We start from the raw sequence: 56629 nt of genomic DNA on the forward strand, positions 1-56629 counted from the left end.
GCGCTGGTGCGACGCCCACCACATCCACCACTGGGCCAACGGCGGCACCACCAATCTCGACAACGCCGTCCTGCTCTGCGGCCACCACCACCGACACCTACACCACAGCGACTGGACCGTACGACTGGCAGGCGACGGACACCCCGAATTCACCCCACCCGCCTGGCTCGACCCCGAACAGATCCCGCGCCGCAACCAGTACCACCGACGAACCTGAGCACCACCAGCACGATCCTCCGGCTGGCGGGCGGATCGAGTGTTCAGCCCGGCACGCCGCAATTCCGCGCGGCCACCGAGGGCGGCCGGGGCGCGGCCAGGACCGGCATGGGCCCGTTCCTGTTCAGCTCTCGAGGCGGTGAGAGCGCGCGGCCAGGACCCTGCACACGCCCGCACCGTGCAGCTACGGAGGGGTGAGAGGGCGCGAGGGCCAAGACCTGGCGCGCTGCCGCTCCCGTTCAGCTACCGGGGATGAGGTCCTGCCGCGCAGGGACGGCGGGCCTGACGCGCGGCTTTCCCGCCTTGACGCGTTCGACAGACCGGCAGATCACCAGGGCGGCTGTCCAGGCCGATCAGGAGACCATCCCGGTGACCACTGGATCGCGGTTCTGCCGGCCGATCGCCACCCCGACGTCCGGCCACAGTCGCACAGCCGTTCGGATAAGCAGCCGGGCGGTCACGAAAACCGGCGGCGAATCGTCACAACTGGCGGTTAGTCTGCCTCCGCGCGTCGCTGCCCCGGGCACCTCGCGCCCCGCGCCCGGTAGGCGCGGCATCGCCGCCACCGCCCACCATCGGCCGGCTCAATCGACTTCAGGAGAGTTAGTGACACAGCAATCCATCGCGACATCGGACAAACTCGACGGTGCGGTGCTCAAGGTGGCGGGCGTCGTCGTCCTTGGCGCGATCATGTCGATCCTCGACGTGACGGTGGTCAGTGTGGCGCTGCCCACATTCCAGAGCGAGTTCGACGCGTCCTACGCCCGCGTCGCCTGGACCATGACCGCCTACACGCTCGCGCTCGCCACCGTGATCCCACTCAGCGGGTGGGCGGCGGACCGGTTCGGCACCAAACGGCTCTACATGGTGGCGTTGGCTCTGTTCACGATCGGGTCGGGGCTCTGCGCCATGGCCGACACGATCGGCGAGCTGATCGGCTACCGGGTCCTGCAGGGCCTCGGCGGCGGCATGCTCATGCCGCTGGGCATGACCATCATGACCCGGGCAGCCGGGCCGCACCGGATCGGCCGGTTGATGGCCGTCCTCGGCATCCCGATGCTGCTGGGCCCGATCGGCGGCCCGATCCTGGGTGGCTGGCTGATCGACACCGCGAGCTGGCACTGGATCTTCCTGATCAACCTGCCGATCGGCCTGATCGCCCTGATCTACGCGCAGTTCGCGCTGCCGAAGGACGCGCCCGAGCCGTCCGAGTCGTTCGACTTCGTCGGCATGCTCATGCTCTCCCCGGGTCTGGCCCTCTTCCTCTACGGCGTCTCGTCCCTGCCGGAGGTGGGCACCTTCGCCGAGGCCAAGGTGTGGGCCCCGATGCTGGTCGGCGGGGCGCTGGTGGTGGCGTTCGTGCTCTACTCGTTCAGGCCCCGGCACCCGCTGCTCGACCTGCGCCTGTTCCGCAACCGCAGCCTGACCATCGCGTCGGTGACGATGTTCGTGTTCATCATCGCGTTCATGGGCGCCGGCCTGCTGTTCCCGAGCTACTTCCTGCAGGTGCGCGGTGAGTCGACGCTGGCCGCCGGCCTGCTGATGGCCCCGCAGGGCATCGGCGCGATGATCACCATGCCGATCGCCGGCACGCTCGCCGACCGGGTGCCGATCGGGCGTACGGTCCCGTTCGCGCTGGGGCTCATCGTGATCGGGTTCTTCGGCTTCACCCAGGTCGACCCGCAGACCTCGTACTGGCTGCTCGGCGCGTCGCTGTTCGTGATGGGTCTGGGCATGGGCGGCACGATGATGCCGATCATGACGTCGGCGCTGCGGACGTTGCAGGCGCAGGAGGTGGCGCGCGGCTCGACGCTCGTCAACATCCTCCAGCAGATCGGCGGGTCGGTCGGTGCCGCCGTGATGTCGGTGATCCTCACCAACGAGCTGAACGGCTCCCGGCCGATCCCCGGCCTGGTGGACGAGAGCGGCAAGCCGGTCACCGAGGCCGGGCTGGCCATCGCCTCCCAGCAGCGGCCGGAGCTGCTTCAGCAGATGCCGGTCGACCCGTCGCTCATCGAGCGCGGGCTCGACTTCGCCGCCAAGTCGTTCGCCACCACGTTCTGGGTCGCGTTCGCGCTGGTCGTGCTCACCTTCATCCCGGCCGCCCTGCTGCCGCGGCGACGGCAGCCGGCGCAGCTCGACGACCCGCAGGGCGAGCAGATCAAGACGCCCGTCGTCATCCACTGACCGACCCCGCCGCGCCCGGCACCCGGTGAGGTGCCGGGCGCGGCGGGTACGTCGTCAGCGCAGCGGACCGTCGCCGGGCCCGTCCGGGTCCTCGACCACGTGGATCGCCGCTTCCTCGGCGCTGGCGGCACCCGCGTCGATGCCGGCGTCCCACGCCACCGCCTCGGCCTCGTCGTCCTCGCGGACGCCGTCGTCGTACGCGACGAGGCGGCCGGCGCGCGCCTCCGCCTCGTACCCCCGGCGGGTCAGCTCGTCCTCGTCGTCGCCACCCTCGGCGTACGGGTCGACATCCGGCACCTCCTGGGCGAGGTGCTGCTCCAGCGACTCGCCCGCCCGCTCCTCGGCGGGCGTGGTGCCGAACCGGTTGGCCGCCGTCCAGTGGTCCTCGGCGACGATGCCGGTGTCGAGGGGGTCGCCGACCAGGTCGTCGTCGAGGGTGTCGGAGGCGTCCAGCACCCCGTCGTCCTCGGCCACGTTCCACTCGTCGACGGAATCCATCCGTTCGGTCTGGCTCACGGCGGTCTCCTCTGTGTCACGGTGCGGCAAAGTGCTCAGCCTATGACCGTGCAACGCGCCCGCACCCCGAGGCCTGCCCGCTGTGACGAACGGACCTCGGGTCGCGCCGTACCCGGGCGGGTCAGCGCTTCAGCAGCTCCGCCACGGCGTCGGTGAACTCGGCCGGCTGCTCGATGTGCGCGAAGTGTCCGCTTCGCGGCAGGGTCACCAGCCGCGAGTCCGGAAGCCCGGCGTGCAGCTGCTCGGCCCAGCGCGGGCCGCAGATGAAGTCGTACGCTCCGACGATCACCACGACGGGCACGGTGATCTCACCCAGGTTGTCCCGCACGTCGAAGGGCGTGGGGTCCTGCGCGCCGGCCGGCGTCGACCAGATCCGGACGGCCGCCTGAAACGGGGCGAACTCGTCCTGTCGACCCCAGAAGTCCGCGAAGTACACCGGCAGGGCGGCGCGCAGCGCGGCGCCCAACGACTCGTCGTCCGTCGCGCCGCCGATCTGCGCGAAGGCGGCCGGGACCGCCGCCGCCTCCGGCCGGTCCGGGTGCCGCTGCGGGTAGGCGGCGAGGCCTGCCATGGCCTCGGCCCAGAACTCGGCGCCGGTGACGGGTGACGTGTCGTACAGGGCGAGGCCGGCGATCCGGTCCGGGTGGGTGAGCGCGTACCGCTGGGCGACGAAACCGCCGTGTGAGTGTCCGAGCAGGTACACCCGGGGTTCGCCGAGGTGCTCGACGACGGCGTGCAGGAACTGGACATAGGTGTCCAGGCGGTAATCGGCGGGGTTCTCCAGCTGCCCGGACGCGCCGGTGCCCACCGGCTCGACGTAGACCATGGTGAAGTGCGTCTCAAGGCTGGGCGTCCGCAGGTACGCCCACTCGATGCCGGGGCCGCCGGAGTGCGCCACGCAGACCGGGCCGGTGCCGGCGACGTGGTAGACCTGCCGAACGCCGTCGACGGTGAACGTGTGGGCACCGGGTGCGAGGGCGCTGACGTCGTGGCTGGTGGAACCCATGAACTATCTCCCGATCCGAGAACCGTGCGGCGTCCGCCGACACGGCGACTGGTGCATGACGCGGACCAGATGCTCGGGTCGGGGGAAAAGTTCGCTCGGCCGGGAGGGTTTTTCAGACCAGCGCGGGGACGGGGTGGAAGAGGGTCAGTTGGCGTACCCGCCCCTCGCGCAGCACCTGCAACCACAGCGCCGCGGGTGGGCAGTGCTCCGGGTCGTCGGGCGGGCTGATCAGGTCGGTCTCCCAGATCAGCACGTCGCCGCTGGCGGCCACGTTGCGCAGCCGCTGACGTACCCCGGCGGTCAGGTCGCGGTTCATGCCGCTGATCGCCAGGTCACGACCGCCGCGCGGGCCGCCCGGCACGATCATTTCGGCGTTCGGCCACCAACTCTCGCGGACCACCCGCTCGAAGCCGCCGCCCATCGCGGTGGCGATCACGTCGCGGCCCTCGCGCCACCGGGCGTCGTTGGCGGCGGCGACGTCGGCGTGCGCCGTGGTCGCGGCCGCGCGCAGACCGCCGGCGAGCGCACGGCGGGCGTGGTTGAGGCGGCTGCGGACGGTGCCGACCGGCACCCCACACACGGCGGCGATCTGCTCGTACGAGGACGCGTCGCTGAAGTAGCGCAGCAGGGTGACCAGGCGGTCAGGCTCGGACAGTTGCTCGAGGGAATGCCACACCCAGTCGCGCATCACGGCCCGGTCCAGTGCCTCCTCGGGGGTGGGGCTGTCGGCCGGGCCGGTGAACCACTCCGGTTCGGCGACCGGGACGGCTCGGGGCTTGCGTAACGTCGTCCGGCTGGTGTTGCGGACGATGGCCCGCAACCAGGACCCGACGGCGTTCGGGTCGCGAACCTCGCCGATGCGACGCAGGGCGACGACCATGGTGTCCTGCACCGCGTCTTCGGCGTCCGGCCCGTAACCGAGGACGCTCAGCGCGACGGCACGCATCCCGGCCTCGTGCCGGGCCAGCAGCACACCGAGCGCGGCCGCGTCTCCCGCCTGCGCGAGCACGACCAGCTCCGCGTCGCTCTGCGTCACGTCCAGCTCCTCCCCAAAAGCCGGTTTTGCTGGCTTGTGCTCCGTCAAGCGTACGGCGGGCTGGCGTGTCGATGCCCCGAGCGGCCGGCCGTCCTACGCTGCGGGAGGGCTGGCGGCGCGGGTGGCACGGGTGCCGATCTGCCGCAGGTGTGCGATCAACTCCGGCGGCTCGTGCACCTCCAGCTCGCAACCGAGGGTGAGCAGGCGCCACGCCAGCCACTCCAGCGTGTCGGCGTTGCTGCGCAGCCGGCACGAGGTCGCGTCGATCGGGTCCAGCTCGACGCCGGCACCGCTGAGCGGGCCCGCCATCCGCTCGATCGGCGCGTGCAGCGTCACCACCGCTCGGTAGACGGGGGTCAGCTCAAGCAGCTTCTCCGTCATGAACGTGGCGGCGTCGGACGCCGGCAGTTGCCGGGCGGCGACCCGGTTCCGGGTGGGCCGCAGGTCGGTGATCCGATCGACCCGGAAGATCCGCCAGTCGTCGCGGTCGTTGTCGTAGCCCACCAGATACCAGCGTCGCCCGGCCGACACCAGCTTGTACGGCTCGACGAGCCGTTCGGCGTCCACGCCGTCGCGACGGCGGTAGGTGAACCGTAGCCGCTCCCGGTTGTTGACGGCGGCGGCCAGCGCGCTCAGGTGCTCCGGGTCGACAGTCGGTTGGTCCCAGGTGAGCATCGGTTCGGTGGCCGCCCCCAGCGCGCTGACCCGGTGCCGCAGCCTGGATGGCAGCACCTGTTCGAGCTTCGTCAGCGCCCGCACCGAGGCCTCCTCGATGCCGGCCACCGCGTGACCGGCGGCGGTGCGCAGACCGACAGCGATCGCCACCGCCTCGTCGTCATCGAGCAGCAGCGGGGGCATCGCCTTACCGGCGACGAGCCGGTATCCGCCGATCGCGCCCATCGTCGCCCGCACCGGGTAGCCGAGATCGCGCAGCCGCTCCACGTCGCGGCGGATGGTGCGCAGGCTGACCCCGAGCCGGGTGGCCAACTCGCTGCCGGGCCATTCGCGGGACGTCTGTAACAGCGACAGCAGGCTCAGCAGTCGGGCGGGGGTGTCGGACATGGCTCCCAGAATGCCAGCGATGTGTGCCAGAAGCTGTCCTATATGGGCCGTAGCGTTTTCGGCATGACACCCTTTCGCATCGACATCAGCCAGTCGGACCTCGACGACCTGCGTGACCGGCTCTCCCGCACCCGGTGGCCCCGCTCGTTGCCCGGCACCGGCTGGAGCCGCGGGGTGCCGGTGGACTACCTCCGTGAGCTGACCGGGTACTGGGCGAATGACTACGACTGGCGGGCGCACGAGGCGCGTCTGAACGACTTTCCCCAACTCCTCACCGAGATCGACGGCTTGGACGTACACCTGCTGCACGTCCGCTCGCCGGAGCCGGACGCGCTGCCGTTGCTGCTCACGCACGGCTGGCCGAACTCCGTCGTCGAGTTCACCGAGCTGATCGGTCCACTGACCGACCCGCGCACCCACGGCGGTGATCCCACCGACGCGTTTCACGTGGTGGTCCCGTCGGTGCCCGGCTACGGTTTCTCGCAGGCGCCGCCGGCCGGTTTCACGATCGACCGGCTCGCCCGGATGTGGGCCGAACTGATGGCCCGGCTCGGCTACCACCGCTACGGCACCCAGGGCGGCGACCTTGGCGCGTACGTCGCGCCGCGGGTGGCGGCGGTGGCGCCGCAGCGGGTGGTCGGTGTGCACATCGACGGCGGGTTCGGCTTCCCGACCGCCGCCGACGTGCCGGACATGAGCGTGGCAGAACGCGCCGAGTGGGAGCAGATGCAGCGGTGGATGAGCGGTGGCGTGGACCATCACGCGCTGCTGCGGGCGGCGCCGCAGACCTTCTCGTACGCCTGGAACGACTCGCCGGTCGGGCTGCTGGCCTGGATGATGCAGAAGTTCAAGGAGTTCACCATGACGGTGCCCACGCCGGAGCAGGCCATCGACCGGGATCACCTGCTCACCAACGTCAGCCTCTACTGGTTCACCGGCACGTCCGGAACGTCGTCGTGGCCCATGTACGAGCGGCTGACCGTTACCGAAGATGGCGGTTTCGCCTGGCCGACGGGCCAACGGCGGGTGCCGTCCGGTGTGTACGGCGGTGGGTCCGCGTTGATGCGCCGCCTCGCAGAACGGGACAACACCATCGTGCACTGGCCGCAGGGCAACCCGGGCAGCCACTTCGTGGCGATGGACGAGCCGCTGGCGCACGCCGCGGACATCCGCACGTTCTTCCGAGAGTTGCGATGACCGAGCTGAGCTGGGACCAGGTCTCCGCCCGACGACTTCAGCGGCACGGGCTGCACACACCGGCGGCGGGCGCGGCACCGGACGCGGTACGCGTCGCCGACGTGGTGTCGACGATGTGCGGCGCGCACGCCCAGGTCGCGTCGGCCGCCGAGCTGTCCGTCGGGCTGCGGGTGCCGGGCGCGACCCGCGCCCTGGTGCGCCGGGCACTGTGGACGGATCGCACGCTGGTCAAGACCCGGGGGCCACGCGGCACCGTGCACCTGCTCGCTGCCGCGGACCTGCCGATGTGGGTCGGCGCGCTGACCGCGTTGCCGGCCCCGTCGTGGGAACGCAGCGTGGTCCTGCTGACGCCCCAGCAGACCGAGCAGGTCCTCGCGGCCATCGCCGACGCGGTCGCCGAGGCTGACCTGACCACCGCCGAGCTGACCGAGGAGATCGTCGCCCGTACCGGCCCGTGGGCGGGCGACCTGGTCATGGAGGCCTTTCAGGACAGGTGGCCCCGGTGGGTCGCCGCGATGACCGACGCCACCCGCAGAGGGGTGATCTGCTTCGGCCCGAACCGCGGTCGGGTCACCACGTACACCAGCCCGACCCGGTGGCTGCCCGACTTCGCGCCGATGCCCGGTCGCGCCGCCCTGGCCGCACTCGTGCGCAGCTACCTGTACGCGTACGGCCCGGCCACCCCGGCGCAGTTCGCCAGGTGGCTGGCGGTCCCACCGGCGTGGGGGAAATGGCTGTTCGACTCGCTCGATCTGACCGAGGTGACAGTGGAGGGCACCACGGCCTGGGTGGCCGCCGACGACTCCGACTTCCCCGACGACCGGCCGTCCGGGTTACGGCTGCTGCCCTACTTCGACGCGTACGCGGTCGGCTGCCACCCCCGGGAGCGGCTCTTCCCCGGTGCCGCCGCCACCCGGGCGCTCGCCGGTGGACAGGCCGGCAACTACCCGGTGCTGCTGGTGGACGGGGTGGTCGCCGGCGTGTGGCACCAGCGCCGCTCCGGCCGGTCGATCCGCGTCACCGTCGAGCCGCTGCGCCCGCTCGACGCGGCCCGGCAACGGGCGCTGGCGCAGGAGGTCGACCGGGTCGGCGAGATCCTGGAGGGCCGGGCGTCGCTGACCGTCGGCACCGTCAGTGTCGGCCCGCACGCCTGAGACCACGCCAGCCTGCCGACTGGGCGAGGATGAGAGGGTGCTTCCCGAACCGGTCGACCACGCGCCCCGGCAGGCGTTCCCCTGGGCGGTGCTGCGGCAGCGCTGGGAGGACCTCACGTTCCTGCACTGGGCGGTCGATCCGGCGCTCGTCGCGCCGTTGCTTCCCGTCGGGACCCGTCCCGACACGCTCCACGGGGTCAGCTACGTCGGCCTGATCGGTTTCCGGATGGTCGGGCTGGGCTTCGGCCGTGGCCCGGGGGTGCCCTACTTCGGCACCTTCTCAGAAACCAACGTCCGGCTCTACTCCGTCGACGACGACGGCCGACGAGCTGTGGTGTTCCGGTCGCTCGACGCGTCCCGCCTGGTGCCGGTGCTGGTGGCCCGGGCGACGCTGCGCCTGCCGTACCTCTGGTCGTCGATGCGGTTGGCACGCGACGGCGACCGCCGCACCTACCGGTGCCGGCGGCGCTGGCCGGGGCCGGCGGGCGCGACGAGCCGGATGGTGGTGCGGGTCGGGGAACGGATCGTCGAGCCGACCCCGCTCGACCATTTCCTCACCGCCCGTTGGGGGCTGCACACCCGGGCGTACGGACGCACGCTGCACCTGCCGAACTGGCATCCGAGCTGGCCGCTGCACCGGTGCGAGCTGCTGCACCTGGATGACGAGCTGGTCGCCGCCGCCGGGTTGCCGGCACCGGTCGGGCCGCCGGTCAGCGTGCTCTACTCGCCCGGTGTCGGAGTCCGGTTCGGCCCGCCGGTGGCGGCCCGGCTACGTGCCGCCGGGCCGCCGCGGGCTCAGTAGCGGCCACCCTCGGGCGCGGGCAGGGCGTCCAGGTCGGCCAGGTCCTCGGCGCTGAGCCGCACGTCAGCGGCCGCGCAGTTGTCCAGCAGGTATCTCGGGGTCTTGGTGCCGGGGATCGGGATGACCTGATCACCCTGGGCCACCACCCAGGCGAGGGCGACCTGCGCGGGGCTGACGCCCGCCCGGTCGGCGATCTCCCGGACCCGGGCGACGATGGCGAGGTTGGCGCGCAGCGCGTCCTGTTGGAAGCGCGGCAGGCCGCGCCGGAAGTCGTCGGCGGGAAGGTCGTCGAACGAGCTGAACCGGCCGGCGAGGAAACCGCGGCCGAGCGGGGAGAACGGCAGGAAGGCGATGCCCTGCTGGGCGCAGTACGGCAGGACCTCGGTCAACGGGTCGCGGGTCCACAGTGACAGCTCGGACTGCACCGACGCGACCGGGTGCACCGCCTGGGCGCGCACGATCTGGGCGACCGTCACCTCGGAGAGCCCGATCTGCCGGGCCTTGCCGGCCGCCACGACCTCCGCCATCGCGCCCCAGGACTCCTCGATGGGCACCTGCGGGTCGACCCGGTGCAGCTGGTAGAGGTCGACGTGGTCGGTGCCGAGTCGGCGCAGGCTCTCGTCGATCGCCGCGCGGATGTGCTCCGGGCGGCCGTTGTTGCCGATCCTCGGCGAGTTGCCGGGGCCGCCGGTGGGGGAGGTGGCCACCAGGCCGACCTTCGTGGCCAGCACGGCCCGCTCCCGCTCGCCGCCGGTGAGCGCCCGCCCGACCAGCTCCTCATTGGTGTACGGCCCGTACACGTCCGACGTGTCGATCAGTGTCGCGCCCAGGTCCAGTGCCTGTCGGATGACGGAGATCGACGTGTCGTCGTCGCGAGGGCCCGTGATGTCGTAGCCGTGGCTCATGCCCATGCAGCCGAGGCCGATGACGCCGACCTCGGGGCCGGTGCTGCCCAGCGTGGTGGTTCGCATGGCCCCAGGCTACGACCGACGCGGCCGGCGGGCACCTCGCGCGTCGGGCGGCCGGGTCGACCGCCCCGATGGTCGGGTGCCCGCGTCGCCCCTCGGGACTTCTCGCCGCTCAGGACGTCAACTGGGTGAAGCGGATGCTGTTGCCGAACGGATCGCGCAGGGCGCAGTCGATCCCGTAGAAGCGTTCGGTGGGTTCCTCGGTGAACTCGACGCCCCGGCCCAGCAGCGTCTCGTACGTCTTGCGGCAGTCGTCGGTGGAGAAGATCAGCGAGCCGCCCATCGCACCCTTGGTGACCAGGGCGCGGACCTGCTGGGCGGTCTCCTCGGACAGCGCCGGTGGGCCGGGCCTCTCCAACAGGATCTGGCGACCCGGCTCGCCGGGGACGTTGACGGTCAGCCAGCGCATGAAGCCCATGTCGACGTCGGCGTTGACCTCCAGGCCGAGCTTGCCGACGTAGAAGTCGAGGGCCTCGTCCTGGTCGAGGACGTAGATCTGTGAGTGCGTGATCGCGGTGAACATGCACGTCACGGTAGGGGTCCGCGCCGCCGGACGCTTATCCGAAACTGCGCGGTGACGACTCTCACCAGAAGCGGACTCGTGAGTCCGGTACGGTGAACACGAAGCGGACCTGTGAGTCCGGATATGCCCCACCGTCACCACGAGGAGCCCCCATGACCCCGGTACGGATCAGCGACGCCCTGCGCGCGGTGGTCTTCGAACCCACCCGCGACCTGACCGAGGCGCTCGACGAGTTCTACGCCCCGGACTACACCCACCGCAGCGACGGCGAGACCCTCGACCGGGCCGGATTCGTCGAGATGGTGACCCGGGTACGCGCCCAGATCGCCGGCGGCACCGTACGGGTTCTCGACGAGCTGCGCGACGGTCTCCGCTACGCCGAACGACACGTCTTCGAGATCACCATGGTCGACGGGTCGACCGCCAGGCGGGAGATCGCGATCTTCGGGTCGTACGCCGAGGACGGCCGGTTCCGCCACCTCAGCGAGACCGGCTTCGACCTGCCCGCCTGACCCACCTCGACCATCAGCACCGGAGAGAGAGCCATGCCCCGCCTTGCCGACCCCGACCCGAACGCCATCCCGGCCGACGTCCGCGACGTCCTGTCCGCCCTGCCGCCCGACCCGATGGTCAAGATGCTGACCCACTCGGTCGGCACGGTGGCCCTCTTCATCCAGCTCGCGAAGGCGCAGTTCACCTCGCTGGAGCTGCCCGCCCGCTCGCGGGAGCTGGTCATCCTGACGGTCGCCGAGTACGCCGGGTGCGAGTTCGTGGCGGCCCAGCACCGCCCGATGTCCGAGGCCGCCGGCGTCGACCAGCGCACCCGCGACATCATCAGCAGCCGGGACCTCGACAACCCGGGCCTTGCCGCGGACGACCGGACGCTCATCCGGTTCGCCGCCGAGGTGGTGCGCTCACCGCGCGTTCCCGACGACCTCTTCGACGAGGTCCGGGCCAATCTCAGCGAGCGCGAGGTCGTCGAGGTGCTCCAGGTGATCGGCTACTACTGGTCGTTCGGACGGGTGGCCACGGTGCTCAACGTCGAACTCACCACCGTGTACGGCGACGAGCCGTTGCTGACCGGCGGGACCGAACGGGCAGACTGACGCCATGACCCCACCGACGCCGAGCGACCCGGACGCACCCCGTCGGCGGCTGGACGCCCGTCGCAACCAGGAGCGGGTCATCGCCGCCGCCCGGGAGCTCTTCACCGAGCAGGGTCTGCAGGTGACGGTGCCGCAGGTGGCGGAGCGGGCCGGGGTGGGTCGCGCGACGGTGTACCGCAGCTACCCCAGCAAGGAGGACCTGATCGTCGCTGTGGTCCAGCGGCAGTTTGAGGAGCTGGAGCAGCGCATCCGCGCGGCGCTTGACGGCGCTGACGCGTACCGGGAGTGGTGTTCGTTCGTGCCCGACCTGTTCGGACGCCTGGCGCGCGACCGGGTCCTCGCCGACGCGTTCTTCGAGGGCCGACTGGTGCCCGCCGCGCGCATCCTGAGCCTGATCGGGCAGCTGGTGGCGGCGGCCCGGCTGTCCGGCAGGATCCGCCAGGACGCCGGGGAGTTGGACATCCGGGTGCTTCTCTGCGGGGCGGTTCGGCAGCTCATCGTGCTCGACGAGCGCGACCCGGCGGTGTGGCGCCGCTACGCCGACCTGGTGCTCAACGCGTTCCGCCGCTGACCACCGGGCTGACACTTAGGGATTGACCTAAGCGTCAGCCCGGTGGAATAGTTAGGCGTATGGCTAAGCATGTGGGGGACGACGCGCTCGACAGCGTGCTCCACGCGCTGTCCGATCCCACCCGCCGCCAGGTCGTGGAGCGCCTGGCCCAGGGGCCGGCCACGACCAGCGAGCTGGCCCGCCCGTTCGACATGGCGCTGCCGTCGTTCACCCAGCACCTGCACGTCCTTGAGCGCTGCGGCCTGGTGACGTCGGAGAAGCGGGGCCGGGTGCGCACCTACCGGCTCGCGCCTCAGTCGCTCGAACGCCTCGACACCTGGCTCGCCGCGCAACGCGCCCGGTGGACCCGACGCCTCGACCAACTCGACTCGGTTCTCTACGACCTGAAGGAGCAACAGCGATGACCACCTACCCGGTGAACCCCGACCTCGATCTCGTCCTGGAGCGCCGCGTCGACGTGGCCCCCGAACTGGTCTGGCGCGCCTGGACCACGCCCGAGCTGGTGATGCGGTGGTTCAGCCCGAAACCCTGGTCGACCGTCGCCTGCGAGATCGACCTGCGGCCCGGTGGCCGGTTCGACACCACCATGCGCTCGCCCGAGGGTCAGGAGTTTCCCAGCAGCGGCTGCATCCTGGTGGCCGACGAGGGCTCGACGCTGGTCTTCACCTCCGCCATGGGCGCCGGGTTCCGCCCGATCGTCACCGCCGACGGCTTCCCGTTCACCGCGGTGATCCAGATCGAGCCGGACGGCGCCGGCACGAAGTACACCGCCACCGCGATCCACGCCGACGCGTCGGCGAAGAAGTCGCACGAGGAGATGGGCTTCCACGAGGGCTGGGGTGCGGCGCTGGACCAGCTCGTCGAGCTCGCCAGGACCCTCTGAGCAGCGGCTCCGCTTGCCTGCATCGGCGTTGATCGATATTGTTCGCGGAGGCGCCGCCCCGCCTCAGGCCACCATCGTCGATCCGAAGCGGGTTCCGCATGCGCACACTGAGACTTGTCACGACCCTGGCCGTCGCCGGCCTGCTCGCCGGTGGGGCGGCGGCGGTCGCCGCCACACCGGCCAGCGCGGCGACCGCCGTGTTCTCGGTGACGAACAACTGGGGCAACGGCTACCAGGGGCAGGTCACCGTCACCAACGACACCTCCGCGCCGATCAGCAGTTGGCGGGTCGAGTTCGACCTGCCGTCCTCCTCGACCATCACCCAGTCGTGGAACGCGCAGCAGACCACCTCGGGCAGTCACTACACCTTCGCCAACGTGTCCTGGAACGGCAACCTCGCCGCAGGCGCCTCGACCTCGTTCGGCTTCCTCGTCAACGGCACCGGCACCCCGCTCAACTGCACGGTGAACGGCACCGGCTGTGCCGGCGGTCCGCCCCCGACCACACCGCCGCCGACCACGCCACCCCCGACCACCCCGCCGCCCACCACCGGCACGCCCGTCGAGCGGCACGGGCAGCTGCGGGTCTGCGGCACCACGATGTGCGACAAGTCCGGCGCCCGGGTGCAGTTGCGCGGCATCAGCAGCATGTGGCTCAACTGGGAGACCGCCCCGTACGCCGAGAACCTCTCCGCGCTGCGCTGGATGCGCGACAACTGGAACCTCCAGGTGATCCGCGCGGCGATGGGGGTGGAGCCGGCGGGGGCGTACCTCAGCGACCCGGCCAAGGCGCGCGCACAGGTGGAGACCATCATCAACAACGCGGTCACCGCCGGGGTGTACGTGATCGTCGACTGGCACGCGCACGAGGCACAGAACAACCAGTCCCAGGCGGTGGCGTTCTTCGGCGACCTGGCCCGCCGGTACGGCAACCTGCCCAACGTCATCTGGGAGCCCTACAACGAGCCGCTCCAGGTCAGCTGGACCACCGTCATCAAGCCGTACCACCAGGCGGTGGTGTCCGCGATCCGCGCCGCCGACCCGGACAACATCATCGTGCTCGGCACCCCGACCTGGTCACAGGACGTCGACGTCGCGGCGGCCAGCCCGGTCACCGGCACCAACCTGATGTACACGCTGCACTTCTACTCCTGCACGCACGGGTCGTCGCTGCGGGCCAAGGGGGACGCCGCGATCCGCGCGGGTCTGGCGCTGTTCGTCACGGAGTGGGGCGCCAGCAACGCCGACGGCGGCCTCGACGGCCGGGCCTGCCTGCCCGAGGCGCAGTCCTGGATCGACTGGATGAAGGCGAACGGCATCTCCTGGACGGCCTGGAAGCTCGACGTCGGCACCGACACCACCAACCTGCTCAGCCCGGGCGCGCCGGTGACCGGCGGGTGGACCAACTACCTGCACGGCCACGCGCCGTTCGTGGTGGCGAACATGAGGTGACCCCGGCCGCTCCCAGGCCATGATCGACACGAGTTCACTGATGTCGGGGTATCCGGATCGACGGGATACCCCGACATCGCCATGCCCGTGTCGATCAGGCAGCAGCGCGCGGATCGATCGCCGTGCCGGCGGATGGACAGAACGGCGGGTCACCTTAACGCGCCGGAAACGCCCCCGGTACCAACCCTGGGAACGCTCGTCGGACAGTCGACACCACCGACACGCGAACCGGGGTGACCATGGCCGACAACACCACGAACGCGCCGACGTACGACGGGCCGGTGGGCCGGTCCGGCAATGGCCGGACAGCGCCCACGCCGCGCACCAACCGGGCCCTGTCGCTCGACGACGGCGACCCGGCTGACCTGGCCACGATCGGGGTGGAGGAGGAGTTCCACGTCGTCGACCTGCACACCCGGGAGTTGGTGCCCCGCGCCGGCGAGCTGCTCGACCGGTTGCCGGCGGCCTCGTTCACCGCCGAGCTGCACCGCAGCGTGGTGGAGACCAACACCGCGGTCTGCCGCACCCTCGACGAGATCCGCGCCGAGCTGACCGGGCTGCGGCACAGCGCGGTCCAGGTCGCCGACCGGGTCGGGCTGGGCATCGTGGCGGCCGGTACGGTGCCGTTGCGGGCCGACGGTGACCCCAGCGTCACACCCACCTCCCGCTACCGGCGGATGCTCGACGAGTACCAGATGCTCGCCCGGGAGCAGCTGATCTGCGGCGCGCAGGTGCACGTCGGCGTCGCCGACCGGGACCTGGCGGTGGCGGTCACCCGCCGGGTCCAGCCGTGGCTGCCGGTGCTGCTCGCCCTCTCCACCAGCTCGCCGTACTGGATGGGTCAGGACAGCGGCTACGCCAGCGTCCGGTCGTTGGTCTGGCAACGCTGGCCCACCGCCGGCGACCCGGGCGAGGTGACCAGCGCCGCCGACCACGAGGCACTGGTCGCCGAACTGATCGCCTCTGAGACCATCACCGACCCCGCCATGATCTATTTCGACGTCCGGCCGTCGGCGCACGTGCCCACAGTGGAGCTGCGGATCACCGACGCCAACCCGGACGTGGAGACCATCGTCCTGCTCACCGGCCTGTTCCGGGCGCTCGTCCGGCGGGAGGTCGCCGCCCTGCGCGCCGGGGTGGAGCGCACCGCCGTGCGACCACCGGTGCTGCGGGCGGCCGTGTGGCGGGCGGCCCGCTCCGGCCTGGAAGGTGACCTGCTCGACCTGCCCCGCTCGGCCCGGCCGGTGCCGGCCGCCCAGGCGGTCCGCCGCCTGGTGACCGACCTGCGCCCGCAGTTGGCGGCGACCGGGGACTGGGAGCAGGTCAGCGAGCTGACCCGGTACGCGCTGGAGCACGGCAGCTCCGCCGCACGGCAGCGGCGGGCGTACGAGCGGCGTGGCCGGTTGGCCGACGTGGTCGACCTGCTGCTCGACGAGACCCGGGGTCGGGCCCGTGGGCCGCTGCCGGGTGCGTCGACACCACCGGCGCTGCCCACGTACGCCGACGCCGGCGACGAGGTATTCGGACCGGCCGGGCCGCAACCGGTGTACGCCCCGATGCTGGCGGCCCTGCGTCAGCTCGGTGCCGGCGTCCTGCGTCAACGCGAGCACGACCGGGACGAGGAGCAGCGGGCCCGGGGGGTGACGTTCAGCGTGGCCGGTGAGGCGAGCACCCGGCTCTTCCCGGTGGACCTGGTGCCCCGGGTGGTGCCCGCCGCCGACTGGCGGGCCCTGCGTACCGGCCTGGTGCAACGCGCCCGCGCCCTCGACGCGTTCCTGCGCGACGTCTACGCCGACCGGACGGTGGTGGCCGACGGCGTGGTGCCGGCGTGGGTGGTGGAGTCGTCACCCGGGCTGCGCCCGACCGGGGCGCTGATGGGCCGGCGGGGCACCCGCGCCCAGGTGTCCGGCACCGACCTGGTCCGCGACCCGGACGGCGGCTGGTACGTGCTGGAGGACAACCTGCGGGTGCCCTCCGGGCTCGGCTACGCGGTGCAGAACCGTCGGTTGACCCGGGCGGTGCTGCCGGAGTTGCCGGTGCCGGAGGACCTGCTGCCCGCCGACGAGACGCCGGCGATGCTGTACCGGGCGTTGGTCGCCGCCGCGCCGGCCGCGGCCGACGACCCCGCCGTGGTGGTGCTCAGCGGCGGCCCGGGTGATCCGGCGTGGTTCGAGCATCGGCTGCTCGCCGACGAGATGGGGGTTCCGCTGACCGAGACCAGCGAGCTGCTGGTGGAGGAGGGCCGGGTCCGGCTGGTCCGCGAGGGCTGCCGCCGCGAGGTCGACGTGATCTACCTGCGGATGGACGAGGAGGCGCTGCTGCACGCGCCGGGCGCGGACGGGGTGCCGTTGGGGTGGCCGCTGCTCGCCGCGGTGCACGCCGGGCGGCTCACGCTGGCCAACGCGCTGGGCAACGGCGTCGCCGACGACAAGGCGTTGTACGCCTACGTTCCCCGGCTGATCGAGTACTACCTGGGCGAGAAGCCGTTGCTGGGAGACGTGCCCACATACCTGTGTGGGCTGCCCGAGCAGCGGGCCGAGGTGCTGGGCCGACTCGACCAGCTGGTGCTCAAGCCGGTCGACGGGTACGGCGGTGACCGGGTGGTGATCGGCCCCCGGGCCGAGGCCGAGGAGTTGGACGCGGTCCGGGAGCAGATCCTCGCGGCCCCGCACCGGTGGATCGCCCAGGAGGTGGTCGCGCTGACCACCCACCCGGTCTTCGACGGCGCGGCGCTGGCTCCCCGCCACGTCGACCTGCGGGCGTTCGTGTTCCTCGGTGACACCGCCGAGGTGGCGCCGGTGGCGCTGACCCGGGTGGCGCCGGCCGGCAGCATGATCGTCAACTCGTCGCGGGGTGGCGGGTCGAAGGACACCTGGCTGCTCGGTGGAGCCGACGAACCGCCGGTGTAACCCACGCTTGACTGACCCGTCATCGGGACGCAACCCGGCCCGCCAAGCCTGGACCGGTCAGCGGCCCAGCGGACCCAGCCGATGAGAGGTGCGTGCGAATGTGCGGTATCGGCGGCGAACTCCGCCTCGACGGGTCACCACCGGACCTGGCGGCCGTCGAGCGGATGCTCCCCGCGCTGGCCTCCCGGGGACCGGACGGCGAGGGGCGGTGGCAGCACGGACCGGTGGCCCTGGTGCATCGCCGGCTGCGCATCATCGACCTGTCCGACGCGGGGGCGCAGCCGATGGTCGACCCGGAGCTGGGTCTGGCGACCGTCTTCAACGGCTGCATCTACAACTACCGGGAGTTGCGCGACGAGCTGACCGCCGCCGGTTACGCCTTCCGGTCCACCTCGGACACCGAGGTGATCCTCAAGGCGTACCACAGGTGGGGGACCGCCTGCGTCGAACGGTTCTACGGGATGTTCGCGTTCGCCCTGGTCGAGCTGGCCACGCACACGGTGGTGCTGGCCCGGGACCGGCTCGGCATCAAGCCGCTCTACCTGGCCGAGGGGCCGGGCCGGGTGCGCTTCGCCTCGACGCTGCCGGCGTTGCTCGCCGCCGGTGACGTCGACACCGACCTCGACCCGGTGGCGCTGCACCACTACATGAGCTTCCACTCGGTGGTGCCGCCGCCCCGCACGATCCTCACCGGGGTCCGCAAGCTGCCGCCGGCCACCGTGCGGGTGATCACCGCGGACGGTCGGAGCACCGACACCCCTACTGGCGGCCGGAGTTCAACCGGGCCGCCGCCCCCGCCATGTCCGCCGACGAGTGGCAGGAGCGGCTCATGGCCGCGCTGCGCACCGCCGTACGTCGGCGGATGGTCGCCGACGTGCCGGTCGGCGTGCTGCTCTCCGGCGGTCTCGACTCCAGCCTGATCGTCGCCCTGCTGGCCGAGCAGGGCCAGAGCGGCCTGGCCACCTTCAGCATCGGCTTCGAGGCGGCGGCGGGGGAGAGCGGCGACGAGTTCCACTACTCCGACCTGGTGGCCCGCCACTTCGACACCGACCACCAGCAGATCCGCATCGGCGCGCAGCGCTTCGTCCCCGCCGTGCACCAGGCCATCGCGGCGATGAGCGAGCCGATGGTCAGCCACGACTGCGTGGCGTTCCACCTGCTCTCCGAGGAGGTCTCGCAGCGGATCACCGTGGTGCAGTCCGGGCAGGGCGCGGACGAGATCCTGGCCGGCTACGACTGGTACCCGCCGATGGCCAACGTGGCCCGCGCGGACGCCGTCGAGGCGTACGCCCGGGTGTTCTTCGATCGTCGCCACGACGCGCTCGGCGGGCACCTGGCGCCCGAGTGGATGCTCGACCACGACGCCAGCCTGGAGTTCGTCGCCGCGCACTTCGGCGCGCCCGGCGCGGACACCGCGCTGGACGCGGCGCTGCGGTTGGACAGCCTGGTGATGCTGGTCGACGACCCGGTGAAACGGGTCGACAACATGACGATGGCGTGGGGGTTGGAGGCCCGGGTGCCGTTCCTCGACCACGAGGTGGTCGAGCTGGCCGCCGCCTGCCCACCGGCGATGAAGCTGGCGCAGGGCGGCAAGGGTGTGCTGAAGGCGGCGAGCCGGGGCATCGTCCCGGACGAGGTGATCGACCGGCCCAAGGGTTACTTCCCGGTGCCCGCCATCCGGCACCTCGCCGGCCCGCTGCTCGACGACGTGCGGGACGCGCTGACCGCCCGACCGGCGCGCGAGCGTGGGCTGTTCCGCAAGGACTACCTGGAGGAGTTGCTGGACGCGCCGAACGCCCGGCGGACCACGCTGGGCTCCAACGCGCTCTGGCAGCTCGGGCTGCTGGAGCTCTGGTTGCAGCGGATCGGGGTTTAGATGAGCGTACGGACCGAGGCGCCACGCACCGCCCGGCGGGCCCGACCCGCGATCCCCCGTCCGGTGTCGCCGCCGGTGGGTGCGGACTTCGCCCCCGCGCCGTCGCCGGACGGTCGCCGGGTGGCGTTCCTCTCCGACCGGGCAGGTACGCCCGGCGTCTGGGTCTGCGAGGTGGACGCGGGCACGCCCGTCGCGCTGCCCGTCGGCGACGAGCCGGTGCTCGCGCTGAGCTGGTCCCCGGACGGGCAGTGGCTGGCCTGCGTCGTCGCCCCCGGCGGTGCGCCCCGCACCGAGCTGTGGGTGCTGCGCCCGGACGGCACGCGACGCCGCCAGGTCGCCGGGTTCGGCCGGCGTAGCGCCACACTGGCCGGCTGGTTGCCCGGCGGCGCGCTGATGGCGGTCACCGAGACCGACGCGCACGGGCGGGCCCTGCTGGTCGACGCGGCCACCGGACACCGGCGGGTGCTCGCCGAGGGTGAGCTGCTCACCCTCCTGGACGTCACGGCGGACGGCGGGGCGGCCCTGCTGCGTCGCGGCCCGCGCAACGCCCGCTGGCTGGAGCTGCTCGACGTGGCCACCGGGGTTCGCCGGCGGCTGCTGCCCGACAGCGGACGGGGCAGCACCGACCAGGGGTGGTTCGGCCCGGACGGCACGAGCGTGCTGGCCCGCACCGACGCGTACTCGGAACTGGCCGCGCTGGTGCGGGTCGACCTGACCCGACCGGAGCAACCGCCGACCCGGCTCGCCGGTCGGCCGGACGCCGAACTGGAACACGTCACGCCGAGCGCGGACGGGCAGCGCGGCGCGCTGTTGTGGAACACCTACGGCGGGCGCAGCGAGCTGAGCCTGCTCGACTTCACCAGCGGGGTGCAGCGGGCCGTCGCCGCCCCCGGCGAGGTGCTCGGCGACGCCGTCTTCGCCGCCGACGGCGGCCTGCTCTGCCTCACCGCGCAGGGGCCGGTGCGGCCCCGCGAGGTGTGGCTGGTCGACCCGTCGACCGGGGCGTCGCGCCCGCTGCGGTCGGACACCGCCGCGCGTACGGACGACGCCGGTGTCGCGCCGTACATTGTCGACCTGCGGGCCCGCGACGGGTTGCCGCTCTCCGGCTGGCTCTACCGCCCGGCCGGGCCAGGTCCCTGGCCCACCGCGATCAGCCTGCACGGTGGCCCGGAGGCGCAGGAGCGTCCCGGTTACCACCCGCTGTTCCAGGCCCTGGTGGCGCAGGGCGTCGCGGTGTTCGCACCCAACGTGCGCGGCTCGTCCGGGTTCGGCCGTTCCTTCGTCGCCGCCGACAACCTCGCCGGCCGCTACGGGGCGATCGCCGACGTGGCGGCCTGCGCCGAATTCCTCGTCGACGCCGGTGTCGCCCGGCCCGGTCAGCTCGGCTGCCTGGGCCGCTCCTACGGCGGTTATCTGGTCCTGGCGGCTCTGGTGAACTTCCCCGGGTTGTTCGCCGCTGGGGTCGCCGAGTGCGGCATCTCCGACTTCCACACCTTCTTCGCCGGCACCGAGCCGTGGATCGCCGCCGCCGCCGTCAGCAAGTACGGCGACCCGCGGCGGGACGCGGACCTGCTGCGCGACCTGTCGCCGATGACCCACATCGACCGGCTCGACGTGCCGGTGCTGCTCATCCACGGCGCCAACGACACCAACGTGCCGGCGGGCGAGTCGGCGCAGGTCGCCGAGGCCCTCGCCGCCCGGGGTGTGCCGCACGGGCACCTGGTGCTCGCCGGTGAGGGGCACGACTTCCTGAGCCGTGCCAACGCCGAGGCGGCCCGGACGGCCACCGCCGCCTGGCTGACCCGGCACCTCGCCGCCACCGCGAGCGTGCTCGGCTGAGGCGTTATCCTGCGCCGGTGGAGGTCGCGGCGCAGGGCGAGCGGTTGGCCGCGGACCTGGGCCGCTGGCTGGCCGAGCTGACGTTCGTCGACCTGGACACCGACGAGGTCACCGCGCGGGTGATCGACGCGGTGGTGCGGTGGGCGGAGGGCCAGGGTTGGCGGGTCTACCGGCGCGCGCCCAGCGTGTTGCCGTTGCCACCGCCGCTTCAGCAGCGGCACTCGGTGCTCGACGTGGCGTGCGCCCGCCCGGACGGCCCGCCCGTGGTGGTGGAGGTCGACCACACCGACCGGGCCCGCACCGTGCAGAAGCTGCGCGCGGAGGCGGACGCCGGCCGGATCCCGATCTGGGTGCGGTGGGGCGTCGGGCGGTTCGCCGTGCCACCACCGCCGGTGCGGATGGTGACTGTCGAGGTGACCCGCCGCGCCGGGCCGGCCGGGCGTGGACGGCTGCACAGTCGCGTCGGCGACCGTCCCGCCCCGGCCCACTCGACCGGCGGCGGCGCGGTGACCCCGCAGGCGTTGCCGATCCCGCTGACCGACCCGCTTCCGGACCCGCCGTCGGGTCCGTGAAAGGGCCCGCCGTCGGGCCCGCTGTCAGGCCCGCTTCCGGGCCCGCGAAAGGGCACCTGAAGCGAATCGTAAGCGGTCGCCGGCAGAGTTCTGGGTGTCACCGGAGAGCACGACCGACACCCAGGAGATTCCGATGCGCAAGCTCATCAACTCGACCTACATCACCCTCGACGGCGTCATCGAGAACCCGATGTGGACCGGGCCGTACTTCGACGAGGAGGCCATGAGCCTCGCCGGAGCGCAGACCGACGAGGCGGACGCGATGCTGATGGGCCGGGCCACCTACGACGGCATGTCCGTGGCCTGGCCGAACATGGACGAGAGCGACCCGACCACGGGCGCGGCGTACTTCAACAACGTCAAGAAGTACGTCGCCTCCACCACCCTGACCAACCCCACCTGGAACAACACGGAGGTGCTCCAGGGCGATCTGGTCGCGGCGGTCACCGCGCTCAAGGCCCAGGAGGGCAGGAACATCATCCAGTACGGCTTCGGCTCGGTCACCGCCCAGCTGATCCGGGCCGGTCTGGTGGACGAGGTCCGGTTCTGGATCCACCCCGTGCTGGAGGGCGCCGCCAGCGTGACCGTGCCGCTGACCGACTTCAAGGCGTCGTTCGACCTGGTCGACACCCGGGTGCACAAGAGCGGCGTGATCGTCGCCTCGTACCAGCCGAAGCGCTGAGCACCGGTCAGAGCTGAGCCCGGGCCTCGCCCGGGCTCAGCTTCGCGCCCTCGGCGACCAGCGCGTCGAAGCGTTCCCGACCGAGCGCGGCGCGCACCCGACCGGTCACCCGCTCGATCTCGTCGCGTTCGGCCGGGGCGGGCGGAGCCTGCGTGGCGAGCCGCGCCGCGGCGGCCGCGCCGAGCAACCGGGCGGCGGCCTCCGGGGCCCGCACCGCCGACGCCATCCCCTCCAGGGCGTAGCTCGCGTCGCGGGGCGCGGCCATCGCCTCGGCGACCTCGAACGCCTCGACGTGCAGGGCCAGCGCCGTGTCCGGGTCACCCCCCTGTTCGACCGCGTAGCCCAGCTCGACCAGGACCGGTGGCAGGTAGAGCGCAGGCTGGGCCTCGGCTCGCCCCCGCTCGGCGAGGCGGGTCAGGTGGGTGACGGCCAGATCGAGCTTGCCGTCGCGGCGGGCGGCCAGCCCGAGGCTCATCTCGGCGAAGACCAGTGCGCTGGGGGAGTCGTGCTCCTGCGCCAGCCGGTACGCGCGTTCGGCCAACTCCCGGGCCTGCGGGTAGTCGCGGGTCTGCACCGCCAGCCACGCCAGCCAGGACAGCTCGGTGCCGACCTGCGGCCACAGCCCCAGCTGCTCGGCCCAGCGCAGCCCGTCGCGGTGCAGTGCGGCGGCGCGGTCGTGCTCGCCGCGCATCTCCGCCAACGCGCCCACCCACTCGGTCGCCTGAAGCTGCCCCCACCGGTCGCCGAGGTCGGCGAAGAGCGCGGCGCTGCGGGTCGCCGCCCGCTCCAGCGTTGCCTGGTCGCCCAGCACGTGCGCGATCTTGGCCTGGGTGGTGAGCACCGCGGCCTCGGTCCACGCGTCGGAGGGGGTGGGCAACAGCTCCGCCGCCAGGGCCAGGTCACTGTGGCCGGTCACCGCGTTGGCCGCGAACCAGGCGCCCCGGCCGTCCGGGTCGCCGGCGACCGCGGCGCGCACCTGCGCCGGCGCGACGGCCTCGCCCCGCACCAGGGCGAAGCCCACCCGCCAGGCCGCCGCGCGGGCTTCCTGCGCCGGGTCGCCGCGCACCGACAGGGCACGCCGTGCCTCGGTGAGCCGGCCACGCAGAAACCAGTACCAGCTCAGTGCGACGGCCAGCCGCAGCCCGCCACCGTGGTCCAGCGCGGCACGCAGGTTCGCCGTCTCGGCGTCCAGCTGTGCCAGCCACCGCCGCTGCTCGGCCCCGCGCAGCCCGGGGTCGGCGCGCTCAACCAGCTCGGTGTAGTAGGCGGCGTGCCGGGCGCGGACCTCGTCGGCGTCGCTCAGGCGCTCCAGGCAGAACGCGGCCACCGATTCGAGCAGCCGGTAGCGCGGGGCCGCGCCGGAGTCGTCGAGCACCACCAGCGACCGGTCCACCAGTCGAGCCAGGGTGTCCAGGTCGGTGCGGCAGACGTGTTCGGCGGCCTGCGGGGTGCACCCGTCCGGAAACACCGCCAGTCGGGCCAGCACCATCCGGTCGGGCTCGTCCAGCAGGTCCCAGCTCCAGGCGATCACCGCGGTGAGCGTCCGCTGCCGGGGTGGCACGTCCCGCTGCGCGGTGGTGAGCAGCCGGAACCTGTCGTCGAGCCGGTCCACCACGCCGCGCACGCCCAGCGCGCGTACCCGGGTCGCGGCCAGTTCCAGCGCCAGCGGGAGGCCGTCAAGGCGACGGCAGAGCTGGGCCACGGCCGCCGCGCTCTGCCCGTCGAGGCGGAAACCGCGCTGCTGCGCGGCGGCGCGGGCGGCGAACAACCGGGCCGCCGCCGAGCGCCGGACCGTGTCCAGGTCACCGTCGTGCGGCACGGGCAGCGGGGGTACCTCCCAGAGCTGCTCACCGGTCAGCCCGAGTGGCTCCCTGCTGGTGGCCAGCACGCTCACCCCGGGCACGTGGCGCAGCAGCCGGGCGACCAGCTCGGCGACCGGCTCGATGACGTGTTCGCAGTTGTCCAGCACGAGCAGCAGCTGCCGGTGCCGCAGGGCGGTGACCACCCGGTCGGCGGGGGACAGGCTCGTGCCGGCGGTCTCATAGCCGCCCAGCGCGCCGAGCACCTGTTCGGCGACCCGGGCGTCACCGGCCGGCAGCGGCGCCAACTCGACCAGCTGGACGCCGTCCGGAAAGGACTGCGCGCGGGCCGTCTCGGTGGCCAGGCGGGTCTTGCCGACGCCACCCGGGCCGACCAGCGTGACCAGCCGCTGCCGGGACAGCAGCGCCCGCAGCTCGGCCAACGCCTCGGCCCGACCGACCAACTCGTCGAGCTGGGCCGGCAGGCTGTTCCGGATGATCGCCGCCTTCGGCGGGGCGCTGAGGCCGGCGTCCCGTTCGAGGATTCTGCGGTGCAGGGCGACCAGCTCCGGGCCGGGGTCGAGGCCCAACTCCTCCGCGAGGCGTTCGCGCAGGTCGGCGTAGCTGTCCAACGCCTCGGACTGGCGGCCCGCCGCGTACAGCGCGCGCAGCTGCACCGCCCGCAGCCCCTCGCGCAGCGGATGGCGGGCGACCAGCTCGGTCAGGTCCGCGGCCACCAGGTCGTGCTCGCCCCGGGCCAGCCGGGCCTGCGCCAACCGCTCCTGCACGACGAGGCGTTGCTCGGCGAGGCGGGCCGCCTCGGCACTGGCGAAAGCGGCGTCGGCCACGTCGGCGTACGCCTCGCCGCGCCACAGTGCCAGCGCCTCGGTCAGCCGCTCGACATCGGTGCTGCGGCTCAGGTCGACGAACCGATCCGCGTCGACGGCGTCGGCCCGCAGCAGGTAGCCGGGTGGCCGGGACTCGACCAGCTCACGGGCGCCCGGCTCGGCGTCGTTGAGCGCCTTGCGCAGCTGCGACACCCGCACCTGGAGGGCGCCGGCCGGGTTGGCGGGGGAGTCGTCACCCCACAGGTCGTCGATGAGGCGGTCCGCCGAGACCACCTGGTTGCGGTTGGCCAGCAGGTCGGCCAGCAACGCCCGTACCTTCGTGCCGGGCACCACCACCGGCTCGCCGGCGTCGGTGGTCACGGCGAGCGGCCCGAGCACCCCGAACTGCACGGCGGTCATCTTATGGCCTTGCCGGGGCGCCGTCCGGGCCCGCCGCCGGCCGGCCAGGGGCTTCGACACCGGTAAGGCGACCTGAAGTCGACCATAAGCGCGCGGGCGCACGGTGTGGGCATGGACATCTACTCCGAAGCGCATGGCAATGGTGAGGGCCGCCCACTGGTGCTGATCCACGGCGCACTCTCCGGCATCGGTACGTCGTTCGGCACGATCCTGCCGTCGCTGGCGAAGACCCGGCGGGTGATCGCCGTCGAGTTGCAGGCCCACTGCCACACCCCCGACGTGGACCGTCCGCTGACCGTGGAGCACTTCGCCGCCGACGTCGTCGAGTTGCTCGACCGGTTGGGCATCGGGCGGGCGGACGTTTTCGGCTGGAGCATGGGCGCGGCGGTGGCGCTGCGCCTCGGCACCCACCACGCCGACCGGGTGGGCCGCCTCGTGCTCGCCTCGGTGAGCTTCGACGAGGACGGCCTGCACCCCGGGCTGCTCGACGGGATCCAGGACCTGCAACCGGAGCACCTGCACGGCTCGGAGTTCCACGAGGAGTACCTGCGGACCGCACCGGACCCGGCGGGCTGGGCCACCCTGGTCACGAAGATGAAGGTGCTGGACGCGAACCTGCCCCGGTGGACCCCCGAGCAGGTCCGCGCGCTGGCCGCACCCACCATGATCGTGCTGGGCGACGCGGACATCGTCCAACCCGAGCACGCGGTGCGCATGTTCCGGCTGCTCGGCGGCGCGGTGCCCGGCGACCTGACCGGCCTGCCGGCCTGCCGGCTGGCCATCCTGCCCGGCACCACCCACACCACGATCCCGCAGCGCGCCGACTGGCTGGCCCCGATGATCGACGAGTTCCTGGGGGAGGCGTAGGGGTGTTTCGCAATCGGTTGCTCGGGGCAATCACCTGTCGACGACATCCCTCTGGAAGGACGAATCCCCGTGGAAGTTTCCGGCTTTTTCGCCGCCATCATCATCGGTCTGATCATCGGCGCGCTGGGCCGGCTCGTGGTCCCCGGCAAGCAGAACATCCCGATCTGGCTGACGCTGCTCATCGGTGTGATCGCGGCGATCCTCGGCACGCTCGTTGCCGGTGTCTTCGGCGTCGACGACACCAGTGGGATCGACTGGATCGAGCTGGTCATCCAGGTCGCCTTCGCGGCTGTCGGCGTGGCTGTCGCAGCCGGTGCCTACGGCCGCCGTCGGGTGCGCTGACCTCTCGCACCATCGTGCCGGCCCGCCCTCCCCCGGAGGGCGGGCCTCGCCGTGTCCGGACCCTGAACTGGACCAGCTACGTGGACCGTGCGGTCGGGATCACGAACCCCTCTCGTCAGCGTACGGATCCCTGTTCGGATCGGCGGCGGACCGCCGCTAGCAGGCGGCGTACGCCGAACACGTGGCCGCCCGAGGTCAGCAGGATCTGCCGGTACAGGCCGCCGGCCAGGCCGGGGAAGACCGCGCGTGTCTCGGCGCGCAGCCGTGACCGGGTCGGACCGTCGGCGTCGAGGCGGAAGGTCAGCGCGTACGTCGAGAACCGGTGGCTGCCCCGCAGGGCCAGCTCCTGACCGGGGATCGCGGTGGCGACGTGGAATCCGGGCAGTGTCGAGCCCTCGCTGAGGGGTCGGGGCCCGGACGTGACGGGGTCTGCGGCATGCACCAGGCGGGCGTACCCGCTAGCGCCGAACCGCGAGAAGGACCTCTCCACGACGTCGATCAGGTGGGGCCAGACCCGGTCGGGCCCGGCGTTGATGAACGTGGTGTGTTCGTCCAGGTGGGGCAGTGGGTCGATCGGCATCGGCATCTCCCAGTTCGTCCGTCATCCTCCTCCGCCCGGCGCGAAGTTCGCCGTCCCGGTCATGGCGGCCGGCCGAATTAACGGGTAGAAACATGTCGACCCCTTCGGCGCGCGACCCGTTCTCGGCCGCTGTGGTCAGAGAGCGCTCTCACGCCGCCCCAGCTGCGCCGGACGAGACGGTCCGGTCAGCGGAGAGGACGAACCACATGACAAGCCCGTCCCGACGTACCCTCACCCTTGCCCTGCTGGTGACCGCCGCCGTCACCATGTCCAGCACCGCCGCCACCGCCGGCCGCCCCACGCACGGCGCACCCGACTTCGGCCCGAACGTGACGATCTTCGACCCGTCCATGCCGGTCGGCCAGATCCAGCAGACCCTCGACGCCGCGCACGCCCGGCAGGTCGACAACGAGATGGGCACCGAGCGGCACGCCTACCTGTTCAAGCCGGGCACGTACGGCACCGCCGCGCAACCGCTGCAGGCCAAGGTCGGCTACTACACCGAGGTGTCCGGCCTGGGCGCCTCGCCCACCGACGTCGCCATCAACGGCAAACTCGAGGTCTACAACCGTTGCCTGGCCGACGGCGGCACCGGCAACTGCCTGGCGCTGGTCAACTTCTGGCGCACCCTGTCCAACCTCTCGCTCACCATCAACGCGGCCGGCCAGGACGACTGCCGGTCGTCGGCGAACTTCTGGGCGGTGTCCCAGGCGGTGTCGATGCGCCGGCTGAACATCGGCGGTGGTGGTCTGTCGCTGATGGACTACTGCACCGCCGGTCCGCAGTACGCCAGCGGCGGCTTCATCGCCGACTCGCGGCTGCCCGCCACCACCAACGGCTCACAGCAGCAGTGGCTGACCCGCAACAGCGAGGTCGCGGGCTGGTCCAACGCGGTGTGGAACCAGGTGTTCGCCGGGGTCGAGGGCGCGCCGGACGACGCCAGCTTCCCCGACCCGCCCTACACCACGCTGGAGACCACCCCGCTCAGCCGGGAGAAGCCCTACCTCTTCGTCGACGGCAAGGGCCGCTACCAGGTGCGGGTGCCCGCCGCCCAGCGGGACAGCCGGGGCGTCTCCTGGGCCGACGGCATGACGCCGGGGCGGACCATCGGGATCGGCGACTTCTTCATCGCCAAGCCCTCCGACCCGGTGCGGGTCATCAACAGCCAGCTGGCCCGGGGCAAGCACCTGCTGCTCACCCCCGGCACGTACGACATCGCGCGCAGCATCGAGGTCCGACGGCCGGACACCGTGGTGCTCGGGATCGGGCACGCCACGCTCACCGCCGTGAACGGCGCGATCCCGCTGGACGTGGCCGGTGTGCCCGGGGTGATCGTCGCCGGTGTCACGATCGACGCCGGCACCGTCGAGTCGCCGGTCCTGCTGCGGGTCGGACGCCAGCACGGCCACAACGCGAGCAGCTCGCACAACCCGACCACGCTCTCCGACGTGTACTTCCGGGTCGGCGGTCCGCACATCGGACGGACGAACACCGCGCTGGAGGTCAACAGCGACAACGTGCTCATCGACCACACCTGGGTGTGGCGCGGCGATCACGGCGTCGAGGGCTTCACCGAGGGCGTCAACGGTGACACCGACCGCTGGCGTACCAACACCGGTCGCTACGGGGCCGTCATCAACGGCGACCGCGTGACCGCTACCGGGCTGTTCGTCGAGCACTTCCAGCGGTACAACACGGTCTGGAACGGCGAGCACGGCACCACGATCCTCTACCAGAACGAGCTGCCGTACGACCCGCCGACGCAGGCCGACTGGATGAACGGCCCGGTCGAGGGCTGGGCCGGGTACAAGGTCGGTGACCGGGTGCGTCACCACACCCTGTACGGCGGCGGGGTGTACGTCTTCAACCAGAACAACCCGTCGATCCACACCGAGAACGGCTTCGAGGTGCCGAACCGGCCGGGGGTGCGGCTGCACCACATCATGACCGTCAACCTCAGCGCCGGCACGATCGACCACGTGGTCAACGGCGTCGGGGACGCGGCCGACATGACCCGTGTCGGCGCCCCGGTCTACCTGAGCCAGTACCCCACCCCGTAGCGGGGATCGGGCGTAGAAGCGGTGCCGGAGCCGGTCGTCGGCTCCGGCACCGCCGTAGGTGGTGCGATGCGTGGAGAATCCGCGCCAACGGTCTTGAATTCCTATCGACCCGGTAGGAAAATAGGTGAATGCCGGTTGGTCCACTCCTCACCGCCGGATCGCGCGTCGACTCGTGACCCCCGCGCACCGGCTGGGCTCCGAACGCACGCCACCGCACGTCCGACCGATCCGGCATCGCCGGATCGGTTCACCACCATGGAGGTACGCCATGACCACCGATCCGTCACCCCCCAACCCGGAGACCGCAGGGGAGTCCCGGCTCGCGTTCAACGAGGACTGGGTCGCGACCATCCTCGGGCTGGCACTGCTGGTCCTGGTCCTGCTCGGTGCCATCCCCGCCGGGCTGGTGCCCTGATGACCGCCGACGCGACCCGCACGGGCAGCGAGCCCGGCACGCCCGACGCCACCCGGGCCAGCGACGCACCCGCCGAAGACGTGGCCGAGCCGAGTACGTCGCCGACCACCGTCGACCCCGCCGGTCCGACCAGTGTGGTGCGTGACGGGGCGTTCTGGGCCTGGACGGCAGTCGGCCTGCTGATCGTGGTCGGTCTCGCCGCGCTGACCCGCTTTCTGGAGCAGAACGTCCCGGCCTGGGCCGAGGGCACCGCCGTCGAGGACATCGGAGCGGCGATCGAGTACCCGGTCTACGCGATCCTGCTCGGCCTGCTCGGCAACGTCGCCGTCACAGTGCTCGGATGGCGCGACCGGATAGCCGCCGCGTTCCGCACCGAGTTCTTCATCAAGACCGGTCTGGTGCTGCTCGGGGCGTCGATCAACCTGGCGGTCATCGCCAGCGCCGCCGGCCCGGCGATCGCCCAGGCGATCCTGCTGATCAGCGGGGTCTTCCTCTTCACCTGGTGGTTGGCTGGCCGGTTCGGCCTCGACGACAAACTGCGGGCGCTGCTCGCGTCGGCGGTGTCGATCTGTGGGGTCAGCGCGGCGATCGCCGCCGCCGGCGCGGTGCGGGCGCGCCGCGAGCAGTTGGCCTACACGGCGAGTCTGGTCATCGTCTTCGCGCTGCCGTCGATTTTCATCCTGCCCTGGTTGGCCGATGTATTCGGGCTTTCCGACGCGGTGGCCGGTGCCTGGATCGGTGGCAACATCGACACCACGGCCGCGGTCACCGCCGCGGGAGCGCTCGCCGGGGAGGAGGCTCTCCAGATCGCCAGCATCGTCAAGGTCACCCAGAACGCCCTGATGGGTGTGGTCGCGGTCGCGCTCACCGCGTACTTCACACTGCGGGTGGAACGACGGCCCGGCGCGGCCCGACCAGGTCTCGGTGAGCTGTGGACGCGGTTCCCGAAGTTCGTCCTCGGCTTCATCGCGGCCTCGGTCATCGCCACCTGGTACCTCGACGCGACGGGTGCGGACGGGAAGGCCACCATCGCCATCGTGAACGACCTGCGCGTCTGGTTCCTGATCCTGGCCTTCGTCAGCATCGGTCTGGAGGTCCGGGTCGCGTCGCTGCGGGAGGCGGGTTGGCGACCGGTGGCGGTGTTCGCCAGCGCCACGGTGTTCAACCTCGCGTTGGCGCTCGGCCTGGCGTTCCTGCTGTTCCGCAATTTCTCAGCATGAGGCGGGCGGTCGCCGCGGGGTCGTCTCGACAGCCCGTGAGCAAACTACTAGCGACACCGGTGACGTGCAGCTGAATGGGTGAAAACTGACCTCTAGGGACCGAATCACGGGTATCCACGCAGGGCATTGGGCTAAGTGTCCGTTTGGTAGCTGTTGGGTGGGTTACGGTCGGCCGGTTGCAGCTGCGGGCCGACCGTTCCGTCGTTCCAAGGAGTTCCTCATGGACCTGCCCGTCACCGCCGTCGGTGTCGATCCGCCGACGGGCCTGGTGCCCCGACGCGTGCTGGTCACCGGCGGCGCCGGCTTCATCGGCAGCCACGTGGTCGCCCGGCTGATGCTGATGGGCAGCCAGGTCCGGGTGCTCGACAACTTCTCCACCGGCCGGATCGAGAACCTGGCCGACGCCGTGTGCGGCGGGCTGACCGAGGCGGACGTCATCTCCGGTGACATCCGCGCGTCGGAGGGTGTCGAGGTCATCCACGAGTGGCAGCCGGACGTGGTGGTGCACCTCGCCGCGCAGCCGAGCCTTCCCACCGCCCGTCGTTCACCGCTGTACGACGCCGACGTGAACGTGTTCGGCACCGTCAACGTGCTGGACGCCTGCGCCCGCAGCGGCGTACGGCTGATCGTCAACGCGACCAGCAGCGACATCTTCGGCAGCGTCGCCGCGCACGAGTTGCCGGTGCGCGAGGACCACCCGATCGCGCCGGTGAGCCCGTACGGCGTCAGCAAGGCCGTCGGCGTGCACTACCTCGACTGGTACGGACGTCAGCACGGCCTGTCGTACACCTCGATGGTGTTGGGAAATGTCTACGGGCCCCGGCAGGAGGGCGGCGACTGCGGTGTGGTGTCCCTGATGGTCGACGCGCTGCTCGGGGGCCGGCAGGCGGTCATCCACGGCGACGGTACGCAGACCCGGGACTTCGTCTACGTCGGCGATGTCGCCGAGGCGATCGCGCTCGCCTGTCACCACAGCGGAGTGGGGACTGTCAACATCGCTTCGGGGCGGCAGACCAGCGTCAACGAGGTGTACGACACCGTCCGGGAGGCGTTCGGCGTCGACGAGGTGGCCCGTTACGAGCCGCTGCCCTGGTCGGGCGAGGTCCGCGACATGGCGCTGGACACCCGCCGGGCGCGCGAGCTGCTCGGCTGGCACCCCACTGTCGGCTTCACCGAGGGCGTCCGGATGACGGTGCGCGAAGCGCGCCGCCGCCAGACCGGCAGCCACATCCTGTCCCCGGCGTGGGCGCTCAGTCGCTGACATCCCAGCGCATATTTCCCGTCATCTGATCGGGAATTTCATCGAACAGTCTCACTCTTGCGGTGCGGCATCCACTGCTGCCACGATGACCGTCAATGCCTTCCGCCGAAGAAGGAGTGGTCGTTATGGCGGTGTCCCGCCGCAGGTTCGTCACATCGGTACTGGCCGGGTCCGCCCTCGCCACCGCCTCCACCACCGAGCTGCTCAACACGGTGGCCGGCCCCGCGCACGCCGCCAGTCCTCCCGGGGACGTGGTCGGCAAGGTGACGGTCGGCTACCAGGGCTGGTTCAGCGCCCCCGGCGACGGCGCGCCGATCGGCGGGTGGTGGCACTGGAGCCGCGACCGGTTCCAGCCGCCCTCGCCCGCCAACACCACCATCGTGTCCTGGCCGGACATGCGGGAGTACACCCGCAGTTACCCCACCGCGTACCCCAACCTGGGCAACGGCCAGCCGGCCACCCTTTTCTCCTCGTACGACCAGCAGACGGTGGACACCCACTTCCGCTGGATGCAGGAGTATGGCTGCGACACCGCCGCCCTGCAACGGTTCAACCCGATGGGCGACGAGGGCCCGACCCGCGACGCGATGGCGCAGAAGGTGCGCTCCGCGGCCGAGCGGTACAACCGCAAGTTCTACATCATGTACGACGTCACCGACTGGTTGAGTTTCCAGTCGGAGATCAAGACCGACTGGACGACGAAGATGGCGGCGCACACCGCGTCGTCCGCGTACGCCCGGCAGAACGGCAAGCCGGTCGTCTGCATCTGGGGTTTCGGGTTCAGCGAGCCCAGCCGCCCCTTCACCCCCGGGCCCTGCCTGGAGGTGATCAACTGGTTCAAGGCGCAGGGCTGCTACGTCATCGGCGGCGTGCCCACCTGGTGGCGGCAGGGCATCGAAGACTCCCGCCCCGGCTTCCTCGACGTCTACCACGCCTTCCACGCGATCTCGCCGTGGATGGTCTACCGGGCCAGGACCGTGGAGGAGCTGGACTCGTACTACAACAACGTCAACGTCGGCGACATGGCCGACTGCGCGGCCCGCGGCATCGACTACCTGCCCTGCGTGATGCCCGGCGACCTGGCCGGGGGGCACCGCAAACACGGCGACTTCTACTGGCGGCACATCTACAACATGATCCGGCTCGGCTCCCAGGGCCTGTACGTGTCCATGTTCGACGAGTACAACGAGGGCAACCAGATCGCCAAGACGTCCGAGACCCAGGCCACCACCCCGGCCGGCGCGAACATCCGGGCCCTGGACGAGGACGGCGTCGCCTGCTCCGCCGACTACTACCTGCGAATCACCGCCGACGGCGGCCGGATGCTCAAGAGGCAACTCGGCCTCACCGCCGTCCGCCCCACACCGCCGATCCTCGGCACATCACCCCCGACCGGCGGTGACCTCGCGGCCGGCCGGTCCACAGCGGCCAGCAGCCAGAACGGCCCGTTCGTGGCCTCGAACGCCGTCGACTCCAACGCCGGCAGCTACTGGGAGAGCGGCAACGGCGCGTTCCCGCACTGGTGGCAGGTCGACCTCGGCGCCAACCACCAGGTCAACAAGCTCGTCGTGCGGCTGCCCACCGGCTGGGGCGCGCGTACCCAGACCATCACCGTGCAGGGCAGCGTCGACGGCAGCTCCGTCTCGACCATCGCCGCCGCCTCCGCGTTCACCTTCGACCCGGCCACCGGCAACGCCGTCACCCGCACGCTGCCGACCACCACGGCCCGCCACATCCGGCTGAGCATCGCCGGCAACACCGGCTGGCCGGCGGGCCAGCTTTCCCAGGTCGAGGTGTACGCCGCCGGCGGCACCACGGACAACCCGCCGACCGCCCCGAGTGGCCTCACGGTGACCGGCCGGACGGCGAGCAGCGTGTCCCTGGCCTGGACGGCGTCGACCGACGACAACGGCGTGACCGGCTACCAGGTACGCCAGGGCGGCACGGTGGTCAGCACGGTCACGGGCACCACGGCGACCGTGAGCGGACTGGCCGCGTCCACCTCGTACACCTTCACCGTCGTCGCCCGCGACGCCGCCGGCAACACCTCGGCGGCCTCGAACGCGGCCACGGTGACCACCGACGCCCCGACCAACGCCGACCTGGCCCGAGGGCGGTCCACCAGCGAGAGCAGCCACGTCCAGAGCTACGGCTCGGGCAACGTGGTCGACGGCGACGCGAACAGCTACTGGGAGAGCGCCAACAACGCGTTCCCGCAGTGGGTGCAGGTCGACCTGGGCGCGACACGCACGGTCGGGCGGGTGGTGCTCAAGCTGCCGCCGTCGTCAGCCTGGGGGAGTCGGACGCAGACCCTCGCCGTCGCGGGCAGCACCGATGGGAGCGGCTTCGGGACCCTCGTCTCCTCGGCGGGGCGGACTTTCGACCCGTCGACGGGCAACCAGGTGACGCTGACGTTCACCGGCGCGCAGACCCGCTATGTGCGTATCACCGTGACCGGTAACACCGGCTGGCCGGCCGGACAACTGGCGGCACTGGAGGTGTACGCCAGCTGACCGGACGAGGGGCGGCCGCCGTACGCCGACCGGTGGCCGCCCCTCCACCCGTACGCCGACTACCAGATGATGATGCCGCCCTGCACCGCCCTGGCGCGCTGCACGGCATCCCGCACGTTGGCCAGGTAGCGGAGGATGCGTTCCGCGTCGTATCCGGTCGCGGCGGCCAGCAGCTCGACGTTCTCCGCCAGGCGGACGCACTCCTGGTCGAAGGCATCGAGCTGACCGGGGAAGACCTGGAGGTTACCCCGATTCTCGACCGTGACATCGGCGAGTTGTGGCAGGAACGTCGCGCCCAGCTGACGAGTCACCGCGGAACCCCACAGTGAATGACGGAAGGCTTCAGCTCCCACCGCCGTGCTGGTGCCCGGCGGATCCTCCACAACCTGCCGGCCGGCGTAGGAGTCGTCGTCGGGTATCCACACCGCGATATCCAGGCTCAATCGCACACTCCCGCCAAGCTCCGAAGCGCGGCTGGTAGGGGGATCCCTAGCTGCATCGATCCGCCGCCCGGACTGGCCACGATGCTAGGTGGCAGGCCGACCCGGCCCGAATTGTTTGTCGGCTCTGTCGCCCGCTGGTTACGGTGCCTCGCGTGACAATGTCAGATGCGGAATGGTGGTCGCTGCTCCGGGAGCTGGACGAGCCGGTCGCGCCGGTGGAGCACGGCCTCAGCCCGGAGTCGCTCACGCGGGTCATGGTCGAGGGCGTAGTGCCGCAGTCGGTGCTGGCGGTCTCGAACGCTCGGGTGCAGCCAGGCGCAGGTGATGGTCTGGAGATGCCACGGCACTTCGACCGCGCGGCGACCCAGGGTCGGTTCGACCGGCTCGCGGAGCGATTGAGCGAGGCCTACGGTTGCCGATGCGACGTGGGGCTGGCCCAGGACTCCGCATGTTTCGGCAGCATCTGGATTCCCGCCGAGGTCAGTCGCAGCCGCACGAAACGTACCCGAATCCCACTGTCTCTGAGTGTGAGCGTCAGCAATTTTGGTGGCCTTGCCGCGTGCGGATCTTCCGCTCCGTGGGCCCACACATCTCACCTGCACCCGGACGACCGCGCACGGATCGAGGGGGCACTCAGCGGACTCGACTACCTCCTCGTCCCAGAGCACATCCTCGCCGCGCCGTACGACGGGCCCAATGGTTGGGTGTTCGGCCCGACGAATGATGCGACCTGGTCCACTCGATTCTTCGAGCCCCTCTGAACACGTCAGAACCCCACCACTTGTCAAGACGACCGGGTGCCCTCACGGTGCAGTTCAACGCTTCACACAGGCTCGGTAACGGCGAATCGCGGTAGCTCAAGTTCGGTCGGCGGGGCGATTGTGAACGTCCCACCCAACGCCTGCGGCGTCCATCCAGCGCGCAGGCCGTAACGGACCAGAACGCGTACGTCCGCGGCTGTCGGGTAGGGGTACGCCTCCCCGCTGCCGTGCACGTCGGTCTCGACGTATCGACCGTCAGCGGCAACGGTGGGCCGCTCGGTCACATCGGCCTGTAGGGCGCGACCGGCTTTTCCCGCACCCCATACGCGGAGCCTTATGCAGCGGTGAAGACGGCCGTCAGAGCCAGGTGCGGCCCGGATGTCGGCCTTCCAGGTGAACTCCCGGCCGTCGATGTGGAGCCTGCGCAGCCTCGACCTCATCCGCCCATGCTGCCAGCCATGCGGTCACCACACGCGCCGCCGGCCGTGATGTCGGCGCAGGTGCCCAGCCGAACCGGCCCAAATCGGTTGTTCGCACTGTCGCCCGCTGGCTACGGTGCCTCGCGTGCCTGACGCGGATTGGTGGTGAAGCGAGTGGCGAAGAACAGGCCGCCGTTCAGCATGAAGGCGATGCTCAGGCTGGAACGCGGCACCGCGACCGCCACCGACGCCCTGCGCCGTTACGCTCCGCTCGCCGACGAGCTCGGCGCCGACGGGATCGACGTCGCGTGCTTCGTACCACCGAGCACAACGACACCGACCCGAGCTGGAGCGGACGTGCGTTCGCCACCCTCGGCGACCTGCCTGCCCTGCTGAGCGAGTTGAGCGGCCCGCGTTGCGCTTCGACGTCTGACGGGCGGGGCCGGTGACCACTGGGTGACGACGCAGCTCATCGCCGGCGATCGCTTCTTCGGGACGAAGAGTTAATTGTCGGTCTGCTGTTCCAGATGCCGACGAGCCTCCCGCCACAGGCGCTCGAAATCCTCCGAGGACAGGCTTTCCACAGCAGGCTCCACCACCAGGCTCGGTCCAGGGAACGGGGACTCCGGCACACAGCCGTACCGCTGGTCGTACTCGGCAACCGCCCCCACCACTCCCGAATCGCGAGCGATGAGCACCTCTGCAAGCGATGCCGCCGCGAAGAAGGCCCCGTCCGATGCGCGTTGCTCAACGTGGCGCAGTGCCCACCGATCAGCGTCCAGCTCGTCGTAGCACCAGCGGTCGTCATCTGGGCAGTACCAACGAACGTAGGTGAGCATGTGGCCATTGTCGCGGAGCCTTATGGCGGCGTGGCAGACGTTTCGGGCATGCGCGAGACGGTCGCGTCCTCGTCGACGCGGACAGTGTCGCGCCGGCTGAGGTTCGGTGGCGGCCGTTGGCGCGTACTCTCATCGCCGATGTCGCCCGCGCGCAGCCGGCGCCGGCCGGCGTGGCGCGGCTGGCGACGGTGGTCGGCCTCACCCGCTGACGGACTCGCGCCGGCGCATGTCGTCGGCGGGGTTGATGGTGCGGACCGGGTCCGGGACCGGGCCGCGTCGCCGCCACTCGCGCGGGTAGCCCAGCGAGACCTCCTCGAACCGGACGCCGTCGTAGAACGTGGTGCGGGGGATGTGGAGGTGCCCGTAGACCATCGTGGACGCGCCGAAGCGTAGGTGCCAGTCGCGGGTGCGGACGGTGCCGCACCACTGGGCGAACTCCGGGAACCACAGGACGTCGGTGGGTTCGCGCACCAGCGGGTAGTGGTTGACCAGCACCGTCGGCAGCGCCGGGCCGCGCTCGGCCAGCCGGCGTTCGGTCTCGATGATGCGGGCGTCGCACCACGCCTCCCGGCTCGGGTACGGGTCGGGGTGCAGCAGCGCCTCGTCCGTGCAGACCACCCCGGCCGCGTACGCAAGGTCCAGCGACTCCTGCTTGGTGCGCGCCTGCGGCACCCGGAACGTGTAGTCGTAGAGCACGAAGAGCGGGGCGATGGTGGCGGGGCCGCCCTCGCCGTCCCAGACGGGGTACGGGTCCTCCGGGGTGACGACTCCCAGCCGCCGGCACAGCTCGACCAGCTCGCGGTAGCGGGTCTCGCCGCGCAGGTGCTCCGGGTCGCCGGGCGGCGTCCACAGCTCATGGTTGCCCGGCGCCCAGACCACCCGGGCGAAGCGGCTGCTCAGCAGGCCGAGAGCCCACTCGATGTCGGCGTACCGCTCGGCCACGTCACCGGCGACGAGCAGCCAGTCGCCAGGATGGTCCGGCCGGAGCTCCTGGACGAACGCGCGATTCTCCGCGTAGCTGATGTGCAGGTCGCTGACGGCTCGCAGCCGGGGCGAAGGGCTCACCGTTCGAGGCTAGGCCGCCGCGGCCGGATCGGGGCACTCCGATCGGGTCGCGTCGCCGGCCGCCCGTTCAGCAGAACCAGCCGTCCTGCACCCAGCCGCGCCGGTTGATGTACCCGTAGGCGAAGCCGTAGACGTAGCCGCCGCTACGGGGACCTTCGACCAGGAACGTCTGACCCTGGTAGAGGGTGCCCATCCAGGCGCCGTTGGGCTGCGTGCGGACGAACAGGTCGCTCGCGCACACCGTCTCGCGCTGACCGATGGTGCCGTTGGCGGCCTGCGCCGGCGCCGGTGCGGCGAGGGTCGCGGCGACGATCCCGGCCAGCACGCCGGCCGTCACCCGGGCCCTCACCATGAGTCGTACCCGCCGATGCACTCGGAGCGCAGGTAACCCCAGTCGTTCGGGCCGAAGTCGAAGGCGGCCGCCCACCCGTTGTAGACCGGATGCGCGCCCGGGGTGTGGCCGATCTTGTTGCCGTAGACGAGCGTGCGCTTCAGGCCGGTGGGGCCGCCGGCAGAGTCGTAGTTGGCGTAGAAGCTGGCGCTCTGGCAGATGACTATGGCGTGCCGTGGCACCACCGGGTCGGCCTGCGCCGGCGTGCCGCCCAGGGCGGCCACCGCCGCTCCGACGGCCAGCGCCGCGGGGACTTTTCGAAGCATGCCCACCTCCCGTACGCCGAAACTTTCCTACCGGCGACCCTACCGACGAGGTTGATAAATGTCGATGCCGGGACCGGTCGTCCGGAGGGGGACCGGCGGGCCTGGGGCGACGGCCCTCGGCCGCATATCCGGCGACCCGACGGGAAAGCGCGGGGCGTCCGACAGCCCACACCGGAGCAGGAGAAAAACATGCCTTTCATTACCGTGGGGACGGAAAACTCCGCACCCATCGACCTGTACTACGAGGACCACGGATCCGGTAAGCCCGTGGTGCTCATCCACGGCTTCCCGTTCAACGGGGCAACGTGGGAGAAGGAAACCAGCGTGCTGCAGAACGCCGGATACCGGACGATCACCTACGATCGGCGCGGTAACGGCAACTCGGCGCAGCCGGCCTTCGGGTACGACTACAACACGTTCGCCGCCGACCTGGACGTGCTGATGACCGAGTTGGACCTGAACGAGGTGACCTTGATCGGTCACTCGATGGGCACCGGCGAGGTCGTCCGCTACCTGGCCAACTACGGCTCCCAGCGGGTCAGCCGGGCCGTGCTGCTCAGCCCGCTGCAACCGATGTTGGCCAAGGCCGACGACAACCCCGAGGGCGTCGACCGCAAGCTTTTCAAGGGCTTCCAGGACGCCATCATCAAGGACCGCTTCGCCTATCTGACGTCCTTCTGTGACGCGTTCTTCAACCCGGACCAGAACATGGGCAAGCGGGTCAGCGAGGAGGCGTACCGGGCGCACTGGCAGATCGGCGCGATGGCCTCCGGCAAGGCCACCCACGACAGTGTGGACGCCTGGCAGGAAGATTTCCGCCCCGACCTGCCGAAGATCAACATTCCGGTGTTGATCATTCAGGGTGACCAGGACCGGGTGCTGCCCTACCCGGTGACTGGCCAGCGGCTCGGGCCGATGATGCCGACCGGCCAGCTCATCACGCTCAAGGGCGCGCCGCACGGCATCCCGTGGACCCACGCCGACGAGGTCAACAAGGCGATCATGGACTTCATGAAGCAGCCGGCCAAGGCTCGCGCCTGACCCGTACCGGTAGCCGATCGGACGCCAGCGCCGTGAGGCGCCGCGACACCCGGCCCACGGTTCGCACCGGGGCCGGGTGTCGTCGTCGGTCAGGCCCGGCGGGCCACCACCGCGCCGTTCGCCCCCGGCGCGTCGAACGGCACCGTCCGCACGTCGACGAAACCGGCGTCGGTGAGCCAGGCCGCGTACTCGGCACCCGAATAGTTGCGCCCACCCTCGGTCTCGACAAGCATGTTCATCCCCATCAGCGCCGCCTCGGGCGGCCCGGTGCGTTCGTCGTTGAGCAGCAGTTCGCAGACGACGATCGCCCCGCCGGGCGGCAACGCCGCGTGGCACCGGGCCAGCAACGCCCGGTTCGTCGGCTCGTCCCAGTCGTGCAGGATCATGCTGAGCAGGATGACGTCGTGGCCCGTCGGCAGCGTCGGGTCGGCGAGGAAGTCACCCACCACCGCGTCGATCCGCCCGGTCAGGCCGGCCTCCGCGATCCGCTCCCGGGCCCGCACGCAGACGTGCGGCAGATCCAGGACGGTCGCCCGCAGCTCGGGCAGGCGGCGGCAGAACTCGATCGGGAACGCGCCGGCCCCGCCGCCGACGTCGAGCAGCCGGCGGTGCGCCGAGAAGTCGTACGCGTCGGCCAACGCGCTGGCGGTGAAGCTGGACGTGGAGAACATCGCGTCCCAGAACTGCGCCAGCATCTCCGGGTCGGCGGTGTCGAACATCGACTGTTGGGCCTCCGGGTCCCAGGTCAACGGGCGATCCGTGCGCAGTGCCTCGCCGATGCGGTGCCACGGCAGGTAGGTGCGCAGGTCGGAGTAGCGGATCTGCGCGCCGAAGTAGTACGGGCGACCCTCGACCAGGAACTGCTCGGCCAACTCGGAGTTGCGGTACGCGTCGCCGGCCTTCTCCAACAGCCCGAGTGAGGCACTGGCGGCCAGTAACAGGTCCGCCGGCCGGTCGGGCAACCCGAACTCGGCGGCGGCCTCCTCGACGGTCATCGTCCGCCCACCGGCCAACCTGGTGAACAGGCCGAGCTCGACGCCGGCCGCGAGGGTCTTGAACCCCCACACACCGGCCACCAGACGCATGAGGGGAGTGGGAGTGATCATGCCGACATGAGATCACAGATCGGCGCTTTCCACGATGGACGGTCACGCCCGTAGCAACGTCACCAACCCCGCGGCCACCAGCACCCCGGCCCAGAGCCGGTCCACGTTGAACCAGGCCCGACGCAGCACACCCACCCCGAACACCTGGTAGACCAGCACCGCCACGGCCAGGGCGACGCCGAGCATCGCCACGGTGTGCACCCCGGCCGCCGCGAGGCCGGACAGCGCACCGACCGGCGCGGCGGCCAGGTGCCCGGAGTGACCCCCGGGCACCGGCTCGGCCACCAGCACCGGCACCAGCATCAGGCCCGCGCCGTGCGCTGACGACATCAGGAACGACCAACCGGCGAGCTGCCCCGCCGACAACCGCATCCCCGCCCACCGGAAGTGCCGCTCGGAGAGCAGTCGCCACAGCCCGAACGCGACCAGCAGCACGCCGCCGAGCACCGCGAGGGCGCTGCTCGCCGTCACCGACCGGGTCGCGGCGACCAGCGCGGCGACGATCGCCACCGAGGCGAGATGCCCCGCCGCGATCGGCGGCAGGGCCCGCAGCAACGCCATCCGGCTGCGCTCCTGAAGGCCCCGGGCCACCGCGAACAGCCACCCCATCGCCGGGTTCAGACCATGGAACGCGCCGAGCGCGGCGAGCGTCGCCAGGGCGGTGAGGGTCACGGAAAGCAGTACGAGTCGGAGGAGGCGTCCCCGCCCTGCAACCGGGTCTGGTGCACCCGCAGGCCCCGGAACTCGTCCCCGTGCGGGAAGAACCGCTCATCAGGGGTGAGCCCACCGGTGTCCACGTCGACGTCGAGCTTGGCCAACCAGGCGCCCACCCCGTCGGGGTAGAACTGGTCGTCCCACGCGCCGTAGAGCGAGTTGCTGACGTACACCCGCCGACCGTCCCGGCTGACCTCGACCATCTGCGGGCCACCGGCCAACGGCTCGTCCGGCGCGGACGGGTGCGCGCTGCGGCGGACGATCCCGCCGAGGTGCACCGAGCCCGTCTGCACCGGGTGCAGCGGGTCGCTGACGTCGTACTGGCGCAGCTCGCCGGTGCCCCAGCAGGAGACGTAGAGGAACCGGTCGTCCACCGACAGGTCGATGTCGGTCACCAGCGGCGGCACCGCCCCGAAGGGTTTGAGCAGGTCGGGCAGGTCCGCCGGGTCGGCCGGCTCGGCCGGGATGTCGATCACCCTGGTGACCGCCCAGCCGTCCCCGTCGCGGTGCCACAACCAGATCGAGGCGGACAGGTCCTCGACGCTGATCACCACACCGACGAACCCGTACGACTTCGTCGGGTCGTGCGCCGGCCGCAGCTCCAGCGGCATCTGATACGCATCGCCCAGGTCGACCCGCTGCACGTGCCGGCGTTTCGCCAGATCCCAGAAGTGGATGGCGTGCCCGTAGCGTCGGCCCAGCAGCAACTCACCGATGATGCCGTCCTCGATCATCGACGGGGTGCCCCACTCGCTGGTGACCAGCACGTCCTGGGTCAGGTGCCACCACACGTCGTACGCCAGGAACTGCGGACCCCGGTCGGCCTCCCACGCCCCGCGTACCTCGAACGTGGTGTGATCCAGGATGGCGATGCCACCGGGACCCTCCTCGCCGTCCGCGCCACCGAGAGCCGAGAGGTAGATGCCGTCCGGCCCACAGTGCACTGTGTGCGGCCGCGAGTAGCCAGCCCGCTTCGCCAACTCCTCGGCCCCGATCACCTTGACGATCTGCGGCTGGCGTGGATCAGGCTGGGTGTCGAGCACGTGGATGCGCGACGACCGCAGGCCGGGCACGATCAGGTAGCGCCGCTCGACGTGCGGGTGCGGGGCGGTCGGGCAGAGCGCGCTGCTGCACGCGTTCCAGCCGAAGTGGTGCAGCTCGTCACCGACGTACGGCAGGTCGGTCCAGCCAACGACCCGGCCGTATTCGGGGGAGTCGGGGTCGGTGTCCAGCACCACTATGGCGTCCGGACGGCTGGCCGCCCGGTCGAAGGCCGCCACGTAGGCGAGCTTCTCCGTCGGTGCGGTCACCGCCTCGCGCGGCGAGGGGTAGAACGTGGGATCGGGAGTCCAGCGGGTCATCACAGCTCCGCTCGTCAGGTGGTGGGGACGCCAAGTCGGTCGAGCAGGTGGCGGCGCAGCGCGCCGAAGGCCGGGTCGTCCGGGGTACGGGTTGCACCGAGGTCGACGGGCAGGTCCGCGGCGATGCGACCCTCGTCGAGGAGCAGGATCCGGTCGGCGAGCAGCAACGCCTCCTCCACGTCGTGGGTGACCAGCAGGGCGGCGAAACCGTGCTCGGCGCGCAGCCGGCGCAGCAGGATCTGCATCCGCAGCCGGGTCAGCGCGTCCAGCGCGCCGAACGGCTCGTCGAGCAGCAGCAGGTCCGGTTCGCGGACCAGGGCCCGCGCCACGGCCACCCGCTGCGCCTGCCCGCCGGACAACTCGGCCGGCCAGGCGCGGTGCCGCTCGGCGAGGCCGACCTCGGCCAGCGCCCGCCGGACACGCCCTGGAGCGTCCACACCGGACAGGCCGAGCCGCACGTTGTCCGCCACCCGTTTCCACGGCAGCAACCGGTGTTCCTGGAAGACCACGGCGGCGGTGCCGTGCACGACGATCGTCCCGCTGGCGTCGCCGTCCAACCCGGCGAGAATCCGCAGGAGTGTGCTCTTGCCGGAACCGCTGCCGCCGAGCAGGGCCACCACCTCACCGCGGGCGATGCTCAGGTCGACCCCGGTCAGCACGACGGTCGGGCCGAACGCCCGGCGCACCGCGTGGGCGGTCAGCACCGGCTCGGCGCCGTTCAGGTGGCCCGCAGTCCGCGACGCCATGTCAACATCCTCCTCTCCAGGACCCGCAACGCACTGTCGGATATCAGCCCGAGCAGGGCGTAGACGAGCAGGCCGAGCACCACCACGTCGGTCTGGCTGAACTCCCGCGCCTCCATCATCAGAAAGCCGATCCCGGTCTGGGCGTTGACCTGCTCGCCGACGACCAGGCTGAGCCAGGCCGCCCCGATCGCCAGCCGCAGGCCGAGGAAGAGCGACGGCAGCGCGCCGGGCAGCACCACGTGGCGCAGGCGGGCGGCCTGGCCCAGACCACAGGTGCGGGCGACCTCCACCAGCCGTTCGTCGATGTCCCGGATGCCGGCGTAGGTGTTGAAGTAGATGGGGAAGAACGCGCCCAGGGCGACCAGGCTGATCTTCAGCGACTCGCCGATCCCGACCCAGATGATGAGCAGCGGGACCAGGCCCAGGTGGGGCAGCATCCGGGCCATCTGCACCGGCGGGTCGACCAGGTCGTCGCCGAGTCGCAGCAGCCCCGCCACTGTGCCCAGCGCCAGCGCCAGAACGCCGCCGATGAACAGCCCCGCTGCGGCCCGGGTGAGGGAGTCCACGAGGTGGACGGCGAGCGTCCCGTCCCGGCTCAGTCGCCAGCCGGTGGCGAGGACGGCGCTGGGCGCGGGCAGCTTCTCCGGTGCGAGCACCCCGGTCCGGGCGGCCAGTTCCCAGCCCAGCACCAGCACGACCGGGCTGACCAGCCGCCGCCACCGCCGCGTCGAGCGGGGGCGCGGGGGGTCGGCCGGCGCGACGGCCACGGCTTCGGTCGGCGTTTCCAACAGCTGTGTACGGCTCACTGGAACACCGCGCTGAAGCGGTCGTCCACCCGGCTCCTGATGTCGACGGGCCCCGGAATGAGGTCCAGCGCGATGAAGCTGTCGGTGATCGCCTGGAGTTCGTCGCCGATGGCCGGGGTGACCGGGGCGAGCGGCTTGGCGCTGCGGTCGAGAGCGCGGCTGGTGACGTCCTCCGGGATCTTCAGCTCCGGCGCCAGCGTGCGGGCCCGCTCCTGCGGGTTCGCGATGCCCCAGTCGGTCACCTCGCGGTAGCGCTGCAGGAACGCCCGGATGTCGTCCGAGCGCTTGTCGAGCGCCTGGGGCGCGGCCAGGACGTACTCGCGGTTGCTGGCCAGGCCTGTCGCGTCGGCGAGCACCCGGACGCCCGGCTGCTCGGCCAGCGCGAAGTACGGGTCCCAGATGACCCAGGCGTCGACCTGTCCGCTGTCGAACGCGGGTCGTCCCTCGGCCGGCTTGAGGTACTTGACCTTGATGTCCTTCAAAGTCATCTTGTTGGCCTCCAGCAGCCGGACCAGCAGCCAGTGCACGTTGGAGCCCTTGTTGAGGGCGATCGTCCGGCCCTTGAGGTCGGCGAAGCTGCGGTAGCCGCTGTCGGCCTTGACCAGCACCGCCTCGCCCTGCGGGATCGGAGCCGAGGTGCCGATGATGGAGAACGGGATCTTGCCGGCGGCGGCGAAGACGGGTGGGGCCTCGCCGACCTGTCCGATGTCGATCGACCCGGCCTTGAGCGCCTCGGTGAGGGCCGGCCCGCTCTCGAACAGCGACCACTCGACGCCCGGGGTCTCGCCGCGCGCCTTGACCAGGCTCAGCCCTCCGAAGCGCTGGTAGCCGATTCGCAGCTTGCCCGCCTCGTCTCCGGCGTCGGCCGACCCGCCGCAGGCGCTCACGGCGGCCGTGGCGAGCAGGACCAGCGCGGTGAACGCGGCTGTCAGCAGGCGGTGACGCGGGGGATGAGGCGTCGAGGGGGTGCGCATGGCGGCTCCTTGGGTCGGGCAGGTGCGCCGGGCCGCATCGACCGGCGTGGGTGATCGTGGGCGGTAGCCTACTAACCCGATAGGTTTTATGGGTAGGCTGTCGGCGGGATCGTCCCACCCCTCAGGAGGTGCCCGCTTCACCGCGTGCGCCGACCGCCCCCGCTCACGGAAAGAGCCGCGATGACCCTCACCTTCCACTGGTTCCTGCCCACCAACGGCGACAGCCGCGACATCGTCGGCGGCGGGCACGGCGTACCGACCGGTGCCGCCGGAGGCGCCCGCCCGGCCAGCGTGGCGTACCTCGGACAGATCGCCCGCAGCGCCGAGCAACTCGGCTTCGTCGGCGCGCTCACCCCCACCGGCGCGTGGTGCGAGGACGCCTGGCTGTCCACGGCGATGCTCACCGAGGTCACCGAACGCCTCAGGTTCCTGGTGGCCTTCCGGCCCGGCCTGACCTCACCCACCCTCGCCGCCCAGATGGCCTCCACGTTCCAGCGGCTGTCCCGGGGTCGCCTGCTGCTCAACGTGGTCACCGGCGGCGAGTCATCGGAGCAGCGGGCCTACGGCGACTTCCTGGACAAGGACGCCCGGTACGCGCGGGCCGACGAGTTCCTGCACGTCGTCCGCGCGCTGTGGCGGGGGGAGACGGTGGACCACGCGGGCAGCCACCTGCGCGTCGAGCAGGCGCGGCTGCACCGGTTGCCCGACCCGGCCCCGCCGGTCTACTTCGGCGGCTCGTCGGCCGCAGCCCTGCCCGTGGCGGTACGGCACAGCGACGTCTACCTCACCTGGGGCGAGCCGCCGGCCCAGGTCGCCGAGAAGCTGCACCGGGTCCGGTCGCTGGCCGCCGACGTCGGGCGGGAACTGCGCTTCGGCATCCGGCTGCACGTCATCGCCCGCGACACCGCCGACGAGGCGTGGGCGCAGGCCCGTCGCCTGCTCGACGGCATCGCCGAGGCCGACATCCGGGCGGTCCAGGACGGGCTGCGCCGCAGCGAGTCCGAGGGGCAGCGCCGGATGCTCGACCTGCACGGTGGCTCCCGCGACGGGCTGGAGGTCGCCCCCAATCTGTGGGCGGGGGTCGGGCTGGTCCGTGGCGGGGCCGGTACCGCGCTGGTGGGCAGCCATGCCGAAGTCGCTGATCGGATCGCGGAGTACCACGCGCTCGGCATCGACGAGTTCATCCTCTCCGGCTATCCGCACCTGGAGGAGGCGTACTGGTTCGGCGAGGGGGTGCTGCCGATCCTGCGCGACCGCGGGCTGTGGCGGCACCCCGACGGCGCGCGGAGCGCGGCGAGCCACGTCGACATCCCGTTCGCCGGCTCGCCCGCGCCGGTACCCGTCGGGGCTCGCTGACCCGGCCGACGGCACCGCCGCCGCGGCTAGGCGGGTCGGCGGGCCATCCGTCGGCCGATCCGCCGCCCGGCGAGGCTCACCAGCGTGCTGCCGACCGCCATCCCGACCAGCACCAGAATTCCGCCTACCACCCACAGCCCGCTGTCGTCGGTCCCGGCGGCCCGCCACGACCAGACCGCTGTGAACGCCACGGTCATCACCGGCGCCACCAGCCACGGGCTGAGCCGCGTCCCGGCGAGCCCGGCCAGCAGGACGAGCGTCAACACACAGCCGATCACCTGCCACGGCTCGTACGGGCCGCTGCTCGCGCCGGTCTGCGCGTCGACCGTGTACCGGGTGTCCCAGCCCAACCACAGGACCCACGCCCCGATCGTGGCCGCCGCCAGGAACAGAACACCGAGCAGTGCCCGCGTACCCCTCGTCGCCGTCATCCGGCGATCATGCCCTGCCGACCGCTTCACGGGAATACGCGTCGGCGTCCGGTGTGATCCGGTGGGCTGTTGCCTCGGTCGGTGGCGATCCTCTACGGTCGGCTCAGCGGTGGGCGGTGCGGTCCGCAACCGACCCGACACCGCCGGTTGCCCGTCGTGCGGGCCGGGATGGTGGAGTCCCGGGTCGCCCCGGCGGCGGTGCCCCGGCGGTCGTGTGACTCCCAGCTCGTCCCCGGGTCCGCCCGGGGTGGCTCCGCGTGGAGCCGACGGCGAGCCGGGGCACGCCGACCCACCGGGAGAGCCCCGTGTTCCTCAGCCCGCACGAGCAGGACCGCCTGCTCGTCCACGTCGCAGCCGATGTCGCCCGCGCCCGCCGCGAACGCGGCCTGCGCCTCAACTATCCCGAAGCCGTCGCGGTGATCACCGCGTTCCTCCTCGAAGGGGCCCGCGACGGGCGGTCGGTGGTCGACCTGATGTCGGCCGGCCGGGCGGTGCTCGGCCGCGACGACGTCCAGGACGGCATCCCCGAGTTGCTGAGGGAGGTGCAGGTGGAAGCGACGTTCCCGGACGGCACCAAGTTGGTGACGGTGCACCACCCGATCCCGTGATCCCCGGGGAGATCCTGCCGGCGACCGACCCGGTCGAGATCAACGTGGGTCGCCCGGTGACCACACTGCTCGTGGTCAACACCGCCGACCGCCCGGTGCAGGTCGGCTCGCACTACCACTTCGCCGAGGCCAACCCGGCGCTGTCGTTCGACAGGGGCGCGGCGTGGGGGCAGCGCCTCGCCGTGCCGGCCGGCACCTCGGTCCGGTTCGAACCGGGCATCAGCCGCAGCGTCGACCTCGTCCCGCTGGGAGGCGCGCGCGTCGTGCCCGGCCTGCGGGGCGAGTGCGCCGGACCGCTCGACACCCCGACGGCCGACGGGTCGCCGCGGTGAGCGCCGTGCGGCGGGAGCGTTACATCGACCTGTACGGGCCGACGACCGGTGACCGGATCCGGCTGGCCGACACGAACCTGCTGATCGAGGTGGAGACCGACCACTGCGTGGGCGGCGACGAGGCGGTGTTCGGCGGCGGGAAGGTGATCCGCGAGTCGATGGGGCAGTCCCGGGCCACCCGGGCCGAGGGGGCCCTGGACACCGTCATCACCGGCGCTGTGGTGCTCGACCACTGGGGCGTGGTCAAGGCCGACGTGGGGCTGCGCGACGGGCGCATCGTGGCGCTCGGTCGGGCCGGCAACCCGGACACCATGCCCGGCGTGCACCCCGACCTGGTCATCGGCCCGTCGACCGAGGTGATCGCGGGCAACGGGCGGATCCTCACCGCCGGCGCTGTCGACACCCACGTGCACTTCATCTGCCCGCAGATCGTCACCGAGGCGCTGGCCAGCGGCGTCACCACGCTGGTCGGCGGCGGTACCGGGCCGGCCGAGGGGACCCGCGCGACAACTGTCACCCCGAACGCCTGGCATCTGGCCCGGATGCACGAGGCGCTGGACACGATGCCGGTCAACGTGCTGCTGCTCGGCAAAGGCAACACCGTCTCCGACGAGGCGCTGTGGGAACAGTTGCGGGCCGGTGCGGGTGGTTTCAAGCTGCACGAGGACTGGGGCACCACACCTGCGGCGATCGACGCGTGCCTGCGGGTGGCGGACGCGTCCGGGGTGCAGGTGTCGATCCACACCGACACGCTCAACGAGGCCGGGTTCGTCGCCGACACCCTGCGGGCGATCGGTGGACGGGCGATCCACTCGTACCACACCGAGGGCGCCGGTGGCGGGCACGCGCCGGACATCATCACCGTGGCCAGCGAACCGAACGTGTTGCCGTCGTCGACCAACCCGACCCGGCCGTACACCGCGAACACCCTGGCCGAGCACCTGGACATGTTGATGGTCTGCCACCATCTCAACCCGTCCGTGCCGGAGGACCTGGCCTTCGCCGAGAGCCGGATCCGACCATCCACGATGGCCGCCGAGGACCTGCTGCACGACCTCGGCGCGATCTCGATCATCGGTTCCGACGCGCAGGCGATGGGCCGGGTCGGCGAGGTGATCACCCGGACCTGGCAGAGCGCCCACGTGATGAAGGACCGGGTCGGCGCGCTGCCGGGTGACGGGGCCGCCGACAATCACCGGGCCCGACGGTACGTGGCGAAGTACACCATCTGCGCGGCGATGGCCAACGGGCTGGAACGGGAGATCGGCTCGGTCGAGCCGGGCAAGCTCGCCGACCTGGTGCTCTGGGATCCGGCGTTCTTCGGCGTCCGACCGCACCTGGTGCTCAAGGGCGGCATGATCGCGTACGCCCAGATGGGTGACGCGAACGCCTCGATCCCGACACCCCAGCCGATGCTGCCCCGGCCGATGTTCGGGGCGTACGGCGCGGCGGCGGCCGCTACCAGCCTGGCCTTCGTGGCTCCGGCGGCAGTGGACGCCGGGCTCCGCCTGGACGTACGCCGCCGGGTGGTGCCGGTGAGCGACGTGCGGTCGCGGGGCAAGGCCGACCTGCCGGAGAACAACGCGATGCCGCGCATCGAGGTGGACCCGGACACCTTCACCGTGCGGATCGACGGGCAGGTGGTGGAGCCGGACCCGGTGACCCGGCTGCCGATGGCCCAGCGGTACTTCCTGTTCTGATGGCGACGCCGAGCCTGCTGTTGCTGTTGGCCGACGGGCGGTTCCCGGCGGGGGCGCACGCGCACTCCGGTGGTCTGGAGGCGGCCGTCGCCGCCGGCCGGGTCACCGACCTGGTCACGTTGGAGGCGTTCCTGGCCGGACGGTTGGCCACCGCCGGTCTGGTCGGCGCCGCGTTCGCGGCCGCCGCGCACCGGACGGCGGTGCCCGAGACCGTCGGCTCGGCGCACCCAACCCGCTCGGGTGTCCTGACTGGACCCGCCGTCAGGTCGCAGGCGCTGGCCCGGCTCGACGCGGAGCTGGACGCGCGTACCGCAGCACCGGCGCTGCGGGCGGTCTCGCGCCGACAGGGCCGGGCTCTGCTGCGGGCCGGCCGGGCCATCTGGCCGGACGCCCCGTTCGCGGATCTGCCCGCGACGCCCGGTGGCGCACACCAACCGCTGGTGCTGGGTCTGCTCTGCGCCGCGGCCGGGCTGTCCCGCGTCGAGACCGCCACGATCGCCGCGTACGGGACGGTCACCGGGGCGGCCAGTGCCGGCGTACGTCTGCTCGGCCTCGACCCGTACCGGGTCCAGGCCCTGCTGGTCGGTCTGGCCGACGCCTGCGACGGCACCGCTGCCGACGCGGCACGGGCCGCCGACGGCCCACCGGAGCGGCTGCCGGCCGCCGCCGCTCCACTCGCCGACATCCATGCCGAAATCCATGCCACCTGGGAGGTGCGTCTCTTTGCGTCCTGACACCGTTGTGCCGAACGCTGTGCCCGCCGTCGACCCGACCACGCCGCCGGCCGCCCCACCCCACGACGAGACCGTTCCGCACACCCACCCGGAGCCGGGGGTGGACCCCCACCCGCCGTTGGCGCGCGCCGGCCGTGCCCTGCGGGTCGGCATCGGCGGCCCGGTCGGTTCCGGCAAGACGGCCCTGGTGGCCGCCCTCTGCCGGGCCTTCGCCGACGAGTTGCGGCTCGGCGTGGTGACAAACGACATCTACACGACCGAGGACGCCGATTTCCTCCGGCGGGCCGGGGTGCTGGACCCCGCCCGGATCCGGGCGGTGGAGACCGGCTGCTGCCCGCACACGGCGATCCGCGACGACATCGGCGCCAACCTGGACGCCGTCGACGAACTGGCCGAGACGGTCGGCCCGTTGGACCTGGTCCTCGTGGAGAGCGGTGGGGACAACCTGACCGCGACCTTCAGTCGAGGGCTCGTCGACCGGCAGATCTTCGTGGTCGACGTGGCGGGCGGGGACAAGGTGCCCCGCAAGGGTGGGCCGGGGGTCACCGCCGCCGACCTCCTCGTGATCAACAAGACCGACCTGGCACCGCTGGTGGGTGCCGACCTCGCGGTCATGGACCGTGACGCGCGAGCCCGGCGCGGCGACCTCCCGACCCTCTTCCTGTCCATCGTGGGAGATCCCACGGCGTCAGCGGTCGCGGAGTGGATCCGGCACGAGCTGGCCCACCACGCCGACCTGCACCCGCTCACCGCGCCGGTCGGCCCGGCCTGATGCGAGCACTCGCCCGGCTCGTCGCCCGGGCCGACGATCGGGGCGGCACAGCAGTGGTCGAGCTGCGCGGCGAAACGCCGTTGCTGCTGCGCCAGACCCCGACCGACGGTGGTGTCGCCACTGTGCACCTCGTCGGCGGGGCGGCCGGACCGCTCGCGGGCGACGATCTGCGCCTGGAGATCGAGGTGGGCCCGGGAGCGGCGGTCCGGGTGCACAGCGTCGCCGCGTCCATCGCCCTGCCGGGCCGCTCGGGTGCCGTGTCCCGGATGGCGGTGCGGGCGGTGGTACACGCCGGTGCCACGCTGCACTGGCTTCCGGAACAGCTGGTCGCGGCGGCCGGCTGCGCGCATCTCGCCGAGTCCCGAGTCGAGCTGGCAGCCGGTGCGAGCCTGCGCTGGCGCGACGAGCTGATCTGCGGCCGGTACGGCGAGACGCCCGGCGGCGCCGTGGTGCACACCCACGTGGACTACGCGGGTCGACCACTGCTGCGCCAGTCCCTCGCGGTGGGACCGCACGCGCCGGGCTGGGCCGGCCCGGCGGTGCTCGGCGGCGCCCCGGCCACCGGGTCGCTGCTGGTGGTCGACCCGTCGCGACCCGTCGACCCGCCGACGGTCGAGAGCGGTGTCGCCCGGCTGCCGTTGGCCGGCGGACCGGCGACGCTCTGGACCGCCACCGCCCCCGACGCGCACACCCTGCGCGCCCAGCTCACTGGCTAGGAAGCCCTGTCGGTCCTCCTGGCGCCCCGGCCGTTTCGGAAGCGGACACTGCGGAGAGCGTGATGTCTGTGAGTCATCGTGATGACTCACAGACATCACGCTCGCGGCGGGGTGGCGTTCGCGTCGGGAGCAGGGCGAGACGGGCGGCTCGCCCAGGGTTGGTCGGTGCGCCGGCCAGAGGTCAGCGGTGGCGGCCGGACGCGTGAACGTGCTCCCGCTGTGGAGCCGGGGCGAGACGGCCGATCAGGTCGTCGAGCTGGCTCGCCAGGTCGGCGGCGTGCGGCACTCCCAACTCGGCGAGGCTCGCGCGGACCCGCTCGTCCAGGCGGGCGTGCTCGCGGCGGCCTCGATCGCTCAGGTACGCCCGGATCCGACGGCGGTCGACCGGATCGATCCGGCGGAAGACGAGATTGCGGTCGACGAGCTGGTCGACCAGCTTGGTGAGGGTGCCCGGCGGCAGCGACGCCTCGGCGGACACCTCGCTCATCGGGTGACCCTGGCCGTCGGAGAGCAGGCAGAGCACCCGCCAGGCCTCGATGCTCAGCCCGTCGTCGGCCAGCACAGCGCCCAACCGGCGGGAGAGCAGCCGTTCGGCGCGGGTGAGCGAGCGCAGCAGGTCGGCTGGCGCCCCGGGCACGTCTGACATGAAACTCCCTGGTCCGGTGGCAGTGTCATGGTAGCGAGTCGTCCCGGCCAGTGGTGAGCGCTGGTCTTCCGTCGGGGGCCGGGCAATCATGTGCTCATGTCCGCGCCGGCACCGCCGTGGCTGACCGTCGACCGTGCCGTGGTCAGCATCGCGCTGGTCTACCCGATGCGCGGGCCGGCCGGCATGTTCGGCCCCACCTGCGAGCTCTGCGCGCAACTCGCGGTGGAGGAGATCAACCGGTGTGGTGGCGTGCTGGGCCGGGAGGTGCGGCTGGTGCCGGTCGACGGTGGCGCACCGCCGGCCGAGGTGGCTGCCGAGGTCGAGGCGTTGGTGTCGGTGGGGGCCGTGCAGGGGGTGACCGGGTGGCACATCTCCTCGGTGCGCCAGGCGTTGGCGCCCCGCGTGGCGCACCGGGTGCCGTACGTCTACACCGCACTCTACGAGGGCGGTGAGCGTACCGAAGGGGTCTTCCTGACCAGCGAGACACCGGATGCCCAACTGTGGCCCGCGATGCGGCTGCTCGCCGGGGAGCAGGGGGTGCGTCGCTGGTTCGTGGTGGGCAACGACTACGTCTGGCCGCGTCGTACCTCGCGGGCGGCCCAGCGGTACGCGCTGCGCGGCGGAGGGCAGGTGGTGGGCCGGCACTTCCTGCCGTTGGACGCGCACGACTTCACCGAGGTGTTGCGCCGCATCGAGCACAGTGACGCGGACGCGGTGTTGATGCTGCTGGTCGGTGCCGACGCGGTGCGGTTCAACCGCGCGTTCGCCCGATCCGGCCTGGATCAGCGCTGCCTGCGGCTGAGCACCCTGATGGACGAGAACATGCTGCTGGCCAGCGGTGCCGGCGCGACCCGGAGGTTGTACAGCACGGCCGGCTTCTTCGCCGGGCTGGTGACCCCGGAGAACCTCGACTTCCACGGCGAGTTCGCCAGGCGTTTCGGGGTGGAGGCGCCACCGCTGGGCAGCCTGGGGGAGTCCTGTTACGAGGGTGTCATGCTGCTCGCCGCGCTGATCGGTCAGGCCCGCACCCTCGACGTGCGGGCCATCGAGACGGCCGCCGACACGGTCGCCTACCACGGGCCGCGTGGACGGCTGCGGCTGCGTCAGCGGCATGTGCGTCAGCGCATCTACCTGGCCGAGGCGGACGGGTTGGACTTCACAGTGCTCGCCCAACTCTGAACCGGGCGTCGGGAGTCGGCCCAGCGGGCCTTGACAGCGCCACCCGATCCCGCCCTAAGATGCTTCCTGCGTGAAGGATCTGGCCGGGCGGTCAGCTGTCACCATTGTGCGCCCACCGTCGGCGGATTCTTCCGTCCACCATTGTGGTGGCACTTATCTCGCGTCTTTCCCAACGGCCGACACCGTTTCCTCCCCACGGTGTCGGCCGTTTTTCGTGCGCGCCTGACGGGCCCCTCGGAAACAGTCAATTAAGGACCGGGAAACACCCGCGCAATCATGCCGGTCGACGCTTTCCCTGCCCATATCCGATCCGGTGCCCCGCACGGCGTCCACCCGTCGACCTCGGCATCGCCCACGTCAGCTCCATCGGACCGCACCGACCGTCCTTAACGTCACCTGAGTGCACCGCAGGGAGAGTAGATGTCATTATTCCGGGGCCGCCGCATCCTGGCGGGTGCCATGACAGTGGTCGCCGCGGCCGCGATGACCGCGTGCGGCAGCAAGACCACCGACGAGGGCGGCGCCACCGGCGTCAGCGCCGACGTCTCCGGCGACACCGTCAAGGTGGGCCTGCTCAACTCGCTCTCCGGCACCATGGCGATCAGCGAGGTCACCGTTCGCGACGCCATCATGCTCGCCGTCGAGGAGATCAACGCGGCCGGCGGTGTCCTCGGCAAGAAGATCCAGCCGGTCGGTGAGGACGGCGCCTCCGACTGGCCCACCTTCGCCGAGAAGGCCGAGAAGCTCATCTCCGAGGACCGGGTGGCCGCCGTCTTCGGCTGTTGGACCTCGGCCAGCCGCAAGGCGGTCAAACCGGTCTTCGAGAAGAACAAGGCGTTGCTGTTCTACCCCGTGCAGTATGAGGGTCTGGAGCAGTCGCCCTACATCTTCTACACCGGAGCGACGACCAATCAGCAGATCGTTCCGGGGCTCGACTACCTCAAGGCGCAGGGCGCGAAGTCGGTCTATCTGGTCGGCAGCGACTACGTGTTTCCCCGTACCGCGAACAAAATCATCAAGGCGTACGCGACCGCGAACGGGATGGCCGTGCTGGGCGAGGATTACGCGCCGCTGGGCTCCACCGAGTTCGGCACCATCGTCAACAAGGTCAAATCGTCCGGCGCGGACGCGGTGTTCAACACGCTCAACGGTGACAGCAATGTGGCCTTCTTCAAGGAATACAAGTCCGCGGGGCTGACCGCCGCCGCCATGCCGGTGGTGTCGGTGTCGATCGCCGAGGAAGAGGTCAAGAGCATCGGCACCCAGTACCTGGAGGGCCAACTGACGGCCTGGAACTACTACCAGACCACCCCGGGCGCGGCGAACTCGAAGTTCGTGGCCGCGTACAAGGCGAAGTACGGCGCGGACAAACCGACCAGTGACCCGATGGAGGCCGCGTACGTCGGGGTCCACCTGTGGAAGGCGATGGTCGAGAAGGCCGGCGCCTTCGACGTGGAGAAGGTCCGCTCCGCCTCGGACGGCATCACCTTCGACGCGCCGGAGGGTCTGGTCACCGTCGACGGCAAGACGCAGCACATCGCCAAGACCGCCCGGATCGGCAAGATCGGCGCGGACGGTCTGATTACCGAGGTGTGGAACTCCGGCAAGCCGGTCGCGCCGGATCCGTACCTCAAGACCTACCCGTGGGCGAGCGGCCTGAGCTGACGACGCCGGCCCGGGCGGGCCGCGCGGCGACGCGCCCCGCCCGGGTCACCCGACCAGCAGTACGGAGTACCCACCGTGACAGTCCTCTTCGGTCAACTCTTCACCGGCATCAGCATCGGCGCGGTGCTGCTGCTCATCGCGCTCGGCCTCGCGCTGACCTTCGGCCAGATGAACGTGATCAACATGGCGCACGGTGAGTTCATCATGGCCGGCGCGTACACCACCTACGTCCTGCAGCAGAGCATCACCGGCGCCGGCCTGTCGCTGGTGGTCGCGCTGCCGGTGGCGTTCGTGGTCGCCGGCGCCATGGGTGTCCTGCTGGAGGTGCTGCTCATCCGCCGGCTCTACGCCCGACCGCTGGACACCCTGCTGGTCACCTGGGGGGTGTCACTGATGCTGCAGCAGCTGGCCCGCGACGTCTTCGGCAGCCCGAACGTGCAGACCCGCGCGCCCGAACTGCTCACCGGCAACGTGGCGCTGCCCGGCGGGCTGACCATCGCCAACAACCGGCTGTTCATCCTGGCCCTGGCGTTGGCCGCCGTCGCGGCGCTCACACTGGCGCTGCGACTCACCCCGCTCGGGCGTCGGATCCGCGCGGTGGTGCAGAACCGCGACCTCGCCGCCGTGTCCGGCATCGCCACCTCCCGGGTCGACCGGACCACCTTCTTCCTCGGCTCCGGCCTGGCCGGGGTGGCCGG

At 71.6% G+C, this 56629-nt stretch carries 55 protein-coding genes and 2 pseudogenes (1 of these 57 cut by a window edge); 36 read left to right on the forward strand and 21 right to left on the reverse strand.

Annotation, left to right across the window (positions count from 1 at the left end):
* Together IF22_RS35485 and IF22_RS0123175 are read left to right on the forward strand one after the other, a co-directional pair.
* Positions 1-217: pseudogene (locus IF22_RS35485) on the forward strand (HNH endonuclease); the annotation flags it as partial.
* Between the two features lie 605 nt (positions 218-822).
* The gene (locus IF22_RS0123175) at positions 823-2403 is read left to right on the forward strand and encodes a DHA2 family efflux MFS transporter permease subunit (RefSeq protein ID WP_030335371.1); all 1581 of its coding nucleotides are present in this window, start codon (positions 823-825) and stop codon (positions 2401-2403) included.
* Between the two features lie 54 nt (positions 2404-2457).
* Here IF22_RS0123175 and IF22_RS0123180 read toward each other — a convergent pair whose 3' ends face one another.
* The 4 genes from IF22_RS0123180 to IF22_RS0123195 all read right to left on the reverse strand — a co-directional run bounded on the left by IF22_RS0123180 (position 2458) and on the right by IF22_RS0123195 (position 6023).
* Complete coding sequence (locus tag IF22_RS0123180; RefSeq protein WP_081883976.1) at positions 2458-2919, reverse strand: DUF5709 domain-containing protein; 462 nt, start codon at positions 2917-2919, stop codon at positions 2458-2460.
* Positions 2920-3040: 121 nt separating this feature from the next.
* Positions 3041-3925, reverse strand: coding sequence for an alpha/beta fold hydrolase (locus IF22_RS0123185; protein ID WP_030335374.1), 885 nt, complete (start codon positions 3923-3925; stop codon positions 3041-3043).
* 112 nt (positions 3926-4037) lie between these two features.
* Positions 4038-4961, reverse strand: coding sequence for an RNA polymerase sigma factor (locus IF22_RS0123190; protein WP_030335376.1), 924 nt, complete (start codon positions 4959-4961; stop codon positions 4038-4040).
* 93 nt (positions 4962-5054) lie between these two features.
* Positions 5055-6023, reverse strand: coding sequence for a helix-turn-helix transcriptional regulator (locus IF22_RS0123195; RefSeq protein ID WP_030335379.1), 969 nt, complete (start codon positions 6021-6023; stop codon positions 5055-5057).
* Positions 6024-6086: 63 nt separating this feature from the next.
* Between IF22_RS0123195 and IF22_RS0123200 the strand changes: the two genes are divergently transcribed.
* Genes IF22_RS0123200 through IF22_RS0123210 form a run of 3 tightly spaced genes read left to right on the forward strand, consistent with a single transcriptional unit; the run spans position 6087 to position 9176 of the window.
* Complete coding sequence (locus tag IF22_RS0123200) at positions 6087-7220, forward strand: epoxide hydrolase family protein (RefSeq protein ID WP_081883977.1); 1134 nt, start codon at positions 6087-6089, stop codon at positions 7218-7220.
* Positions 7217-8374 (forward strand): winged helix DNA-binding domain-containing protein, encoded by a 1158-nt coding sequence (locus IF22_RS0123205; protein WP_030335382.1) that lies wholly within the window; start codon positions 7217-7219, stop codon positions 8372-8374. The genes IF22_RS0123200 and IF22_RS0123205 overlap by 4 nt, the downstream gene beginning before the upstream one ends.
* A 37-nt stretch (positions 8375-8411) precedes the next feature.
* Positions 8412-9176 carry a YqjF family protein gene (locus IF22_RS0123210; RefSeq protein ID WP_030335383.1) on the forward strand — a complete coding sequence of 255 codons (765 nt, stop codon included), beginning with the start codon at positions 8412-8414 and terminating at the stop codon, positions 9174-9176.
* Here IF22_RS0123210 and IF22_RS0123215 read toward each other — a convergent pair.
* Entirely contained in the window at positions 9170-10147 is a 978-nt protein-coding gene (locus IF22_RS0123215) for an aldo/keto reductase (RefSeq protein WP_030335385.1), read from the reverse strand. The two genes, IF22_RS0123210 and IF22_RS0123215, sit on opposite strands and share 7 nt — an antisense overlap.
* 109 nt (positions 10148-10256) lie before the next feature.
* Positions 10257-10667, reverse strand: coding sequence for a VOC family protein (locus IF22_RS0123220; protein WP_030335387.1), 411 nt, complete (start codon positions 10665-10667; stop codon positions 10257-10259).
* A 152-nt stretch (positions 10668-10819) separates the two neighbouring features.
* Here IF22_RS0123220 and IF22_RS0123225 point away from each other — a divergent pair, with 152 nt between their 5' ends.
* The 11 genes and pseudogenes from IF22_RS0123225 to IF22_RS0123275 all read left to right on the forward strand — a co-directional run bounded on the left by IF22_RS0123225 (position 10820) and on the right by IF22_RS0123275 (position 22556).
* A complete protein-coding gene (locus IF22_RS0123225; RefSeq protein ID WP_030335390.1) occupies positions 10820-11179 on the forward strand; it encodes a hypothetical protein in 360 nt (119 codons plus the stop codon).
* A gap of 33 nt (positions 11180-11212) precedes the next feature.
* The gene (locus IF22_RS0123230) at positions 11213-11773 is read left to right on the forward strand and encodes a carboxymuconolactone decarboxylase family protein (protein WP_030335392.1); all 561 of its coding nucleotides are present in this window, start codon (positions 11213-11215) and stop codon (positions 11771-11773) included.
* A gap of 4 nt (positions 11774-11777) precedes the next feature.
* Positions 11778-12344, forward strand: coding sequence for a TetR/AcrR family transcriptional regulator (locus IF22_RS0123235; protein ID WP_030335394.1), 567 nt, complete (start codon positions 11778-11780; stop codon positions 12342-12344).
* Positions 12345-12403: 59 nt separating this feature from the next.
* Positions 12404-12748: an ArsR/SmtB family transcription factor gene (locus IF22_RS0123240; protein ID WP_051708731.1), complete on the forward strand. Its 345-nt coding sequence runs from the start codon at positions 12404-12406 to the stop codon at positions 12746-12748.
* Positions 12745-13227, forward strand: coding sequence for an SRPBCC family protein (locus IF22_RS0123245; protein WP_030335398.1), 483 nt, complete (start codon positions 12745-12747; stop codon positions 13225-13227). Before IF22_RS0123240 ends, IF22_RS0123245 begins: the two co-directional genes overlap by 4 nt.
* A gap of 98 nt (positions 13228-13325) precedes the next feature.
* Positions 13326-14678, forward strand: a complete 1353-nt coding sequence (locus IF22_RS0123250) for a cellulase family glycosylhydrolase (RefSeq protein ID WP_051708732.1) — start codon at positions 13326-13328, stop codon at positions 14676-14678.
* 239 nt (positions 14679-14917) lie between these two features.
* Positions 14918-17587: a carboxylate--amine ligase/circularly permuted type 2 ATP-grasp protein gene (locus IF22_RS0123255; RefSeq protein WP_209444591.1), complete on the forward strand. Its 2670-nt coding sequence runs from the start codon at positions 14918-14920 to the stop codon at positions 17585-17587.
* A gap of 98 nt (positions 17588-17685) precedes the next feature.
* A pseudogene (locus IF22_RS33340) lies at positions 17686-19463 on the forward strand (N-acetylglutaminylglutamine amidotransferase).
* Positions 19464-21302: a S9 family peptidase gene (locus IF22_RS0123265; protein WP_051708733.1), complete on the forward strand. Its 1839-nt coding sequence runs from the start codon at positions 19464-19466 to the stop codon at positions 21300-21302.
* 17 nt (positions 21303-21319) lie between these two features.
* Entirely contained in the window at positions 21320-21874 is a 555-nt protein-coding gene (locus tag IF22_RS0123270; protein WP_051708734.1) for a hypothetical protein, read from the forward strand.
* Between the two features lie 133 nt (positions 21875-22007).
* On the forward strand, positions 22008-22556 hold the full coding sequence (locus IF22_RS0123275; protein ID WP_030335403.1) for a dihydrofolate reductase family protein: 549 nt from the start codon (positions 22008-22010) through the stop codon (positions 22554-22556).
* A 7-nt stretch (positions 22557-22563) separates the two neighbouring features.
* Here IF22_RS0123275 and IF22_RS0123280 read toward each other — a convergent pair whose 3' ends face one another.
* Positions 22564-25602 (reverse strand): AfsR/SARP family transcriptional regulator, encoded by a 3039-nt coding sequence (locus tag IF22_RS0123280; RefSeq protein ID WP_245233714.1) that lies wholly within the window; start codon positions 25600-25602, stop codon positions 22564-22566.
* Between the two features lie 111 nt (positions 25603-25713).
* Between IF22_RS0123280 and IF22_RS0123285 the strand changes: the two genes are divergently transcribed.
* Together IF22_RS0123285 and IF22_RS0123290 are read left to right on the forward strand one after the other, a co-directional pair.
* The gene (locus tag IF22_RS0123285; protein WP_051708735.1) at positions 25714-26469 is read left to right on the forward strand and encodes an alpha/beta fold hydrolase; all 756 of its coding nucleotides are present in this window, start codon (positions 25714-25716) and stop codon (positions 26467-26469) included.
* A gap of 69 nt (positions 26470-26538) precedes the next feature.
* Positions 26539-26811, forward strand: a complete 273-nt coding sequence (locus tag IF22_RS0123290; RefSeq protein WP_030335408.1) for a GlsB/YeaQ/YmgE family stress response membrane protein — start codon at positions 26539-26541, stop codon at positions 26809-26811.
* Positions 26812-26926: 115 nt separating this feature from the next.
* Here IF22_RS0123290 and IF22_RS0123295 read toward each other — a convergent pair whose 3' ends face one another.
* Positions 26927-27391, reverse strand: coding sequence for a hypothetical protein (locus IF22_RS0123295; protein WP_030335409.1), 465 nt, complete (start codon positions 27389-27391; stop codon positions 26927-26929).
* Between the two features lie 206 nt (positions 27392-27597).
* Between IF22_RS0123295 and IF22_RS0123300 the strand changes: the two genes are divergently transcribed.
* The 5 genes from IF22_RS0123300 (at position 27598) to IF22_RS0123320 (ending at position 34860) form a co-directional block, all read left to right on the forward strand.
* Positions 27598-29451 (forward strand): hypothetical protein, encoded by a 1854-nt coding sequence (locus IF22_RS0123300; protein WP_030335411.1) that lies wholly within the window; start codon positions 27598-27600, stop codon positions 29449-29451.
* A 268-nt stretch (positions 29452-29719) separates the two neighbouring features.
* Complete coding sequence (locus IF22_RS35490) at positions 29720-29866, forward strand: hypothetical protein (RefSeq protein WP_167337331.1); 147 nt, start codon at positions 29720-29722, stop codon at positions 29864-29866.
* Complete coding sequence (locus IF22_RS0123310; RefSeq protein WP_030335414.1) at positions 29866-31086, forward strand: YeiH family protein; 1221 nt, start codon at positions 29866-29868, stop codon at positions 31084-31086. Before IF22_RS35490 ends, IF22_RS0123310 begins: the two co-directional genes overlap by 1 nt.
* Positions 31087-31306: 220 nt before the next feature.
* Positions 31307-32347 carry a GDP-mannose 4,6-dehydratase gene (locus IF22_RS0123315; protein ID WP_051708736.1) on the forward strand — a complete coding sequence of 347 codons (1041 nt, stop codon included), beginning with the start codon at positions 31307-31309 and terminating at the stop codon, positions 32345-32347.
* Positions 32348-32472: 125 nt separating this feature from the next.
* Positions 32473-34860 (forward strand): galactose-binding domain-containing protein, encoded by a 2388-nt coding sequence (locus IF22_RS0123320; protein WP_030335417.1) that lies wholly within the window; start codon positions 32473-32475, stop codon positions 34858-34860.
* A gap of 59 nt (positions 34861-34919) precedes the next feature.
* On the opposite strand, the gene IF22_RS0123325 is transcribed toward IF22_RS0123320, so the two are convergent.
* Complete coding sequence (locus tag IF22_RS0123325; RefSeq protein WP_167337329.1) at positions 34920-35171, reverse strand: hypothetical protein; 252 nt, start codon at positions 35169-35171, stop codon at positions 34920-34922.
* Positions 35172-35455: 284 nt separating this feature from the next.
* On the opposite strand from IF22_RS0123325, the gene IF22_RS0123330 reads away from it, so the two are divergent.
* Both IF22_RS0123330 and IF22_RS34660 read left to right on the forward strand, forming a co-directional pair.
* Positions 35456-36064 (forward strand): hypothetical protein, encoded by a 609-nt coding sequence (locus IF22_RS0123330; RefSeq protein ID WP_030335419.1) that lies wholly within the window; start codon positions 35456-35458, stop codon positions 36062-36064.
* A gap of 593 nt (positions 36065-36657) precedes the next feature.
* Positions 36658-36879: a hypothetical protein gene (locus IF22_RS34660; protein WP_081883978.1), complete on the forward strand. Its 222-nt coding sequence runs from the start codon at positions 36658-36660 to the stop codon at positions 36877-36879.
* Between the two features lie 107 nt (positions 36880-36986).
* Here the strand turns inward: IF22_RS34660 and IF22_RS0123340 are convergent, their stop codons facing one another.
* From IF22_RS0123340 to IF22_RS0123355, 4 genes are all read right to left on the reverse strand, one after another.
* A complete protein-coding gene (locus IF22_RS0123340; protein WP_030335420.1) occupies positions 36987-37322 on the reverse strand; it encodes a hypothetical protein in 336 nt (111 codons plus the stop codon).
* Between the two features lie 198 nt (positions 37323-37520).
* Positions 37521-38387 (reverse strand): metallophosphoesterase family protein, encoded by an 867-nt coding sequence (locus tag IF22_RS0123345; protein WP_030335421.1) that lies wholly within the window; start codon positions 38385-38387, stop codon positions 37521-37523.
* Between the two features lie 67 nt (positions 38388-38454).
* Positions 38455-38739, reverse strand: coding sequence for a hypothetical protein (locus IF22_RS0123350; RefSeq protein ID WP_030335422.1), 285 nt, complete (start codon positions 38737-38739; stop codon positions 38455-38457).
* Positions 38733-39044 carry a hypothetical protein gene (locus tag IF22_RS0123355; RefSeq protein WP_030335425.1) on the reverse strand — a complete coding sequence of 104 codons (312 nt, stop codon included), beginning with the start codon at positions 39042-39044 and terminating at the stop codon, positions 38733-38735. The genes IF22_RS0123350 and IF22_RS0123355 overlap by 7 nt, the downstream gene beginning before the upstream one ends.
* Before the next feature lie 189 nt (positions 39045-39233).
* On the opposite strand from IF22_RS0123355, the gene IF22_RS0123360 reads away from it, so the two are divergent.
* On the forward strand, positions 39234-40085 hold the full coding sequence (locus IF22_RS0123360) for an alpha/beta fold hydrolase (protein ID WP_030335427.1): 852 nt from the start codon (positions 39234-39236) through the stop codon (positions 40083-40085).
* A gap of 89 nt (positions 40086-40174) precedes the next feature.
* On the opposite strand, the gene IF22_RS0123365 is transcribed toward IF22_RS0123360, so the two are convergent.
* From IF22_RS0123365 to IF22_RS0123390, 6 genes are read right to left on the reverse strand one after another with little or no spacing between them, the layout of a single operon-like run.
* Positions 40175-41191, reverse strand: coding sequence for a methyltransferase (locus IF22_RS0123365; RefSeq protein ID WP_030335428.1), 1017 nt, complete (start codon positions 41189-41191; stop codon positions 40175-40177).
* Positions 41192-41233: 42 nt separating this feature from the next.
* Complete coding sequence (locus IF22_RS0123370) at positions 41234-41863, reverse strand: hypothetical protein (RefSeq protein WP_030335430.1); 630 nt, start codon at positions 41861-41863, stop codon at positions 41234-41236.
* A complete protein-coding gene (locus tag IF22_RS0123375) occupies positions 41860-43266 on the reverse strand; it encodes a selenium-binding family protein (RefSeq protein ID WP_030335433.1) in 1407 nt (468 codons plus the stop codon). Before IF22_RS0123375 ends, IF22_RS0123370 begins: the two co-directional genes overlap by 4 nt.
* A 14-nt stretch (positions 43267-43280) precedes the next feature.
* A complete protein-coding gene (locus IF22_RS0123380; RefSeq protein ID WP_030335434.1) occupies positions 43281-44012 on the reverse strand; it encodes an ABC transporter ATP-binding protein in 732 nt (243 codons plus the stop codon).
* Positions 43985-44818, reverse strand: coding sequence for an ABC transporter permease (locus IF22_RS0123385; protein ID WP_030335436.1), 834 nt, complete (start codon positions 44816-44818; stop codon positions 43985-43987). The genes IF22_RS0123380 and IF22_RS0123385 overlap by 28 nt, the downstream gene beginning before the upstream one ends.
* Positions 44815-45792 (reverse strand): aliphatic sulfonate ABC transporter substrate-binding protein, encoded by a 978-nt coding sequence (locus tag IF22_RS0123390; protein WP_030335438.1) that lies wholly within the window; start codon positions 45790-45792, stop codon positions 44815-44817. The genes IF22_RS0123385 and IF22_RS0123390 overlap by 4 nt, the downstream gene beginning before the upstream one ends.
* A 180-nt stretch (positions 45793-45972) precedes the next feature.
* Between IF22_RS0123390 and IF22_RS0123395 the strand changes: the two genes are divergently transcribed.
* Entirely contained in the window at positions 45973-47148 is a 1176-nt protein-coding gene (locus tag IF22_RS0123395; RefSeq protein WP_030335440.1) for an LLM class flavin-dependent oxidoreductase, read from the forward strand.
* A 26-nt stretch (positions 47149-47174) separates the two neighbouring features.
* Here the strand turns inward: IF22_RS0123395 and IF22_RS0123400 are convergent, their stop codons facing one another.
* A complete protein-coding gene (locus IF22_RS0123400; protein WP_030335442.1) occupies positions 47175-47579 on the reverse strand; it encodes a hypothetical protein in 405 nt (134 codons plus the stop codon).
* A 305-nt stretch (positions 47580-47884) separates the two neighbouring features.
* Between IF22_RS0123400 and IF22_RS0123405 the strand changes: the two genes are divergently transcribed.
* The 6 genes from IF22_RS0123405 to IF22_RS0123430 are packed head-to-tail and all read left to right on the forward strand — an operon-like array spanning position 47885 to position 52441.
* Positions 47885-48187, forward strand: a complete 303-nt coding sequence (locus tag IF22_RS0123405) for an urease subunit gamma (protein WP_030335444.1) — start codon at positions 47885-47887, stop codon at positions 48185-48187.
* The gene (locus IF22_RS0123410) at positions 48184-48519 is read left to right on the forward strand and encodes an urease subunit beta (protein ID WP_030335446.1); all 336 of its coding nucleotides are present in this window, start codon (positions 48184-48186) and stop codon (positions 48517-48519) included. Before IF22_RS0123405 ends, IF22_RS0123410 begins: the two co-directional genes overlap by 4 nt.
* Positions 48516-50219: an urease subunit alpha gene (locus IF22_RS0123415; RefSeq protein WP_030335448.1), complete on the forward strand. Its 1704-nt coding sequence runs from the start codon at positions 48516-48518 to the stop codon at positions 50217-50219. Before IF22_RS0123410 ends, IF22_RS0123415 begins: the two co-directional genes overlap by 4 nt.
* Positions 50219-50953, forward strand: a complete 735-nt coding sequence (locus IF22_RS0123420) for an urease accessory protein UreF (protein ID WP_030335450.1) — start codon at positions 50219-50221, stop codon at positions 50951-50953. Before IF22_RS0123415 ends, IF22_RS0123420 begins: the two co-directional genes overlap by 1 nt.
* A complete protein-coding gene (gene ureG / locus IF22_RS0123425; RefSeq protein WP_245233715.1) occupies positions 50943-51725 on the forward strand; it encodes an urease accessory protein UreG in 783 nt (260 codons plus the stop codon). The genes IF22_RS0123420 and ureG overlap by 11 nt, the downstream gene beginning before the upstream one ends.
* Positions 51725-52441, forward strand: coding sequence for an urease accessory protein UreD (locus IF22_RS0123430; RefSeq protein ID WP_036412142.1), 717 nt, complete (start codon positions 51725-51727; stop codon positions 52439-52441). Before ureG ends, IF22_RS0123430 begins: the two co-directional genes overlap by 1 nt.
* Positions 52442-52622: 181 nt before the next feature.
* On the opposite strand, the gene IF22_RS0123435 is transcribed toward IF22_RS0123430, so the two are convergent.
* Positions 52623-53087, reverse strand: a complete 465-nt coding sequence (locus IF22_RS0123435; protein ID WP_030335457.1) for a MarR family winged helix-turn-helix transcriptional regulator — start codon at positions 53085-53087, stop codon at positions 52623-52625.
* Positions 53088-53183: 96 nt separating this feature from the next.
* Here IF22_RS0123435 and IF22_RS0123440 point away from each other — a divergent pair, with 96 nt between their 5' ends.
* From IF22_RS0123440 to urtB, 3 genes are all read left to right on the forward strand, one after another.
* A complete protein-coding gene (locus tag IF22_RS0123440) occupies positions 53184-54266 on the forward strand; it encodes a substrate-binding domain-containing protein (RefSeq protein WP_030335459.1) in 1083 nt (360 codons plus the stop codon).
* Between the two features lie 420 nt (positions 54267-54686).
* The gene (gene urtA / locus IF22_RS0123445) at positions 54687-55931 is read left to right on the forward strand and encodes an urea ABC transporter substrate-binding protein (protein ID WP_030335461.1); all 1245 of its coding nucleotides are present in this window, start codon (positions 54687-54689) and stop codon (positions 55929-55931) included.
* Positions 55932-56006: 75 nt separating this feature from the next.
* Positions 56007-56629: the 5' portion of an urea ABC transporter permease subunit UrtB gene (gene urtB, locus IF22_RS0123450; RefSeq protein ID WP_030335462.1), read on the forward strand. Its footprint extends 265 nt past the window's final position; 623 of the gene's 888 nt are visible here — the first part of the coding sequence; its start codon is at positions 56007-56009; its stop codon lies beyond the right edge, outside the window.

It is taken from the genome of Micromonospora parva (genome assembly GCF_000718515.1).
GTDB lineage: Bacteria > Actinomycetota > Actinomycetes > Mycobacteriales > Micromonosporaceae > Micromonospora > Micromonospora parva.

What these genes read in the sequence shown, in the direction of transcription:
- IF22_RS0123435 (WP_030335457.1), bottom strand. Translation starts at nt 53,087, where the DNA reads ATGTCAGACGTGCCCGGGGCGCCAGCCGACCTGCTGCGCTCGCTCACC.
- IF22_RS0123340 (WP_030335420.1), bottom strand. Translation starts at nt 37,322, where the DNA reads ATGCTCACCTACGTTCGTTGGTACTGCCCAGATGACGACCGCTGGTGC.
- IF22_RS0123225 (WP_030335390.1), top strand. Translation starts at nt 10,820, where the DNA reads ATGACCCCGGTACGGATCAGCGACGCCCTGCGCGCGGTGGTCTTCGAA.
- IF22_RS0123380 (WP_030335434.1), bottom strand. Translation starts at nt 44,012, where the DNA reads ATGGCGTCGCGGACTGCGGGCCACCTGAACGGCGCCGAGCCGGTGCTG.
- IF22_RS0123310 (WP_030335414.1), top strand. Translation starts at nt 29,866, where the DNA reads ATGACCGCCGACGCGACCCGCACGGGCAGCGAGCCCGGCACGCCCGAC.
- IF22_RS0123240 (WP_051708731.1), top strand. Translation starts at nt 12,404, where the DNA reads ATGGCTAAGCATGTGGGGGACGACGCGCTCGACAGCGTGCTCCACGCG.
- IF22_RS0123195 (WP_030335379.1), bottom strand. Translation starts at nt 6,023, where the DNA reads ATGTCCGACACCCCCGCCCGACTGCTGAGCCTGCTGTCGCTGTTACAG.
- IF22_RS0123350 (WP_030335422.1), bottom strand. Translation starts at nt 38,739, where the DNA reads ATGGTGAGGGCCCGGGTGACGGCCGGCGTGCTGGCCGGGATCGTCGCC.
- IF22_RS0123215 (WP_030335385.1), bottom strand. Translation starts at nt 10,147, where the DNA reads ATGCGAACCACCACGCTGGGCAGCACCGGCCCCGAGGTCGGCGTCATC.
- urtA (WP_030335461.1), top strand. Translation starts at nt 54,687, where the DNA reads ATGTCATTATTCCGGGGCCGCCGCATCCTGGCGGGTGCCATGACAGTG.
- IF22_RS0123235 (WP_030335394.1), top strand. Translation starts at nt 11,778, where the DNA reads ATGACCCCACCGACGCCGAGCGACCCGGACGCACCCCGTCGGCGGCTG.
- IF22_RS0123230 (WP_030335392.1), top strand. Translation starts at nt 11,213, where the DNA reads ATGCCCCGCCTTGCCGACCCCGACCCGAACGCCATCCCGGCCGACGTC.
- IF22_RS35490 (WP_167337331.1), top strand. Translation starts at nt 29,720, where the DNA reads ATGACCACCGATCCGTCACCCCCCAACCCGGAGACCGCAGGGGAGTCC.
- IF22_RS0123185 (WP_030335374.1), bottom strand. Translation starts at nt 3,925, where the DNA reads ATGGGTTCCACCAGCCACGACGTCAGCGCCCTCGCACCCGGTGCCCAC.
- IF22_RS0123265 (WP_051708733.1), top strand. Translation starts at nt 19,464, where the DNA reads ATGAGCGTACGGACCGAGGCGCCACGCACCGCCCGGCGGGCCCGACCC.
- IF22_RS0123220 (WP_030335387.1), bottom strand. Translation starts at nt 10,667, where the DNA reads ATGTTCACCGCGATCACGCACTCACAGATCTACGTCCTCGACCAGGAC.
- IF22_RS0123280 (WP_245233714.1), bottom strand. Translation starts at nt 25,602, where the DNA reads ATGACCGCCGTGCAGTTCGGGGTGCTCGGGCCGCTCGCCGTGACCACC.
- IF22_RS0123285 (WP_051708735.1), top strand. Translation starts at nt 25,714, where the DNA reads ATGGACATCTACTCCGAAGCGCATGGCAATGGTGAGGGCCGCCCACTG.
- IF22_RS0123205 (WP_030335382.1), top strand. Translation starts at nt 7,217, where the DNA reads ATGACCGAGCTGAGCTGGGACCAGGTCTCCGCCCGACGACTTCAGCGG.
- IF22_RS0123360 (WP_030335427.1), top strand. Translation starts at nt 39,234, where the DNA reads ATGCCTTTCATTACCGTGGGGACGGAAAACTCCGCACCCATCGACCTG.
- IF22_RS0123320 (WP_030335417.1), top strand. Translation starts at nt 32,473, where the DNA reads ATGGCGGTGTCCCGCCGCAGGTTCGTCACATCGGTACTGGCCGGGTCC.
- IF22_RS0123375 (WP_030335433.1), bottom strand. Translation starts at nt 43,266, where the DNA reads ATGACCCGCTGGACTCCCGATCCCACGTTCTACCCCTCGCCGCGCGAG.
- IF22_RS0123365 (WP_030335428.1), bottom strand. Translation starts at nt 41,191, where the DNA reads ATGATCACTCCCACTCCCCTCATGCGTCTGGTGGCCGGTGTGTGGGGG.
- IF22_RS0123200 (WP_081883977.1), top strand. Translation starts at nt 6,087, where the DNA reads ATGACACCCTTTCGCATCGACATCAGCCAGTCGGACCTCGACGACCTG.
- IF22_RS0123440 (WP_030335459.1), top strand. Translation starts at nt 53,184, where the DNA reads ATGTCCGCGCCGGCACCGCCGTGGCTGACCGTCGACCGTGCCGTGGTC.
- IF22_RS0123355 (WP_030335425.1), bottom strand. Translation starts at nt 39,044, where the DNA reads ATGCTTCGAAAAGTCCCCGCGGCGCTGGCCGTCGGAGCGGCGGTGGCC.
- IF22_RS0123255 (WP_209444591.1), top strand. Translation starts at nt 14,918, where the DNA reads ATGGCCGACAACACCACGAACGCGCCGACGTACGACGGGCCGGTGGGC.
- IF22_RS0123395 (WP_030335440.1), top strand. Translation starts at nt 45,973, where the DNA reads ATGACCCTCACCTTCCACTGGTTCCTGCCCACCAACGGCGACAGCCGC.
- IF22_RS0123390 (WP_030335438.1), bottom strand. Translation starts at nt 45,792, where the DNA reads ATGCGCACCCCCTCGACGCCTCATCCCCCGCGTCACCGCCTGCTGACA.
- IF22_RS0123315 (WP_051708736.1), top strand. Translation starts at nt 31,307, where the DNA reads ATGGACCTGCCCGTCACCGCCGTCGGTGTCGATCCGCCGACGGGCCTG.
- IF22_RS0123295 (WP_030335409.1), bottom strand. Translation starts at nt 27,391, where the DNA reads ATGCCGATCGACCCACTGCCCCACCTGGACGAACACACCACGTTCATC.
- IF22_RS0123250 (WP_051708732.1), top strand. Translation starts at nt 13,326, where the DNA reads ATGCGCACACTGAGACTTGTCACGACCCTGGCCGTCGCCGGCCTGCTC.
- IF22_RS0123400 (WP_030335442.1), bottom strand. Translation starts at nt 47,579, where the DNA reads ATGACGGCGACGAGGGGTACGCGGGCACTGCTCGGTGTTCTGTTCCTG.
- IF22_RS0123420 (WP_030335450.1), top strand. Translation starts at nt 50,219, where the DNA reads ATGGCGACGCCGAGCCTGCTGTTGCTGTTGGCCGACGGGCGGTTCCCG.
- IF22_RS0123245 (WP_030335398.1), top strand. Translation starts at nt 12,745, where the DNA reads ATGACCACCTACCCGGTGAACCCCGACCTCGATCTCGTCCTGGAGCGC.
- IF22_RS0123275 (WP_030335403.1), top strand. Translation starts at nt 22,008, where the DNA reads ATGCGCAAGCTCATCAACTCGACCTACATCACCCTCGACGGCGTCATC.
- IF22_RS0123430 (WP_036412142.1), top strand. Translation starts at nt 51,725, where the DNA reads ATGCGAGCACTCGCCCGGCTCGTCGCCCGGGCCGACGATCGGGGCGGC.
- IF22_RS0123300 (WP_030335411.1), top strand. Translation starts at nt 27,598, where the DNA reads ATGACAAGCCCGTCCCGACGTACCCTCACCCTTGCCCTGCTGGTGACC.